Here is a 56,224-nt window from a genome sequence, read left to right as displayed (position 1 = left end):
CCGATGTTGATGATGATCAGCTCCATAAGTCCACGCGAGTTCATCAGCGCGCCGATGCCGAGCGCGGTGCGGTTGTCCTCGCCGGCGACGCGCGCCGCCGCCCAGCAGGCGCCGAACTTGGCGAGCACCGACACCGCCAGGATGCCCAATGCGACCAGCAGCAGCGGGGGCGAATTGACCATGTCCATCCGGGTGTTGAGCCCCGAATAGGTGAAGAACATCGGCAGCAGCAGCACCACGGCGAGCGGCTCGACCTTGCGCTTGAGCTCCGTCACGAACAGGCCGCGGGGCATGGATACGCCCATCAGGAAGCCGCCGAAGATCGCGTGGATGCCGATCGCATCCATAAAGAAGGCGGACAGGCAGAACAGCATCATCGTGACCGCGAGGACCGCGCTGCTCATCTCGCCGCGCGCCTCGACGATGCGCCCGAGCGGCGCCAGCAGCCGCCGACCGAAGACCAGCATGAAGCCCGCATAGAGCACCGCCCCCCCGATCGCGAGCACCGCCACGCCGGGGCCCGCGCCGAAGGTCGCCAGGACCAGAGCCAGCACGCACCAGGAGGCGGCGTCGTCGAACGCGCCGGCGGTGAGCGAAAGCGTGCCGAGCGCCGAATCGGCCAGGCCCCGCTCGTTGATGATCCGCGCGAGCATCGGGAAGGCGGTCAGCGCGATGCAGGCGCCCATGAACAATGTCGCATTGGCCTGGCTGATGCCGGCGGTGAACAGCCCCGGCACGGTGAGCAGATAGGGCGTGATCAGTGCCGCGAGCAGGAAGGGCGCGGCGATCCCGGCGGCGGAGACGCCCGCCGCGCTCTTGGCCTTGGACTGGAAATGGTCGAGCCGCAGCGTCAGCCCGACCATGAACATGTAGAGCCCGACTCCGAGCTGCGCGCCGGCATAGAGGACATTGCGCGTCTCCTTCGGGAAGATCGCCAGCTGCAGATCGGGGAAAAACAGGCCGAGCAGAGAGGGGCCCAGCACCACGCCCGCGATCATCTCGCCGACCACCTGGGGCTGCTTCAGGAACTTCTGCCCTGCCCAGCCGACCACGCGGCAGGCGAGCAGGATGATCGCGAGCTGCAGGAAGAAATGGATGCTGAAGTCGCCGGGCGCATAGGTCTTGGCGGCGTGCACCGCCGGGCCGTGCGGATTGAGGACGTCGGTCAGCGCATGCCAGGCGCCGGTCAGCAGCTCGTTCATCTGGATCCCCTCGTGCGCCCGACATCTCCCGCGTCGGCGCGAAGCTCTAGGAAGCTTGCGCAGCGCGTTCGGGCAAGGGCGGATCGACGCGGCAACGCACTTTTCCCTGCTGCCGGGCCGGAGTGTTGCAGGAGCTCCACAAGGTAGGTACGTACCTACGCCAAGGACATGCCTTGAGGCGCAGGATGAAGGTGATCACCAGCCGCGAATTCAACCAGGATGTCAGCGCGGCAAAGCGATTCGCCCGCACCGAACCTGTGTTCATCACCGATCGCGGCAAGCCCACCCATGTGCTGATGAGCATCGCCAGCTTCCGCGCGTTCACCGGCGAGCGCGAGAGCATTGTCGATGCGTTGGCGGCGGCCGAGTCCTTCGAGATCGACACCCAGTCCGGACGCTGGTGAATGTACCTGCTCGACACTGCGGTGCTGCTCGACCTGCGCAAGGCGCGCGCCGGCAGCGCCGACCCGCGGCTGACCGCCTGGGCGGGCGGGGTGCCGCGCGAGCAGCTGTTCGTCTCTGCACTGACGTTGGCGGAGATCGAGGCCCAGGCAGCAAAGGCGCCCCGCGGCGAGGGGGCGGGCGCGCTCCGGCGCTGGATCGACGACCAGCTGGTGCCCGCGTTCGGCGCGCATCTCTTGCCGGTCGACACCGCCGTGGCGCGGCGGCGGGGCCAGGTGGCGCTGGCGAGCGACCGCCACGCATTGGTCGCCGCCACCGCGCTCGAACATGCGCTGACGCTGGTCACCTATGACGCCGCCGCCTATCGCGGCGTGCGGCTCAAGCTGTTCGACCCACGCCGCTACGATCCGGACGAAGCGGTGGACGACTGGCGCGCTGCGGCCGCGCGCAGCGGCCCGGTCTGGTTCCGCAATCTCTTCCTGCGCAGCTGACGCGCTGCAACCCGCGCGGCCCCCAAGCATTTGTCTGCCAAGGAGAAACGCCATGGCTGACGACAAGCACGCGACCCTCTACCGCATGGTCCTGCCCGATCATGTCTGCCCGTTCGGCGTCCGCGCCCGCGAACTGCTGCTCGAGCGCGGCTATGAGATCGACGACCGGGTGCTGCGCACGCGCGACGAGGTCGAGGCGGTGAAGGACGAGTTCGGCGTCGCCACCACCCCGGTGATCTTCCTCGGCGAGGAGCGGTTCGACGGGGCCGACGCGCTCGCACACGCGCTGGCCCGTCGCTGACCGCGTCTCAGGCCACCGACGCCGCGGCTTCGAGGATGACCTTCGCCACGGCCTCGGGCTGCGAGAGCAGCGAGAGATGCCCGGCGGCGAGTTCCGTCGTCGTCGCTTTCATTCGCGCGGCGAATTCGCGCTCCAGATCGACGCTCACCACCCGGTCCTCGGTCGAGACGATGTACCAGCTCGGCACCTTTTCCCAGGCGGCCTGGCCGATCACGTCGCCGAAGGTGCTGGCGGGCAGCGGCGGCTGGAGCACGGCGAGCACCCGCGCCTCGGCCTCGGGCAGGTCGTTGGCGACGTCCTCCACCCAGCCTTCGGCGCTGAGCGTGAGGTTGCCTTTGCCGTCGTCATGGATTTTGCCGAGCGCGGGCGGGTTCGGATATTTGCCGACCAGCGGGCCCAGCGCCTCGCCGGCTGCAGGGGCGAAGGCGGCGACATAGACCAGCGCCTTCACCTTGGGGTCGTTGCCCGCCTCGGTGATCACCGCGCCGCCCCAGCTATGGCCGACCAGCACCACCGGCCCGTCGAACGCGTCGAGCGCCTGGCGGGTCGCGGCGACGTCGCCGGCGAGCGACTGGGTGGGGTTCTGCACCGCGACCACCTTGTGGCCCGCCTCGAGCAGGATCGGGATCACGCGCTGCCAGCTCGATCCGTCGGCCCAGGCGCCATGGACGAGCAGGATCGTGGGCGAAGAAGTGGTCGTCATGCGGAAAGCCTCCATGCAGGATGTTGTTGCATGGCCTAAGTCACGGGAGGCGCGGCGGATTGTCGTATTCGCCGGTTTCTTGGCGGTTCTGCCCACCCACTCGACTCGTCGCGTTCGCGTTACCCTCTCGGAACAAAGCGCCGCGTCGTTGATTTCCGCTGCCAACGATTTTCGACTGTACCAACGTAAAAGGGTAATGATGATGAAGAAGATCCTCGTGCTCGGCGCCGCTGCCGGCCTGATCGCGCTCTCGGCGTGCAACAACACCCCGCGGGAGCAGGCAGCCGACAACATCGAAGCGAACGCCGAAGCGCGCGCCGACAACATCGAGGCAGTGGCCAGCAACGCCACCACCGATGCGGCGCAGGACAATCTGCAGAACCAGGCCGATGCCGTGCGCGCCGAGGGCGACGCCAAGGCCAAGGACATGCGAACCCACGACGCAGACACCAACCTGCACAACGGGATGTAATTCCGGAAGCTTTCCGGTCCGGGTTCCCGCCGTTCCCACGCAGGCGGCGGGCCCTAGCGAAGGGCGCTCGCAATCGCGGGCGCCCTTTTGTGTTTGCGCCTTTTAGCTCCGCTTCGATTGCAATCGATTGTTGCTCCTCGTCATGAATCCTTCCATAAAGGAAGGATAGAACAGACGGGCCCGGGGAGGGGGCGACGATGAACCCTGCAAGCGCGAAGCCGCGCCTGTCGCTGTGGCGCATCCTGGAGATGAACCTGGGCTTCCTGGGCCTGCAGTTCAGTTTCGGGCTGCAGCAGGGCAACATGGCGCCGATCTATTCCTATCTCGGCGCCTCCGAAGCTTCGCTCCCCCTGCTCCAGCTTGCCGGGCCGATGACCGGACTGCTCGTCCAGCCGCTGATCGGCGCGATGAGCGATCGTACCGACAGCCGCTGGGGGCGCCGCACGCCCTATTTCCTCGCCGGCGCGGTGCTGTGCTCGGCGGGGCTGTTCTGGATGCCGCTGAGCAGTTCGATCGTGATGGCGGTGTCGCTGCTCTGGCTGCTCGATGCCGGCAATAACATCACGATGGAGCCCTATCGCGCCTATGTGTCCGATCGGCTGGACCCCAGCCAGCACGGCCTCGGCTTCCTCACCCAGAGCGCGTTTACCGGGCTGGCGCAGATGCTTGCCTTCCTTACGCCGTCGCTGCTCGTCTGGGCGGGGATGAGCCAGGACTGGGTCGACGCGCACCACATTCCTTATACCGCACGGGTGGCGTTCATGGTCGGCGCGGTGCTGGCGCTGGGCACGATCCTCTGGTCCGTGCTGCGCGTCCCCGAGCTGCCGCTCACCCCGCCCGAGCGTGCGCATATCGCGGCCCAGCCTAAGTCGCTGGGCGCCACGCTCGCCGAGATCGGCGGGGCAATCCGCGACATGCCGCTGGCGATGCGCAAGCTCGCGCTGATGAGCCTGTTCCAATGGTATGCGATGATGGCGTACTGGACCTATGTCATCCTCACCGTCGCGCGCTCGGTCTATGGCACGGCGGATTCGACCGCGCCGGGCTTCCGCGCCGCGGTGCTGACCAATGGCGAGATCGCCGCCTTCTACAACGCCGTCGCCTTTGTCGCCGCCTTCGCGATGGTGCCGATCGCGCGGCGGATCGGCGCGGCACGGCTCCATGCCGCCTGCCTGGTCTGCGCCGGGATCGGCATGCTGTGGCTGCCGCAGGTGCAGGACAAGGCGCTGCTGTTCGTCCCCGCGATCGGGCTGGGCCTCGGCTGGGCGAGCATGATGGGCAATCCCTACGTGATCCTCGCCGGATCGATCCCGCCCGAGCGGACCGGGGTCTATATGGGCATTTTCAACATGATGATCGTCATTCCGATGCTGTTGTTCTCGGTTACCCTGCCGTTCCTCTACGGGCCGCTGCTTCACGGCGACGCGCGCAACGTGCTGCGCCTGTGCGGGGTGCTGCTGTTCTGCGCCGCGCTTGCCGTGTGGACCGTGCGCGAGCGGAAGGCAGCATGAGCGCGACCGCGGAATGGACGCGCGCGGCGGTCGCCGGGATCGCCGTGCAGACCGGCGCGGTGCTGCCGCTGCTCACGCCGGGCGGGGAGTCGCCGGCGCCGGGCATGGACCTGTGGGACATGTGGCCGATCGCCGATGCCGCGGGTCGCACGGTGCTGCGCGGCGGGCGGAGCTGGTGGTTCTTCCTCGCAGCGCCCCGGCTCGACGATCCCGAGGGCCGGCACGACATCGCCCGCATCCGACTGACCAGCCATGGCGAGGATGGCTGGCGCGACCATGGCGATGCCTTCCCGGACGGCTTCACGCCGGGCTCGCGCGAATGGTCCGGCTCGGCGGTGCTGGAGCCGGACGGCGTCACGCTCTCGCACTATTTCACCGCCGCCGGGCGCCGCGGCGAAGCGACGACGTATGAGCAGCGCTTGTTCGTCAGCCAGGGCCGGTTCGTGCTCGACGGCGAGAGCCCGCGGCTCGACGATTGGACGGCGCCGCAGGAGATCGTCGCGGCCGATGGCGCTCTGTATACTGTCGCGAACGAGATGGTCGCACCCGCGCACGGGATCCAGGGCTTTCGCGATCCCGGTTATTTCCGCGACCCCGCCGATGGCGCCGAGTATGTGCTGTTCACCGCCAACGCCGCGTGGAGCGACGCCCAGGCCAACGGCGTGATCGGTGTCGCGCGCCGCGACGGCGAGGGCTGGCGTCTCCACGCGCCTCTGCTCTCGGCAATCGAGGTCAACAGCGAGCTCGAGCGGCCGCACATCGTCGTCCGCGACGGGCTTTATTATCTGTTCTGGAGCACCCAAGCACGCCGCTTCGCCGACGGCATCGTCGCGCCGACGGGCCTGTACGCCATGGTGGCCGAGGCGATGGCGGGCCCTTGGCGCCCGGTCAACGGCACCTGCCTGGTCGCCGGCAATCCGACCGAGGCGCCGACCCAGGCCTATTGCTGGTGGGTGACGGGGGAGGGCGAGGTGCTGAGCTTCATCGACTATCCGGGCGTCGGCCCCGAAGATGCGGCGCTGCTCGCCGATCCCGCCCAGCGCCGCCGCATCTTCGGCGGCGTGGCGGCACCGTTCTTCCGTCTCGCCTTTGCCGGCGACCGGGTGACGATCGCCGCTTAAGCGGAGTCCCGCACCACCAGTTCGGGCGCCATTACCAGCGAGGGCGCATCCTGCCCGGCGATCCGCGCGAACAGCCGCTCGACCATCGCGCGGGCGCCTCTCGCGATGTCCTGCCGCACCGTGGTGAGGCGCGGCACGGTTTGCAGGCCGAGCGGCAGGTCGTCATAGCCGATCACCGGCACGTCGCTCGGCACCGCCATGCCCTGGTCGGCGAGCACGCGCAGCGTCGTCATCGCGATCATGTCCGATCCGGCGGCGATGCCGTCGATCCGGTCGAGATGGCGGGTGAGGTGCGCGGCAATCTCGCGCTCCATCATCTCGGAGGCGAGGTGCGTGTCGAGCTGGAGCGGCGCGGGCAGCCCGGCCGCCGCCGCCGCGGCGCACACGCCCTCGAAGCGTGCGCGGATCTCGGGTGCGCGGAGTTCGCCGAGAAACGCGATCCGCCGCACGCCGCGGGCGATCAGATGCTCGGCGGCGATCCGCCCACCCGCGACATTCTCGGTGCCGACCGCGCAATGCACCTGCCCGGGCAGGCTGCTGCCCCAGGCGACCAGCGGGCGATAGCGCGCCGCGACGCGCTCGATCGCCGCCATCTGGTCCGACTGACCGATCAGCAGCACGCCGTCGAGCATGCCCGAATCGACGATCCGCTCCAGCCAGTCCGCGGCATCCGGGATCACGCGCGAGAGCATCACGTCATAGCCATTCTCGGTCAGCGCGTCGGCGAGGTGGCCGAGAATGGTCATGAAGAACGGGTCGGAAAGGTGCTGGCGGCGTTCATGGCCCAGCGGCACGACGACGCCGATCACGCCGGTCTTCTGTGTGCGCAGCCGCCGCGCCATCTGATTCACCCGGAAGTCGTGCGCCGCGGCCAGCGCCTGGATGCGCTCGCGCGTTTCGGCATTGACCAGGCTGCTGCCCGCCAGCGCGCGCGAGACGGTACCGGTCGAAACCCCGGCGAGGCGCGCAATGTCGGCCAGCGTGCGGGCCGGCCGATGGGAAGGCGGTGCGTCTTGGCTCACACCACAAGGTGTGACCGGATTGGCGGAAAACCGCAAGATCGCGCCGCTCCGGACAAATGCGGGGCTTGTTGCAATCGATTGCAATAGGAGATATACGGATTTGTGAAGGGCTCCCAACAAGGAGGGCCCCGATCAGGGAGAGAGGCTCATGGCCATGTCTGTGCGCGCGAACCACCTTCGCCGGCTGCTGCTGATCGGCAGCATCTTGGCGATCCCCAGCGTCCCCGCCTTCGCGCAGGACGCGACCCCGCCGCAGGAAGCGGAAGCATCCAACTATACTGAAATCGTCGTGACCGCCGTGGCGCGCGGGCGGGACCGGCTCGATACCGCGATCTCGACCAGCTCGCTCAAGGCCGACGACATCCAGAAGGCGGCGCCGCGATCGGTGGCGGAGATCTTCCGCAGCCTGCCGGGCATCCGCTCGGAAAGCTCGGGCGGCGAAGGCAATGCCAACATCTCGATCCGCGGCCTGCCGATCGCCTCGGGCGGCGCCAAGTTCCTGCAGCTGCAGGAAGACGGGCTGCCGGTGCTCGAATTCGGCGACATCACCTTCGGCAATGCCGACATCTTCCTGCGCGCCGACCTCAACCTGGCGCAGGTGGAGTCGATCCGCGGCGGCTCGGCCTCGACCTTCGCGTCGAACTCTCCCGGCGGCGTGATCAACATGATTTCGAAGACCGGCGACACGGAAGGCGGTGCGGTGCAGGCGAGCACCGGGCTCGACTATAAGGACTATCGCCTCGACTTCGATTACGGCGCGAAGCTGAGCGATTCCTTACGCTTCCACATGGGCGGCTTCTACCGCCAAGGCACCGGTCCCCGCCGCATCGGCTATGACGGCAACAAGGGCGGCCAGTTCAAGTTCAACGTCACCAAGGGATTCACCGGCGGCCATATCCGCCTGTACGGCAAGTTCCTCGACGATCGCGCTGTCGGCTATCTGCCGATGCCGGTGCGGGTGACCGGCACCAACGCCAACCCGACCTATCAGGACCTGCCCAATTTCCGCTCCAACCGCGACCAGCTGCTGACGCCCAACTTCACCCGCAACGTGACGCTGGACGGCAACAACAATCTGGTGACCGACGATATGCGCGACGGCCAGCACCCGCTGGTCAAGTCGATCGGCTTCGAGGCGGAGACGACGCTTTCCGGCTGGGTGGTCACCGATCGCTTCCGCTACTCGGACATCTCTGGCCGCTTCATCGCCAACTTCCCGGCCAATGTGGACTCGGCCAGCGCGATCGCGACGTCGATGGGCGGTGCAGGGGCGACGCTCGCTTATGCCAGCGGTCCGAACGCGGGCAAGGCGATCCCCAACCTGGCCGGGCTTAACGGCAACGGGCTGCTCGCGCAGATTGTGGTGTTCGACACCAAGCTGAACAGCCTCGACAACATCACCAACGACCTGCGCGCAAGTAGGGCGTTCGATGTCGGCACCGGCAAGCTCACGGCGACGGCGGGCTTCTACAAGTCGCGCCAGACGATCGACACCGACTGGCTGTGGACCTCGATTCTCACCGACGTGCGCGGCGGTGGCGATGCGGCGCTGGTCAATGTCACCCGGGCGAACGGGACGGCCGTCACCCAGGACGGCTTCTACGGCTATAGCGCCGCCTATTTCGGCGGGTGCTGCCGGCGCAGCTACAATGTCGATTACAACGTCAACGCGCCCTTCGCTTCGCTCAACTATCAGGTCGGCAAGGTGTCGATCGGCGGCAGCGTGCGCTTTGATTTCGGCGACGCGAGCGGCTCGATCGCCGGTGCCGATCTCGGGGGCGGCCGGGTGGGCACGACGAGCCGCGACATCAACGGCGACGGCGTGATCTCTGACGCGGAAACCCGCGTCGCGGTGATCCCGCTGACCAGCCCCGCGCCGGTCAACTACAGCTATCGCTACTGGAGCTACTCGGCGGGCATCAACTATCGCTTCGTCGATTATATGTCGGTCTTCGCGCGCTACAGCCGCGGCGGCCGCGCCAATGCCGATCGCCTGCTGTTCGGGCCGGCGGTCAGCACCACCGACGGCCATCTGGTGAGTTCGGCAGCGGCGGTGGACTTCGTCAACCAGGCGGAGCTCGGCGTGAAATATCGCGAAGGCCCGCTGACGCTCAACCTCACCGGTTTCTGGGCGCGTACCGAGGAGCAGAATTACGAAGCGACGCGGCAGGTGTTCATCGATCGCACCTACCGCGCCTATGGCCTGGAGTTCGACGGCGCGGTGCGCGAGGGCCCGTTCAGCCTGACCGCGGGCGCCACCTGGACGCACTCCCGGATCGTCGCCGATGCGCTCAACCCGGCCTCGGTCGGCAACACGCCGCGGCGCCAGGCGAGCCTGATCTTCCAGGCGACGCCGCAGGTGGAGATCGGCCGTGCCTCGATTGGTGCCAATGTGATCGGCACGACGAGCAGCTATGCGCAGGACAACAACCAGCTCAAGCTGCCGGGCTATACGCAGGTCAACGCCTTCGCCCAGTTCCGGCCGATCCCGAAGCTGCTGGTTTCGCTGAACGCTAACAACCTGTTCAACGTCCGCGGCTTCACCGAGGCGGAGGAAGGCGCCATCCCGGCCAATGGCATCGTCCGGGCCCGGTCGATCAACGGCCGCACGATCAGCACCTCGGTGCGGATCGACTTCTGACCGACGCGATCGGGGCCGGAGGGTTACGCCTCCGGCCCCTGTTGCTCACCAGATCCGCACGCGGTCCGCGGGCGCGACATATTGCTTCTGGCTGGGATCGATGTTCCACGCCGCATACCAGGCATCGACGTTGCGCAGCGGGTTCACCGCGCGGATCTGCCCCGGCGAGTGGGGATCGCTAACCAGCTGCTGGCGCAGCGCCTCGTTGCGGAACAGCGTGCGCCACACCTGACCCCAGCCGAGGAAGAAGCGCTGGTCGCCGGTGAAGCCATCGAGCACCGGCGCCGGCTTGCCGCCGAGCGAGGCGTGATAGGCGTCGAGCGCGATCATCACCCCGCCCAGATCGCCGATATTCTCGCCCATCGACGCACGACCGTTGATGTGGAGCCCGGGCAGCCCCTCAAAGCTATAGGCCTCATACTGTGCGCCGAGCCGCACCGCCTGCGCCTCGAACTTGGTCGCGTCCTCGGCGGTCCACCAGTCGCGCAGCACGCCGTTGCCGTCCGACTTGCGGCCCTGGTCGTCGAAGCCGTGGCTGATCTCGTGCCCGATCACCCCGCCGATCCCGCCATAGTTGACCGCGTCGTCGGCCTTGGGATCGAAGAAGGGCGGCTGCAGGATCGCCGCCGGGAACACGATCTCGTTCTTGACCGAGTTGTAATAGGCGTTGACCGTTTGCGGCGTCATGCCCCACTCGGCCTTGTCGACCGGCCCGCCCAGCCGGTTGCGGCGATAATCCCATTCGAACTTGCCGGCGCGCTCGGCATTGCCGACCAGGTCGCCGGGGCGGACCTCCAGCGCGCTATAGTCGCGCCACTTGCTCGGATAGCCGACCTTGACGGTGAAGCCTTGGAGCTTGGCGAGCGCCTGCTCCTTGGTCGCGGGGCTCATCCAAGCGAGGTTCTTGATGCGGCCGGCGAGCGCCACGCGCAAATTGCCGACCAGCACGTCCATCTTCGCCTTGCTCTCGGGCGGGAAGTAGAGCGCGACATAATCGCGGCCGACGCCTTCGCCGATCGCGCGCTCGGTAAACGAAACCGCGCGCTTCCAGCGTTCGCGCTCCTTGGGCTGGCCGTTGAGGAAGCGCGAGCGGAAGTCGAACTGCGCATCGGAGAAGCGCTTCGAGAGCAGCGGCGAAATGTCATCGGCGATGCGGAAGGCCTGCCAGGCCTTGAGCGTCTCCAGATCGGTATCCGCAAAGACCTGGGCGATCTTCGGCACCGCGCTGTTCTGCGCGACGATCACCCGGCTCGCCTTGGAGAGGCCGGCGGCCTGCCAGAACGGATCCCAGGCGAAGCCCGGCGCCTGCGCCTTGAGCTCGGCGACGGTGACGGGGTTGTAGGTCTTGTCGCGGTCGCGGCTCTGCGCGCGGGTCCAGTGCGCCTCGGCGATACGGGTCTCCATCGCGACGACCTTGTCGGCGGCGGCCGCCGCGTCGGGCCAGCCCGCCATGCCGAGCAGCTGCGCGACATATTGGCGGTAGCGCGCGACTTGCGGTGCGAACTTGGGATCGAGATAAAGGTCGCGGTCGCCCAGGCCCAGGCCGCCCTGGCGCAGGTACAGCGCATAGACATCGGGCTGCTTGGCATCGTCGCTCACCCCGACGCCGAAGAAGCTGGCGCCGAACCCGCCCATCGACGCGCCCATCTGCGCGGCGAGCGCCGCCTTGGTCGTCGCCGCCTTGACCGGGGCGAGGCGCTGGGTGAGCGGCTGGGCATCGAGCTTCTCGATCGCCGCTTCGTCCATATAGCCGCGATACAGCGTCGCGGCCTTGCGACGATCGGGGTTGGCGGTGTCGGTGGGGCTATAGCCTTCTATCAGGCCGCGCAGCCGCATCTCGGAAAGGTCGCGCAGCACGATGAAGGCGCCGAAGGAGGAGCGATCGTCGGGGATCTTGGTGCGATCGGTCCAGGCGCCGTTGACGAAGCGGTACCAGTCGTCGCCCGGCTTCACGCTGCGATCCATGCCCGAAAGGTCGAAGCCCCAGCTGCCATAGCGGGTCGCCTCGGCGCTCGGCGCAGCGGGAGCGGTCTGTTGCGGCTTCCGGCTGAGGGCGGGGGCGGCGAGCGCCGCGATCGACAGGGTAGAGGCCAGGAGGACGTGCTTCAGCGCCAAGGAAAGTCTCCAAATCAGTCGGTTACCCGACAATCAAGCCTAGTCTACACAGTGGCGGGCGGCTGGCAATCCGTCGCGGAAAATTGGCGGTTGGGCGCTTGCGGCGGGCTTGCCGATCGTGCGGCCAGCGGTAGAGCGGATGGTGATGCAGACCTCACCCGAACTCGCCATCCGCATGGCCCGCGCCGCCTTCAACCGCGCGCTGGCGGCGGCCGACCTCGCCGCGATCAGACCGCTGCTCGCGCCGGACGTGGTGCTGGTCGCCGGGACCGATAGCGCGATGATCACCGGGCGCAAGGCCCAGCTCCAGGCGTGGAAGCACGAGTTCGCCGCCCGCGCGCGCAGCGTCTACAGCCGGATTCCGGAGACGGTGCTCGTCTCGCCCGTCGCCCCGATCGCCTTCGAGCATGGCCAGTGGCAGGGCGTGGCGGCCTCGGACGGGGCGGTGCAGGCCAGCGGCAGCTACACCGCCAAGTGGCGCGAAATCGGCGGCGCCTGGGTCATCGAAGCCGAACTCTACCTGACGCTCGCCTGAGCGAACGCCGCGGAACGAATGGCGCGCCGCATCGGTTGAAGCGGTTACCTCCGCCCTGTGGGACGCGCTGCCGTTCCGGGAGACGCGCCATGCCCAGTTCCCGTTCCTTCTTCGAACGCCGTGCCCAGGAAGAGCGCGCCCGCGCCGCCTCGTGCGGCAACCCGGTCGCCGCCGCGGCCTTCCGCCGGCGGGCAGAGGCCTTCCAGCATCGCGCCAACGCGCAGTTCGAGGATGCCTTCGACCTGCGATGAGGCGACGCGCGCTGCGTTTCGGCCCCCCAATCTTTTCTTTCCTGCATTCCTAGCTGGAAGATGGGAAATCGTCCGTCGACAAGAATGAGATCAAGGGGTTGACCATGCGTACCTTCCGCCACGCGCTGCTGATCGCAGCCTCCACCGCCGCATTGGTTCCCGGCGCCGCCCAGGCGCAGCAGGCCAGCCCGGAGCCCGCGCAGACCGACGCGGCGGTAGGCGGCGGCGACGAGATCGTCGTCACCGGTACGCGCAGCCAGGGCCGTTCGCGGCTCGATACCGCATCGCCGGTCGATGTGCTGAGCAGCGAGGCGCTGGGCCGCCAGGGCACCACCGAACTGGGCGCCGCCGTTGCGGCGGTCGCACCGTCGATCGACTTCCCGCGCCCCTCCGCCACCGACGGTACCGATGCGATCCGCCCCGCGACGCTGCGCGGCCTGTCGCCCGACCAGGTGCTGGTGCTCGTCAACGGCGTGCGGGTGAACAGCTCGGCGCTGCTCAACATCAACGGCTCGGTCGGGCGCGGCTCGGCGGCGGTGGACCTGAACACCATCCCGACCGCGGCGCTGGAGCGGATCGAGGTTCTCCGCGACGGCGCCTCGGCGCAATATGGCTCGGACGCGATTGCCGGTGTGATCAACCTGCGGCTGCGCGAGGCCCGCTCGGGCGGCGCCGCCTCGGCGACCTACGGCATCTACCACACGGACATCGACACCGCGCGCGGCAGCCGCTCGACCACCGGCGAGCCGGCCTTCACGGCCTCGGTATGGCAGGGCTTCGGGCTCGGCGACGACGGGTTCGTCACTGTCACCGGCGAATATGTGAACCGCCAGGCGACCAACCGCGCCGACTTCGACCCGCGCGTCACGCCCACCCGCGTCACCGGCCGCTTCGGCGATCCGCAGGTCGAGCAGTACACCGGCACGATAAATGCCGGGAAGGGCATTGGCGGCGGCTGGAGCCTCTATGGCTGGGGCAGCTACCAGGACCGCGACACCCGCAGCGCCGCCTTCCCGCGGCTGGCCAGCGCCACGACCACGCTCGCCGGCTATCCGGACGGCTTCCTGCCGATCATCAACACCAAGTCGACCAATGCGGTCGGCGCGGTGGGGGTGAAGGGGGATCTCGGCGACTGGGGCATTGACCTGCACGCCGGCTATGGCCGCAACAAGATCGCCTACCGTACGCGCAACTCGGCCAACTATGCCTATGGCGCGGCGACACCGAAGAATTTCTACGATGGCGCGCTGATCTTCGACCAGTGGGTGGCGGGCCTCGACGTGCGGCGCAAGTTCGACGTCCTCCAGTCGCTCAACCTGGCCTTCGGTGCCGAGGGGCGGCGCGAGGGCTACAAGATCACGCCGGGCGAGGCGGCTTCCTATGACGCGCCCGCCACCGGCGCGGTCGCCGGTGCGTCGCCGGGCGCACAGGGCTTTGGCGGCTTCGCGCCGGTCAACGCGGTCGAGCGCTCGCGCCGCAGCGTCTCGGGCTATCTCGACCTCGAGGCGCAGGTGACCCAGGCGTTCCTCGTCGACGTCGCGGTGCGCGGCGAGCATTATTCGGACTTCGGCGACACCGCCAACGGCAAGCTTTCGGCGCGCTACGACGTGGCGCCGTGGTTCGCGCTGCGCGGCACCGTCTCCACCGGCTTCCGCGCGCCGAGCCTGCAGCAGCAATATTTCACCTCGATCGCGCAGGTCGTCCAGAACGGCACCCCGATCCTCACCGGTACCTTCCCGTCGACCGCGCCGGTGGCGGCGGCACTGGGCGGCAAGCCGCTCCGGCCGGAGAAGTCGACCAATTTCTCGGTCGGCACGGTGATCCGTGCGGGCGACTTCGACCTCAGCGTCGACGCCTATGAGATCCGCCTGCGCGACCAGCTCGGCCTGTCCGAGAACATCCAGGCAAGCTTCAGCCCGCAGGTCGCGGCGATCCTCACGCCCTTCAACGTGCCGTCGGCGCGGTTCTTCATCAACGGCCTGCGCTCGCGCACCCGCGGCATCGATGCCGTCGCGCATTACCGGCTGGGCAACGCCGCCGATCCGGCGGGGTCGTTCGACTTCATCCTGGCCGGCAACGTCAACGAAATCGTGGTGACCCGCGTGCCGACCAACACGGCGACGGTGAACCCGGCGCCGGTGCTGTTCGCCCGCAGCCGCGTGCTGACGATCGAGCAGGGCACGCCGGGCGAGAAGGTCACCGGCACGATCGACTGGGCGAAGGGGCCGGTGGGGCTCACGCTGCGCGGCACCTATTATGGCGACGTCAACCAGCCGGGCACGACGCCTGCGGCAGACATCCATACGGGGCAGCACCTGATCAGCGACCTCGAACTGCGCTTCCAGCCGCGCAAGGGCGCCCAGATCGCGCTCGGCGCAAGCAACCTGTTCGACGTCTATCCTGACCGCTCGATTCCAGCGAACAATTCGACTGGCGTGGTGGGCTTTCCCTATTATTCGCCGTTCGGGTTCAACGGGCGCTATCTCTACGCCCGGCTTGGCGTGAACTGGTAAGGCCTCTGCATGGCGGTGTCCGCTCGCAGCCGGAATTTTCGGTAATTTTACATAAGATAGATTATCGATCGAAGGTCTATGGTGGGGCTGTAAGCGCAACGTACAAATGTCACTCTTCCGCCAGATAGAGATGTCACAATCTCTGGTCGGCACCTTCCGAGTGGCATGCCGCCCGAGCAATTGGGGGCACGCTGATGACGGTGGTCGCGATGAGCCGGAGCGAGTTGTCACGGTACGAAACGCTGGAGCGGGTCGAGCGCGGCGAGATTACCGCACGCGAGGCCGGCGATCTGCTCAGGCTATGCCGGCGCCAGGTCTATCGGCTGCTCGACCGGTTCCGCGCTGACGGCGCCGCTGGCCTGATATCCCGGAAGCGCGGTCGGCCGAGCAACCGCCGCTTGAGCGAAATCTACCGCGAGCAGATCCTTGGCATCGTCCGCGAGCGCTATGCCGATTTCGGCCCGACGCTGGCGGCTGAGTATCTGGCCGAGCGCCACGGCATCACGCTCTCGCACGAGACGCTGCGGCAGCTGATGATCGACGCCGGCCTTTGGAAACCCAAGGCCGCCAAGCGTGCCAGGCTTCACCAGACCCGAAACCGGCGTGAGCGCCGCGGCGAGCTCATCCAGGTCGACGGGTCGGACCATGACTGGTTCGAGGGCCGCGGCCCTCGCTGCAGCCTGCTGGTCTATATCGACGACGCCACCAGCGAGCTGATGCACCTCGAGATGGCGGAGAGCGAGAGCGCCCTCTCCTACCTGCAGGCAACCCGCACCTATCTAGAGCGGCACGGCAAGCCGATTGCCTTCTATTCGGACAAGCACAGTGCCTTCCGGAACAACCGCGCAACCGCCGACAGCGACGGCATGTCACACCTCGGTCGCGCCCTCCACAAGCTCGGCGTAGAGATCATCTGCGCCAACTCGCCCCAGGCCAAGGGGCGGGTCGAGCGGGCCAACAGCACGCTCCAGAACCGCCTCGTCAAAGCGATGCGGCTTGAAGGCATCTCCTCGATCGAAGAGGCCAACACCTTCCTCCCCTCTTATCTCTTGCGCCACAATGCTCAGTTCGCCTGCCCACCTGCAGATCCCCGGGACGCGCATCGGCCGCTCGCGCCGCACGAGAACGTGGAAGCCGAGATGGTCTGGCGCGTAGAGCGCTCCGTCACCGGCGCTCTGGCGCTCCACTACAACAAGGCGATGTTCATCCTGGAGCCGACGCCGCTAGCGCGGACGCTGGCCCGCAAGCGCGTCCACGTATGCGAATTTCCCGATGGACGTATTGAGGTGCGGCACGGCGAAGTGGTCCTGCCCTACCGGGTCTACGACAAGATGCAGCGGGTCAACCAGGCCGAGATCGTCGAGAACAAGCGCCTCGGGGCAGCGCTGGCTATGGCGGCCGCAATCCAGGCTGTGACGCCTCATCATCAGCAAAGGAACAACAACGCGCCGGCGCGAGACTCACGCTCGGTGGGCGTTTTCGCGACGCCGCGCGTGGCTCTGGGTGAGGGCCGATTGGGGACCGAGCCCCCAAAGCGGCGGGGAAGACCATCGCTCCCCCGCGTCAAGCGTCAGCTGGACACCGTCGCGGAGGAAGAGCAGAGTGTCCGCTGATGATGGGAAAGCTGCCGGTCTGCTTTCGCCCAGTTTCGGTCATTCGCGGCAGCGGTTCACCCAGATCCAGACAAGGTCGATCAGCTTGAGCCTAAGAATAAAGGTGTCAAGTCTCGACCGCATGGAGCTCAAGCATGTTTCTGGAAACTCGAAAAAATGCCGGAAGGCAACGTCAAAGGCCGGTGCTAGCCTCGTTGATCAGCGTGGAGATCGCAGTCAGAAGCTGTGCCGGAGCAAACGGCTTTTGCACCAGAATGCTTTTGGGAACCCCTTGAGCCGCCCAGTCTTCCGCGCTCTCCGCCGTCATATAGACGACCGGCATCGTAGGTTTCAGCTCTCTCGCGCGACGGGCAACGTCCCATCCTGTTGAACCGGAGCCAAGGCGCACGTCAGTGATCAACCCGGCGATGGTTTCTGCATCAGCTTCGAGGATTCTGATAGCATCCTCTGCGTTACTTGCGTCTAGAACCTCAAACCCCCCGTCCTGCAAGCTATCCTGGGCATTAATTAGAAGCATCGGTTCATCCTCTACGAGAAGGACGAGAATCGAGTTTGTCATTATGTGCTTCTTTCATGGGATCTGCAGGCTTAAGCCCTACGACGGTAGGTTGATTTTTCGCTCGCGTTCTTGAGGTAGGTGGTGGGCTGCGGCCGCAGCAGTCAGGAATACTACTCTTGATCTGCATCACATAACTGCGAGCGAACACTCGGACGCGCACCTTGTTCCGCGTAGGGAACAACCGACCTGGAGGCATGCGTCCCAATTTGGATCAGTGCGATTGCCCGGTCCCGTCGTAACGAAAAGGCACTTGGAGAACGTCGCGCTTCGCAGGCGGTCGCTTCGGTGAAGAAAGCGGACAGGCAGCTCCCGCCCACTTGCGGACCTTCGCGCAACCGCTCAATCTCGCTGCTATACAACGTCAGGAGGAGAAGAAGGGGATGGCTGCACTTCGGCAGGTTATCGGCGGGGCGGGTTTCATCTGTGGTGCAATATTTGCTGCATCTTATTGGAAACTCATTCACATCAGCCTAGCGCTAGAAAACGGTTTTATGGTCTGCTTCTGTGCTACTCTCCTTGCCCTGAACGTTGTTGAGCTGTGGGCTGATAGAAAAGCGCGCACTCGAAAAGCGTAACGGACGGCAGCTTCCCACCCATTTTCCGTAATGGTGGCTCCTGCTCACGAGCGGACGTTGACATTCTAAACTATTGGGGCGCCATGGTTTGTTCGGACCTCCACCAATACACGAGAGCCCCTTGGGAGATTTGACGGCAACCGCCGAGCGAAAGCTTCGATGGGCAAGGCAATACGAGGTAGCGGCGCGCTGGCTCAGCTACAGCGGAATGGCCATCATCGGGCTGGCGGGTTTTATGGGATCATTTGCGACCGCTCTCGCTGGCGTTTGCTTAGCGATGCCGGCGGCATGGATTTTCAACTTAAGGTGTCCAGCGTGTGCCTGGCTCATCTATCGAGATCATGGATCTGCCAAAAGGCATGCTCAGGATCAAATGCTGGCGCCGCTTTACGCAAAGCAACTCTGGCATCAGCCGTCTGCGTGCACCAGATGCGCTTTGCCACTCCACACAGCCAAAAGGCTGTGAAGCAACGTCCGCTTCCCACCCATTTTCAGCCGCTGACCGCCGCGCCTGACCCAGGAGCTGCTGTTCCGCTTCGGATGGAAAAGCAGCCGGTCTGCTCCCGCCCCAATTGCAGCCGTTCGGCGTTGAGCTATCATTCGAGCATGGATGCTACCGGTGCGAACGCAGATATGGTCGTCGCGAAGATCGACGACGGGGTTCTTGCACCGAGGAGCCAGAAGGTCGTTCGCGCGCTTCACCGCTATATGCGACTGAGTGAAGCGGTTCAGCAGAGGGCCATGAGCATCTACGACCGTGGTGAGCAAGGCAAATATGGTGAGGAACTCGCCGGTGAGCTGTGGGCGCTTATCAAGAGCGCGCCCGCTGATCAGCAAAGCGGCTTACGTCTCACCAGCCTTCTGATAAGCCCGGATGAAGCTGTGGATTGGCAACTCGCAGAATACCTAGTGCTATGGGCGCGCGAGCAGAAGCTATCTGAGCAGCAGATCATGGACGCTTTTCACGCACACTAAACGGCAGCTTTCCACCACTCCCGGCCATCGCGCCCAGTGCCCCGCCCGAAAGCCGCCGTTCCGCTCCCGCCCCAAGACCCGACGCTACCATAACGACTACGCGCATGCTGTCGTCTCATCTTGAGACAACAGCACCTCAGTTCATTGGTTTCAAATTCAAGGAAGGATTGGCATCTACTGCCTTATTGATAAGTCTTCGTACACATTCTATTCAAAAAAAATTGGGGGGGTATATGAAGCGCATCATCCTTGCGGCAGCTCTTGCTGGCTCCGGCATTTCCGCCTCAGCACCAGCTGCTACCATCACCTATCAGCTTGGTGGCAGCTTCGGCGGAAGCCTAAATGGCAAAAGCTTTGATTTTGATGCTGTTTTTACCGGGATTGGTGATCCGAAAAGCGGATGGAGCAGTATCGGTGCCCCCTATCGCGATCTGATGTCGTTAAGATTCGTCGTCGACGGGATTCCCTACTCATCGGCTGGTCCGGCGTATTTTTACGGCGACGGCGGCTTCCAGGATTCCGGCTTTGGCACGCTCTCAAGCGGCTACTTCATAGCGTTTTCGGGCCTGAATGGCTATGATGGCATTTCAAATCTAGCGAGCACGCCCGTTTCATTCGAGTTTCCAGCCGACCAGCCTCTATTAACTGATCACGGCGCTGTATATATCAATAGGGCTAGTGGCCTCACCTTCTCTGCAACTGTGTCAGGAGTTCCCGAGACCTCGTCTTGGGCTATGATTATTGGTGGGTTTGCTCTCGGCGGTGCGGCTCTTCGGCGGACCCGCCACAAGTTTGCCGTCACCTTACCCGAAGCGTGCGCATGAACAGGTGGCTGACAAGGTTTGACCTGCTCCCCAGAAATCATGCCATTGGTAAGTTAGCTCGTCAGTTGGAGACGAGTGATGCGGCGAAGCCGATTTACCGAGGATCAGATCATTGGGGTGCTGCGGGAGCATGAGGCTGGCGTGAAGACCGCCGACCTGTGCCGGAAGCACGGGATCAGCGATGCGACCTTTTACACCTGGAAGTCGAAATATGGCGGCCTGACGGTTTCGGACGCTGCCCGGTTGCGAGCGCTGGAGGACGAGAACCGCCGGCTGAAGAAGCTGCTGGCGGAGTCGATGCTCGACGTGTCGGCGCTGAAGGATCTGCTGGGAAAAAACTGACGCGGCCTGTGGAGCGCTATGCTGCGGTGGAGAAGCTGATGGCCGATCACGGTTTCTCCGAGCGTCGCGCCTGCAGGCTGATCGGGGTCAATCGGTCGGCGTGGCAATATGAGCCGCTTCGCGGGAAGGACGATGCTGTCCGCGAGCGGATGCGCGAGATCGCGAACGAGCGTCGTCGGTTCGGCTACCGACGGCTGGCGATCCTGCTGCGACGTGAAGGCAAGGGCATGAACCTGAAGAAGGTGTAGCGGCTGTATCGCGAGGAGCGGCTGACGGTGCGCAAGCGTGGCGGCCGCAAGCGGGCGCTTGGCACGCGGACACCGATGGCGATTCCGCAAGAACCCAACCAGCGCTGGTCGCTCGACTTCGTGTCGGACGCGTTGGCCTGCGGCCGGCGGTTCCGTATGCTGAATGTCATCGACGATTACAGCCGGGAATGCCTGGCCTGTATCGTCGACACGTCGCTGTCGGGCCGGCGGGTCGTTCGTGAACTGAGCGCCATCGCCGAACGTCGCGGGCTGCCGTGCATGGTGATCAGCGACAACGGTACCGAACTGACCAGTCACGCCGTCCTGGCCTGGTGCCAGGATACTGGGGTCGAGTGGCATTACATCGCGCCGGGCAAGCCGCAGCAGAACGGCTTCGTCGAAAGCTTTAATGGTCGCTTGCGCGACGAGTGCCTGAACGAGCACCTGTTCCCATCGCTGGCAGCAGCAAGACGGATCATCGAGGCATGGCGGACGGACTACAACACCGTGCGTCCGCACAGCAGCCTCGGCGGATTGGCACCCGCCGAGTTTACGAGCCGCCCCCGCAAAGGGCATAAGGACACCCGAGCTAAGTTATCCGCGGCCTGAAAACGGGGAGCAGGTCATTAGCCACGGAATTCATCAAAATGCGCTGATGATTGAATCAACGATGCCGCTATTCGCCGCCACCACTAGCGGCGTTGGGAGGGCAAGGAATAACGAGATCGCCCATGCCAAGCGCGTCGGCTTTTCGGTTCGTCTTAAAATTTCCGAAGCCAAGATCGCACTAAGTCCGAATATTAGCGGCACCAATATGAGAGCCTGCCATGCCGGTTTGAGATGGTCGAACATGTATGATGCGGCAAGGGCGCAGAAAAATCCGGACAACCAAAGGGCCACACGCAGTTGATTTTTGCTCGTAAACCAGCGCTTGAGTTTGTCCTCGGCCGAGCCGGGCTTAGCTATCCACCCCATGCCGGTAGCCTGCCTCCTTCCTCTATAAAGTGCAATGTCTGCTTCTGGGGCGTAAGCAGACTGGCAGCTTTCCCGCTTGGAGCGGACCGCCCGCGCTTTTGCAGTCTCTTCGAAGCATTGGCTATCTTGGTGTAAACGAGATGCTCTACCAACTGAGCTAACCGCCCGGTCACCCGCAGTGCTCGGAAATGTGCGCTTTGTAGCGTCGGTCAACACGCCATTCGTGAATAGAGCGGATACGAGCGGCAAAGTAAGGGACCAGCTGGACAGGACTATTCCCGGAGCTGGACACGACCTGTCTCTTCCGTATGCTGCGGGGAGAGAGAGCTAGGATACATGGACCGAGACCCAGGAGCTGACCGGCAGCTTTCAGGACCTGAACGAGCGCTGCAGGCGATGGCACCAGCCGCGCAATCAGAAGCACGGAAGAAGTTTGCTCGCCACAGGAGGGAGCGAGCCGTTGCGGGCGCCGCCGCAATGGACGGTCAAATGCTGTCATCTTCGGCTTGGCTGAATGCTTCACTTCTCGCAATCAACTCTGGTGGCGCGGTGGCGACTTTGAGCGCGGGAGACAAACTCGAAAGCCCAATTTACGCCGGCGCCTGCTTCTCAATCGGCATTGTGTTTGCAATGCTTTCAGCAACACTGATCCAGACCATCCAAGAGGCCGTTCATAACCCCATGGAAGGTATGATCGACTATTGGACTGAAGTTGAAATATGCGGGGAACCGGACGAGGAGCGTCAAGGAGCGCTGAGCCAAAAAATCGACCATGCGCATCGGCACAGCGCGGTTCCGCCCGCGCTCGGCTGGGTTTCCGGTGTTGCGTTCATGGTCGGGGTGATCTGCCTTGGAGCATCCGTGACCCGGCCCAGCAGTTACACTCTCAGCCAGTGCACCGCCCTGCAGCGGGACATGGGGAGGCTGGAACCTAAGCGCACAGACTCCCGCGAACTTTTCATTGCCCTCAAGTGCCCAGTGCAAGCGGCTGGACCTATTCAGTTCCGCCGCTAAAACCTAATCGCTGCATCGGGCGGGCTTGGGGGGGGTCGGCAGCTTCCGAACCGTCCACCTTTAGAGATGACCGAGATTGAGGCGGTAGCTGCCCTGGCTGAACATGGTGGGAAGCGGACATCGTGAAAGTCTGAAAAGAGGTTGAGAGGGTGACAGCGTGCCCTTTCCCGAAACCTTACCAAGACCGAACCTGTCCAGAGCTCCCTGCCACGTCGCATTTCGCTATGCTTGGCACCGCCTAAGTTATTTGCTGTAATGCTGTAAGCTTATTTAACAGCGTCCTATAGAATACCATTTCTGGCATCAGAAATGGCATCATGAAAATGGGTTGGAACTCGCGCGGGTGCATGAATCGCAAGGTAAGATACCAGTTTATCGCGGTGAAACCGGCAATGAGAACCCACGCTGTAAGCGTAAGTACCAAGCGATCAGATATGACTATCAAGATCATGGTCATCAAAGAAAGTATCGAGAACATGATCGCGTAATCTGAATATGAACTTTTCGAAAAATAGAGATAAATGAAATAGGTCGGTACGAGGCATGCAGCTGCGAGGCCAAAGGCATATCGGCCGAAGGGGTGGCGGTCCGGACTATCGCCTACTTCTTCGTTCGCGTTGTGCTCAGGCATGTGAGCCATCTCCTGCAGGCCTATCGTCAGCGGAAACATCACAAAGGGCGCGAGCGTCCGCAAGTGGGGCGGGAGCGGACCGGCAGCTTTTTCCTCCGAAGCGGAACGGCGGCTTCTGGTACGGGCGCGGCGCCGAACGGCTGAAAATGGGTGGTTAGCTGCCGTTCACGGATGGTCCGATTGGACCGGCATCAACCCGCACCTCGGTCTTTATGCGCTTGAACCCGGCACGAGCCGCCGAACGACGAGCAGTCTCGACGCATCGAGTTGGAGTGCTTGGGATGTGGGAAATGATAATCGTGCCTCGCCGATCAAATCGGCTTGCGAGGTCGCTCTGGAATTCGACCGCGGTGAGACCAGCATCCCCTGTCCAGAACCAGCATTCGCCCTCGGAGAAGGTCACTGCGGCTCCATAGCTGATTTCATGGTCCTGCAAGAATGCAGCCGTATAGCCGCCCGGAAGCAGCGCGAGCAGAGACAGTGCGAATATTAGGCCCATCGCCGGAGTTTGGACCACCTTGGCAATGTCTGCAATTGGGGCGGAAGCTGCCTGTCCGCTTTTCGTCGCCTTCCGGTCATGGATCCACCGGAACCGATAGCAAGTGAGCGTCCAGCTGCTGGCTCAAGCCCTCCTGCGGGGTTCGATAGCCGAGGCACTTGCGCGGCGTGTTGTTCAGCCGATCGACCATCCCTTGCAACTGCCGGTCAGATATCGCGGCGATGTCGGTGTCGAAGGGCAGAAACCGCCGGATGCGACCGTTGGTGTTCTCGACGCTGCCCTTCTGCCAGGGTGCTGGCGGCTTGCAGAAGTAGGACACGATGTTCAGCGCGCTGGCGAGCCTGGGATATCTCGCGAACTCGGTGCCGCGATCGAACGTGATGGAGCGTCGGAGGGGAGGGGGAAGGGAGCGAAGACGTCGCTCGATGCCGGTGATCACCTCGGTCGAGTGCTTGCTCGGGTTAGGGCACAGGATCGTGAAGCGGCTGCGCCGCTCGACGAGCGTGGTGAGGTTTGCTTTTCCATGAACCGCGCGGAAGGCGATCAGATCGCCTTCCCAGTGACCGAAGCTGCTCCGCTCGGCGATCTCCGGTGGACGCTGGGCAATGGTGTTCGCCTCGGGGATGCGAGCGGCGCGCGGCTTGCGCCCATAGCGCGATCGGCGCTTCTTTCTGGCCATCGGGAGCAGCTTCCACAGCCGTTGGCGCTTGCCGTCCTCACTATAGACGTACTGGTAGATCGTCTCGTGGCAGACGTTCCCCGATCCGGTGCGGTGGCGACGCAGATAGCCGGTGAGCTTTCCATTTGAAGTGCGAAAACGGCTGTAGCAGCAGGGGCTGCGTGGAGCCATCCTCCTAGCGCAGCGCTGCCCCTGCTGGTGCCCCACACTCCCGGCTCCTGTCCCCGGACCCGCTGCGCATGCAGCGGGCTCGGTCACGCCGCCTCAGCCGCTGATGCTCGTGTTATCGGGTAGGGCTTCGATGGCAGCTTCGGCAGAGAAAGCGGACCGGCAGCTCGCGCCCCAGTTGCGGTCATTCACATTGGCCGCCACAAGAGCAGCATGAGGCTTGCAAATCGGACGCTGCTTGGGCTTTGCCTCTGTGCATCAACTGCTGGTTGTGATGCCTACCTCCGCCTAGAGATCCTCAACGCTACCGAAGATGGCTTTAGCGTCGTTGTTGAGGGGCGTGACGCTCGGGTGGAGCCTGGCCTCAGCTATTCGGGCCCATACCCTTCTGGTGGATCAACTATCACGATTCGTACTACAAAATGTTCACGGGATTACACGACGCCCGAGCTTGATCAGCCGCCTTGGAAGTATTTGATTGGTCGGTCGGTCAAATTAAGAGCAATCTCATCTGGCGACCTTATCGCCTATCCGCCGACGCCTGACGCGGAAATAAAAGGCAATCCCCTACGAGCAATGCGGGATGGCGCAGTAATCCTCCACCCTCTGCGGACCACTTGCCGTCAATCGTGAGCGGCAGCCCGGTGTCCGCTAACCACCACTTGCCGCTACACCGTGACGCATGTGACACTGCTTGGATGAAAAGGGTATCCGCTGCGCTCATAGGGTCAGTGCTCATTTCGGCCTCAGGCTGTCACAGCCGAGAGCCGGAGATCTGCCGCTCCTCGCCGCCGGAGAGTTCCGAACAGTACGAGAGCTGGGAGAAAGATCTCTCAGCGGCCCACTGCGAGCGTCCGCCTGCAGACCGACCCGCTCCCGCAAATCTACCTCACGTCGCTAAGGGCGGCTGACGAGACCGCACGCGAGAACGGGACGTCCGCTTCCCACCCATTTCCCGCCGCTCAGCGCCGCGCCCGTGCCAGGAGCCGCCGGTCCGCTTCGGATGAAAAAGCTGCCCGTCCGCAAGCGCCCCAATAGTCGCCGTTCAGCCTAGCCACCTAGGCGGCCGCGCTTAAGCTTATTAGACCATGCCGGCGCGCATCGAAAAATGGGAGCGACAAGGATGATCGGTTTGCTGGCTGCGGCTTCTGCAATTTGCACTCCGTTTCCTGATGCTGATGTTTTGTGGGCGGACAAGTCGACGAGATGGGTCATCGTCGGCGAGGATCATGGTACAAATGAGCAGCCCGAGGCTTTCAGTGAAATTGTCTGCAGCGCCTCTGAACGCAGACGGGTTTTGGTAGCCCTGGAGCAACCAGTCTCGGAGCAAGCCGCGATCGACGCCTACATTCGCTCGAACGGTGGGCCTCAGGCGAAACGGGAATTCCTTAAAAGCCAGATTTGGCTGAACGGCTTCAAAGATGGTCGCTCAAGTACCGCCCAGTTCCAGCTTTTCGACAAATTGAGGGTTCTCTACAAAGCTGGCCGTATCGCCGGCGTCTTTGCCTTTCAACCTGTGACCGACATCGAAAGCGCTGGTGAGTACGAGAAGGTTATGGGGCTGAACGTCCGCAAGCTGTCCGAAGGCGGTAGCCTAGTACTTACGCTTGTGGGAAACGTACATGCGATGCGGACGCCGGTTTCTTTTTCGGGACCAGCGTACATGCCAATGGCGGGGACGCTACCCAAGAACGGCGTAGTCTCTGCGCTTCTGGTATCTAATGGTGGCGATCAGTGGGCTTGCACCTCGCCCACAGAATGCGGCGTGTCGATGGTCGGAAAGCCCGAAGAAGCTCAGTCCAAAAAGGCCATCCGCAAAGAACCTTCGTTATCACCGTACTCGGTCAAGATTTTCCTGGGATCACAAGCTACTGCGTCTCCGCCCGAGATCCCTCAGGCGAGCGACGGAAGTGCTCCCCCGCGCTGACTTTGCGTCCGCATGACCGGTTTCCACCCACTCTCGGTCATTCGGCCTAGCGGTCGAGCCAAAAGCCGTCACTCGCCTCTGGTCGCAGGCTAACTGCCCCTCCCAGCCCGAACCTCGCCGGGAGCGTCCGAGATTGGGTGGTTAGCCGACGTTGCCATCGACTCGCTAACCGCTATCCTCAGGTGTCATGAAAGCCATCGAACTGCCCTCCACCGTGCATGACGCGATCACCCATTTGTGTGCTGACGGCGACGTGCTTGCCGCCTCTGGCAAATTCGAGGAAGCAATTGCCGAGTATAATCGAGCATGGGAGATTTTGCCGGAACCAAAGAGCCAGTGGAACGCATCCACATGGATTTTGGCTGCAGTCGCCGACGCTGCATTTCTAGGGGGCTTCAAAACGTCTGCGCGTGAGGCACTTGAGTTTGCAATGGCGTGCCCGAACGCCATTGGGAATCCGTTTCTTCATCTTCGCTTGGGCCAGGTTCTACTCGACGCTGGCGAGCACGACCGCGCCGCGGACGAACTCATGCGGGCCTATATGGGGGCAGGACCGGACCTGTTCGCCTCAGAAGATGAGCGATACATTTCCTTTCTCGGTACTCGGGCGGCGCTAGACTGAGTGTCCGCTATTGCGGCGCGAGCTGCCGGTCCGCTCTCTCTGCCGAAGCTGCCATCGAAGCCCTACCCGATAGCACGAGGATCAGCGCCTGAGGCGGCGTGACCGAGCCCGCTGCGTGCGCAGCGGGTCCGGGGTCAGGAGCCGGGAGTGTGGGGCATCAGCGGGGGCAGCGCTGCGCTATGAGGAGGGCTCCACGCAGCCCCCGCTGCCAACGGCGTTTGTGCCATTTCTATCTTGCGGCTGAATGTGCCTTTTCTAATTGGCGGCAACAGGTCTATGGTGGGGCGGATTCCAAATGGAAGTGCGAAAACCTGGGCAATCTGCGGTGTTCAGCCGCTTGAGGGTTTCGCAGCATGCGCCATTATCGGCGTCTGAATCTGGACGAACGGCGACGTCTCTATCAGCTTCGGCAATCCGGCAGAAGTGTTCGTGAGGCTGCCACGGAGCTTGGCCGCCACGTGTCGACCGTTTACCGGGAGTTGAGCGGAACCGGCACCTGGATGACGAGGCGATGTTCCGCGGCTACTTTCCGACGGCTTGCGAATGACAAGGCAGCGGCGCGCCGGCGCCGAGGACTCAAGATTTCACTACCGATGTCCGCAATCCACCCAATCTCGGTCGTCGCCGGGAGGGTTCGAGCTAGAAGCGGACGTTTGCCTGGGGCGAGCACCGAACAACGGCTTTCGGCACGATCGCCCGACTGAACGGCCGAGAGTGGTGGTTAGCTGCCGTTCGCGTCAGCGTTCTCATGTGGCTGTGCCGAGGCGGCCCTGAGGGCCGCGCGCCCAATCAACGCAAGCAGGGTCCCAATTGCCCCACCGGCGGCCAGGAAGATAACGATAGCTATGTCAGAGAGCGGCTGGCCAGTGTTTCTGTTGTAGAGCGGAACACCGAAGACGAAATGTTCGACAGCCATCACAAGGGCAAGCAGCACGAACCCGCCGCCAATGAGGATCATATACTGCGGGATACGCTTAGCGGGATAAGCACTGCTCATCTCAGCGATACTGCTCCCATTCGGGAACGTCCTCAACAGGGGCGAGAGCCGCCATGGCGGAAATGGTGGGAAGCGTACGAACACTACCAATCGTCTCGTCTCTGCTCTGATCTATGTCGGTGCACTTCCCTAGCGGCCGAGTGCCACAAGCGCGTCTCGAAGTATTTTAGCTCTCTGCCCGACTTCTCATCGCCAGCCTTCGCTGCCCGCCTGAGCCAAGTGCGGTATCCAACCAGATCATTCCGGTTGAAACTGGAGATTGCGGCGTTTCGTGCCGCACGTGCATCGCCGTGACGGTATGCTCGGAGATAAAGTCCGGCGGCACTAAACCGATCCTGCGGAGAGCCGAAAGCTTGCAGGCTATCTCCCTCTGCGAACCAGTCTGCCAGGTCAATCATAGCATCTGTGTGTCCTCGCAAAGCTAGATGCCACATCATCGGCACCCACAATCCGGACGATTGACGGTGCTTGACGCGCAATGCCTTGAGATACAGCCGCCCCATCGGCGTGCCATCGTTAAGGTGACTCATCCACCCAACGTTGCACGGCATCGCCATGGCAGCAAAAGGGGCGAGAGCTGCCTGTCCGCTTTCTCGGCCGAAGCCGCCGTTGACGCCCTACTCGATAGCACGAGGATCGGCGTTCGAGGCGGTGTGACCGGGCCCGCTGCGTGCGCAGCGGGCCCGGGGTCAGGAGCCGGGAGTGCGGGGCATCAGCGGAGGCAGCGCTGCGCTATGAGGAGGGCTCCACGCAGCCCCCGCTGCCGACGGCGGTGTGCCATTTCTATCTTGCGGCAGAATGTGCCTTTTCTAACTGGCGGCAACATCTCTTCAACAGCGGTGCTGGGCAGTTGGCTAGCGACGAATAAAGTCAAGAAGGGCGCGAAGCGGCGGCGGCACGAGGCGACGACCGGAGTAATATAGAAAGGGGCCCGAAAAGGATTGCCACCAATCCGGCAGCACGGGTTCCAGCGAGCCGTTTTCCAGTGCCGGGCGCAGCCAGTCCTCGAACAGGTGAAGGATACCCCCGCCCGCGGCCGCCACATCAACCAGCAGATCCACTGCACCGGCGACGCTGGCAATAAGCTGCCCTCGCGGCTCGATCCGCACGATCTCGGTGCCGCGCTCGAACTCCCAGGGACTGGTCAGCGCACCGCTGGTGAAGCGGCCGCAAAGGCAGGCATGGTCGAGCAGGTCGCGCGGGTGGGTCGGTCGGCCGCGCGCGTCGAGATAGGACGGTGCCGCAGCGGTTGCGAAGCGCTGCACGCGCGGGCCGATCGGCACCGCGATCATGTCCTGCTCCAGCCGCTCGTCATAGCGGATTCCCGCGTCGCATCCCGACGCCACCAGGTCGACGAAACCGTCCTCGGCGACGATCTCGACGCGGATATCGGGATAGGCGGCAAGGAAGCCCGGCAGGATGGGCGGCAACACGAGCCGTGCCGCGCTGACCGGCACGTTCAGCCGCAGCGTGCCGGCCGGTCGGTCGCGGAACAGGTTGAGGACGTCGAGCGCGGCCTCGACCTCGCCCAACGCCGGGGCAAGCCGCTCGATCAGCCGGGTTCCTGCCTCGGTAGGCGTCACGCTGCGGGTACTGCGATGGAGCAGCCGCACGCCCAGTCGCGCCTCCAGTCGCCGCACCGCCTCGCTCAGCGTCGATGCGCTCGATCCGATGGCACGCGCCGCTTCGCGAAAGCCGCGCGCCTGCGCGACTGCCAAAAATGCGTTGAGATCGGCAAGATCGGCCTTCATTGTTCGGTTATCCGTACAGCCCGTGCAAATCCCTCCAACTTATCGCGATCCGTCGCAAGCCGTATCTCCAGCGCAGCAAAGGAGAATTCGGATGATCGACCAGGCAGGTACCTATTCGTTCGCCGGGCGCGATGTGAAGCGGCTCGGCTACGGCGCGATGCAACTCGCCGGGCCCGGCGTATTCGGGCCGCCGCGCGACCACGACCAGGCTTTGGCCGTGCTTCGTGCGGCGCTCGAGGCGGGGGTGAACCACCTCGACACCAGCGATTTCTACGGCCCCCACGTCACTAACCGGCTGATCCGCGAGGCATTGTCCCCCTATCCGCAGGACCTGCTGATCGTCACCAAGATCGGCGCGCGCCGGGGAGACGATGCGTCCTGGCTGCCGGCGTTCGCCCCGGACGAACTGGCGCGCGCCATCGACAACAATCTCGAAAACCTCGGGCTGGAAGCGCTCGATGTCGTCAATCTCCGCCTGATGTTCGACGTCCACGGCCCGGCGGAAGGATCACTGGCCGCCCCGCTCAAGGCAGTGGCAGACCTGCAGCGGCAAGGGCTGGTGCGCCATATCGGGCTCAGCAACGTGACGCGCACGCAATTCGAGGAAGCACGGGAAATCGCAGACATCGTCTGCGTCCAGAACCAGTACAACCTCGCCCACCGCGACGACGACGCCTTTGTCGATGCGCTGGCGGCGGAAGGGGTCGCCTATGTCCCCTTCTTTCCGCTCGGCGGCTTCAGCCCGTTGCAATCGGCGGCACTGTCCGACGTCGCAGCTGCGCTCGACGCGACGCCGATGCAGGTCGCGCTTGCCTGGCTGCTCCAGCGATCACCCAACATCCTGCTCATTCCCGGAACCTCGTCGCTGGCGCATCTCCACGAGAACCTGGCCGCAGCATCGCTGACTTTGCCGCAGGACGCCGTCGCCAGGCTCGATGCGATCGGCGGCTGATCAGACAGGCCGGCTGGCGAGCACCGCGTCGAGCAGGCCCGGGAAGCGGCGATCGAATTCCGATCGCCGCAGGGTATTGATCATCTCGCGGCCGGCCTGCGTGGTCTCGATCAGCCCCGCTGCGCGGAGCAGCTTGAGGTGATTGGACAAGGTGCTCTTGGGGATGGCTTCGCAGGGCGCGGCATCCGAACAGCGCAACCGTTCGGCGGCTGCCAGCCGCGCGACCATCTCCAGCCGATTGGGGTCGGCCAGCGCGTGCAGCGCCAGGTCGAGCGGAACGTCTTCCAGCCTTGGATGGGTGAAGCGGGCCATGGAACCGATATAGGGCGTCCTGTACAATTTAATAGTTCGGGAATATTGAACCTTTGAGCCGGCGCGCCATATCCCGCTTGCCGACAGCGCACGACGCCGTGATCGCGGGCACATCTTAGGAAGCATCCACATGTCACTTCAGGGCAAAACGGCACTCGTCACCGGTGGTTCGCGCGGGATCGGCGCTGCGATCGCCAAGCGACTGGCAGCCGACGGCGCGGCGGTTGCGATCACCTATGCCGGCAACAAGGCGGCAGCGGACGCCACCGTGACGGCGATCGAAAGCGCCGGCGGCACCGCCTTCGCCTTCCAGGCCAATGCAGCCGATCCGGACTCGCAGCGCGCAGGCGTCGACCAGGCCGCCGCCGCTCTTGGCGGGATCGACATCCTCGTCCACAATGCGGGCGTGGCGGAGTTCTCGACCGTCGCGGAAGACACCGACGAAACCTATGATCGCCAGTTCGGCGTCAACGTGAAAGGCCTGCATGTCGGCACACGCGCGGCGCTGCCACACCTTCGCGACGGCGGACGGATCATCCTGATCGGCAGTATCTCGGGCGAAATGGCCTTCCCTGCGACCACCGTCTACAGCGCGACCAAGGCAGCGGTCGCGGCGCTGGCACGCGGCTGGGCGAAGGACCTCGCGCCGCGCAATATTCTGGTCAACACCATCCAGCCGGGGCCGATCGACACCGACATGAACCCGGCCGACAGCGACTTTGCCGGGCAGGTCCTGAGCGCCATCCCGCTCGGGCGCTATGGCAAGGTCGAGGAGATCGCGGGTGCGGTCGCGTTCCTCGCCGGACCGGATGCCAGCTACATCACCGGCACGACGCTCAACATCGATGGCGGCGCGACGGCGTAAGACGGCGCCTCCGCTCCGGTCAGGGCTGGTCGTCGAGATAGGCGGCCAGCCCTTCCGGCGTTGAATTCGGGAAACCGCTGCGGCGTTGGCGGCAGCCTAAATGATATTGGGAGATGTCAGTCTCCGGGTGCGTATCCGGCAACTGGCACGCTTCGGCATTTCGCTGTCCGTCGCAGTTGGCGCCTTTTATGACCAAGACATTCTACGGGCACGCACGTAAAGGTTGAAAACTTCGAACAGTGCGGCCCTACTCCTCAGCTTGGGATGATAAGGTTTCTACGAAGAGCCGAGCCTTGGACCCCGGCGCTCCATATTTTGTAAGAGGGGTACTGACCCCCGAAATCTGGGAGAGATGCATGAACCTTGTGAAGGCAGCCTTGCCGAATGCGCGAGCACGAGCCTGGACGATTGCCGCCATGGTCCTGCTCGCAGCATGTCCGGCACGCGCGCAGATGCAGGACCAGACGCTCGGCACCAGCGAGTGGGCGATCTGGGGGGCGTCCTACCGCCACCAGCGCGACAGCGCCGTGCCCGGGCAAGCCGTCGTTGTCGTACAGGCCGACCCGCGCCCGACGGCGGCCTGGTCGAGCGGCGCCACCATGCCGATCCCCGATGCAATTGCCGCGGGAGAGCAGGTGACGGCGGTGTTTTGGGCGCGTGCGGCGCGCCCGGTTCGCTTGACGGTGGGACTGCAGGGCGGCGCGCCCAGCTATGCCCGGTTCGGCACCGCCGAGCTCCGCTTGACCCCGCACTGGCAGCCCCTTGTAGTGGCTGGCACGGCGCCGACGGCATTCGCGGCGAAGTCCCAAAACCTGTCGGTGCCGTTGGGGGACGCGGGTGCGGCCGTCGAGCTCGGGCCGGTCGCCTTCCTGCGCGGCGCCGCGAGCAGAACGGACATCGCGCGTGCCTTCGTGGCCTTCCGCCCCTCCGAGGTGGCGACCGACGTGCGCATCGCCTCCGAGCCCGGCGTGACGCTGGCAGGCACGCTCCACCTGCCCGTCGGAACCGGCCATGCGCCCTACCCGCTTGCGATCCTGCTTCAGGGGCATGGGCCCAATGGCCGCGGCGGGTACACGGAAATCATCCGCCGCCTGACGGCACACGGAATCGCGGCGCTGGAATATGACAAGCGCGGCATCGGCCAGTCGACCGGCATCTTCCAGGAGGATGTCGAAAGGCTGACGGCCGACGCCAAGGCCGCGGTGGCGATGATGCGACGCAATCCGGCGATCGACGGCCGCCGCATCGCGCTGATCGGCCATAGCCAGGGCGGCGTGATCGCGCCTGCCGTCGCCGCTGCCGACCCGACGATTGCCGCGGTCGTCACGCTTGCGGGCTCGGTCGGCGACGGCTTGCCCTATCTCCGCCAGGCAATGCTCGGTCAGATGCGCGCCGCCGGTCGGCCCCAGGCGGTCGCCGAGCCTGCGGCGGACGCCGCCATGGCGCTGCTCCAGGCGCGGGTCGATCGCAAGGATGCGGCCACGATCGCGCAGCGCCGCGCAGAGGTGATCGCACGGTTCGAGGCGGCGGGCTTTCCCCGGCCGCTGGCCGAAGGCGCGCTAGCGAGGATCGATACCGAGGAAGTCTGGCGGGCGGACAAGCTCCGCTCCGCGTCCGATCTCAAGACGCTGCAGATGCCGGTACTCGCCGTCTTCGCCGAAAAGGACCCGCTGGTGGTGGCGTCGATCGAAGCGGCCGAAGCGCGGAAGGCGCTTGCCGCGAATCCGCAGGCGTCGGTGGAGGTGCTCGGCGGGCTGAGCCACTGGTTCCAGGAAGGGGCAGTCACGGGCGGCGAGGAGGAGGTCGCGAGACTGGGCCCCAATGCGGGATCGCTCCGGCTGGTGGCGCTGGTGGGGGATTGGCTCGACCGCGTACTCGGCGCGAAGCCGCAGGTCGCAGCGACCGCCCCGCCCCGCTAGTCGGCTGGGCTCAGACGGTACAGGTGCGTACCGCCTGGGCGAGTGCGGTCAGCGGGTCGCCCGTGGGCATGAATTCGTGCGCGAAATAGCCCTGGAAGCCGAGATCGGCGACGCTCTTCGCCACCGCATGCCAGTCGACCTCCTGCGTGTCGTCGAGATTGTGGCGGCCGGGCACGCCGCCGGTGTGGAAATGGCCGATCCAAGGCAGGCTCTCGCGGATCGTGGCGATCAGGTCGCCCTCCATGATCTGCATATGGTAGATGTCGTAGAGCAGCTTCACCCGCGGCGAGGCCACTTCCTTGGCGACCTGCACCCCCCAGGCGGTGTGATCGGCCATATAATCGTGATGGTCGCGCTTGCTGTTGAGCAGCTCGACGCAGATGGTCACGTCATGATCCTCGGCGATCGGGGCGAGCCGCTTGAGCCCGGCGATGGTGTTCTCCGCGCCCTCGGCGTCGGACATGCCCTGGCGGTTGCCGGAAAAGGCGATGACGTTCGGCACGCCAGCCTTGGCCGCCTGCGGAATGCCGGTGCGGAATGCCTGCTCGAAGGCAGCGTGATGCTCGCGCCGGTTGAGGCCGTGTGCGATCGTCATGCCCGGGGCGGCATAGCCCATGGTGCAGCGCAGGCCGTGGCGGCGCGGCGTCTCATAGTCGGCGGGTTCGAGCAGATCGATGCCCTGCAGGCCCATCTTCGCGGCGGCGGCGCACAGCTTGTCGAGCGGAATGTCCTGATAGCACCAGCGGCTCACCGACTGCTTGAGCCGACCGGCCGGTGCCGAGCAGGCGGGCACGGCGGACACCGCCCAGGTCGCAAGAGACGAAGCCATCAGTCCGCGCCGCGTGATCATCGCAATCCCTCTCCTCTTGGACGGCCGAGGATAGGCGCTGCGTCGGATTTGTCATCTAATTCGTTGCTGCGGTCCTCAGGCGCGCGCGATCGAGGCGTGGATCGGCAACAGCGCCGCACCCAGCGCCGATCCCGCGCCGCCGAGCTTCGAGATCTCGATCGGGTAGCGGCCGCGATCGCTGGTCGCGACGTGATCGCCCCAGGTGATCGCGCGGCGATTCAGCCGCTCGGCCAGGCCGTGCATGATCGGCGCGGGCAGCGGGCTCATCAGCCGGATCGCCCCGGGATCGAGCCAGGCCAGCGCCGAGTTGATCGTCTGCAGCAGCTGGTCGGCGGCGCGCTCCTGCCAGCCCTCGACGACCGCTTCATAGCCGGGGATCGCCTCCTCGAAATCCGCGAGCGACTGCACCGGGCAGCCCGCCGCCTGCAGCGTCGCGATCAGGTCGAGCGTGGTCGGGCGCGGCCGGTCGCCGGGGTAGAACATGCCGATCTCCCCTGCCCCGCCCGACTCGCCGCGCATCAGCCGCCCTTCATGGACGATCCCCGCCCCGACGCCGTGGCCGAGCAGGAGCACGATCGCCGTGGTGCAGCGCTGGATGAGCCCGCCCAGATAATATTCGGCGAGCGCCGCCGCGGTCGCGTCATTCTCGATCCACACCGGCAGCCGCAGCGTCTCCTCGAACAGGTCGCGCAGCGGCGCGTCCTTCCAGCCGGGCAGGTTGCGGACGATGTGCCAGCGATTGCCGTCGCGCGACAGCGCCGGGCCGGGCGCGGCGAAGCCGATGCCATAGAGCCGGCGGCCGAGCAGGCGATGCTCGAGCGCAAGATCGTGAATCCGGCGGTCGACATGGCGCGCGAACCCCTGCGGATCGAGCGGCGCGATCTTCTCCGATGTAAGTGCGATGGTGCCGCCGGCATAATCGACCACGGCGATCTCCAATATGCCTGCATAGAGCGCCAGCCCCACCGCATAGCCGCCGACGGGGGAGATGCGCAGCGGCACCGTCGGCCGTCCGCGACCGGCAAGCGGCGCGGCGGGCAGTTCCTCGACCAGCGCCTGCCCGATCAGCCCCTTGGTCAGCTTCGAGATCGCAGCGTTGCTGATCTGCAGCACCTCGGCCAGCGCCGAGCGCGACTGGGGACCATGGGTGCGCAGCTGCCAGAGCAGGCGCTTCTCCTCGTCGAGCAGCGAGACCGGCGGATATCTCATGATAGGTAAGAGGATAACGATCGTCGATTAATTTTCCCAGGAATAAATAAATCTGTCATCGACCCCGCGCATCGGCGCGTGCAAGTTGAGAACAACTCGGGGGAACGATCCGATGAAGAAGCACCATTTCGCCGCCGGCTGCGCCGTGCTCGCGCTGAGCCTCGCCGCACCGCCCGCCTTCGCCCAGACCAGCGAAACGCCCGCCGCCGATCCGGCCCAGGCCGAGGCGGACAGCGGCGGCGACATCATCGTCACCGGCTCGGCGCGCGCGCAGCGCCGCTTCGACGTATCCTATGCGATCAACTCGCTGAGCCAGGCCGACGTCCAGAAGATCGCGCCGAAGAGCTTCGCCGATCTGCTCGGCACCGTCCCCGGCATCCAGGTCGAGGCGACCGGCGGCGAGGTGCAGAATATCACCCGCATCCGCGGCATCCCTACCGATCGCGGCTATCTGATCTTCCAGCAGGATGGTCTGCCGCTTTACCACGAGATCGACGGCGTCTTCTTCAACTCCGGCGAAGGCATGAACCGCTACGACCTGATGACCGAGCGGGTCGAGATCGTCCGCGGCGGTCCGGCGCCGATCTATGCGAGCAGCGCGGCGGCGATCGCCAACAACATCACCGTCTCGGGCACCCAGCAGGCGCGCGGCAAGGCGCAGGTGACGCTGGGCGATACCGGCCTCTACCGGCTCGACGCGATGCAGTCGGGGCCGCTCAGCGACAACACCACCTATGCAATCGGCGGCTTCATTCGCCAGCATGACGGCTATCGCTATGGCGGCTTCCCGAGCGACAAGGGCGGCCAGATCCGCGCCAACATCAAGCGCCAGCTGAGCAACGGCACGCTCAAGGTCTCGGCCGAATATGTCAACGACCACAATGTCTTCTACCTGCCGATCCCGACCAACGATCCGCGCAATCCCTCGGTCTCGCTCAACAAATATATCGACTATTTCGAGGGCACGCTGAACTCGCCGTCGCTGCGCAACGTCAACATCAAGTATCGCGACGGTTCGGGCGCGCTGCAGAGCATGAACCGCGACCTGTCCAACGGCCGCCACATGCGCTTCTTCAACGCGGCGATCGACTATGACGCGGACTTCAATGGCTGGCAGGTCTCGGCCAAGATCGGCGGGACCAAGGGCGAGTCGAGCTTCGACGCCTTCTACTCGACCACCAACCCGGCCGATGCGACGACCTTCGCCGCGGGCTATCTGAGCGCCGCGCGTACCGCCTTCGGCCCCAATGTCGCGCGGCTAGGCTATGCCTTCGCGGGCACCAATGGGGCGTCGATCTACGATCCGTCGACCGCCTCGGGCCTGGTCCTGTCCGGCCAGTATCGCGCATCGGAATCGGACTTCTACTCGGTCCAGGGCGACCTCAGCGTCACCCGCAAGTTCGAGACCGGCTTCGGCAGCCACGACGTGCGCGTAGGCCTGTACAGCGCCTTCTACGGCAACACGCTGCTCCAGGCCTATCAGGACATGCTGATCGAGCTGCGCAGCCAGCCCCGCACGCTCGACCTGCTCGCCTATTCGGCGACCGGGCAGGTGCTGGGCTCGGTTACCCAGAACGGCGTGCTGCGTTACACCACCACGCTCAACCAGGGCGAGGGCGACGCGCAGATGATCGCCTTCTACGCCAACGACACCTGGGAGGTCACCCGCGGTCTGCGCGTCGATGGCGGCATTCGCACCGAGTTCTACGATTACAAGGGCATCGCGCTGCCGACGACGCAGGTGAATCTGGGCGATGGCACCACGCTTGCCGACGACACCACCCGCGCCTTCACCGGCCAGGTGCTCGACCAGCGGCTCAAGCCCAAGGCGACCAACTGGACCGTCGGCGTCAATTACGATCTCAACGGTCATTTCGGCGCCTATGGCCGCATCTCGAACCTCGAAGTGCCGCCGCAGCTCGGTGTGGTGACCGGCATCAACGCCACGATCATCAAGACCAAGGCGCGCCAATATGAAGTCGGCCTCAAGGCGAGCTTCGGCCCCAACTATCTCTACGCCACCGGCTTCTACACCAAGTTCAACCCGTTCAACGCCTCGTTCGCGGCGTTCAACCCGCTGACCGGCCGCAACGACCAGACGCTGCCGTTCATCGGCGAGGCCTCGGTGAAGGGCGTCGAAGTCGATGGCCGCGTGTCGCCGATCCGCTGGTTTGCGCTCGATGGCTCGGTCACCTGGCAGAACCCGGAATATGCCAATCTGCAGAACACGTCCGGCGCCGACCCCAGCGCCGTCAACGGCAAGCAGATCATCCGCGAAGCCAAGTTCTTCGGCAATCTGCGCCCGAGCTTCGACTTCGAACTGGGCGAGCAGAAGGTCTCGATATTCGGCCGCTACGAATGGGTCGGCAAGCGCTATGTCGACCTGTTCAACCGCACCGCGATGCCGGGCTACCAGACGATCGGCGGCGGCGCCTCGCTCGATTGGGGCGCGTGGCACTTCCAGGTGGTCGGCGACAATCTGTTCAACGCGCATGGCCTGACCGAGGGCAATACCCGCACGGACCAGTTCGCCGGCCAGGGCACGTCCGAGGCGATCTACGGCCGTCCGCTGTTCGGCCGGAACTTCCGCTTCATCGTCAGCCGCAGCTGGTGATGCGGGCGCTGTTCTCCGCCGCGGCGATCGCGTTGATCGTATGCGCTGCCCCGGCGGAAGCGGCGGACGATGCGATGATGGCAGCGCTCTCCGCGCGGCTGTTTCCCACGCTCGACGCCGCCGGGCACGACCCGGCGGTGCTCGACCGGATCGCACACGCGCCGGGGATGGAGAGCGTTTTGCGTGCGCGGCGTGAGCGGCGCGCTGCCTGCGGGCAGGATCTCGCCTGCCGCGCGCAGGCACTGCTGTGGAGCGAGCCCGAAGCTGCCGCGCTGCGTAGCGCGGTGGCGGCGGAGGCTCGCCTCCCCGCCGCCGAGGATGGGCGCGCTGCGCAACTCGACCGCGAGATCGCCGGCATCAACGGGATCGTCCGCGTCTACGCGCTGGGTGCCACCCCGGCGACGCTGATCGACGGTCCCGGCCAGATCGCACCCAAGGATCTTGCCGCCCGGCTCCAGGCGGCCGACTGGCTTGCCGAGACGCCGCCCGATGGATCGGCACAGCGGCTGGATCCGAGCATCGACTATGCCCTCGCGCTGCTCGACACGAGCGACCGCACGGACGCGATCGGCCATGAACCGCTGACCGCCGGCGCCAATGCGGCGCCGATGGCCCGCGCCAAAACGCTCGACTGGAAGCGCTATCGCTACAGCGCGATGATCGTCACCGGGGTCGGTCCGGAGATCGAGGGCGAACCGCTCAGCCCGTTCGGCAAATATCATCTCCGCCTCGCCGCGCGCCGCTTCGCGCAGGGCGATATCGCCTTCATCCTCGTCACCGGCGGCCGGGCGCATCCGCGCGCGACGCCGTTCACCGAGGCCGACGAGATGCGCACGGCGTTGATCGAGCGCTACGGCATCCCCGCCGACGCGATCGTCAGCGAACCCTATGCCCGCCACACCACCACCAATCTGCGCAACGCCAGCCGGCTGCTCGCCGCCATGGGCGCGCCGATGCAGATGGAGACGGTGATCGTCTGCAACCCGCTGCAGAGCGGCTATATCGAAAGCGCGAAGTTCACCGAGCGCAACGCTGCAGAGCTCGGCTACCAGCCCGGCACAATCGTCCGCCGCGTCTCGCCGACCGAACTCGTGTTCCGCCCGTCGCGCGCGTCCGAGCGCGTCGACCCTCGCGATCCCCTCGACCCCTGAAAGGAACCGCGATGCGCCGCTTCGCCCTGGCCGCCGCCCTGCTGCTCGCCCCCGCCGTCGCCCATGCCTGGGGGCATACCGCGCACGCCGTGATCGACCGCGCCGCGATCCAGGCGATCCCGGAGGGGGGCCCCACCTTCCTGCGTCGCTATGCCGACTATATCGCGACCTCCGCCACGCTCCCCGACAGCTGGCGCGGCGATTCCGAGGGCTTCTCGAAGATCGAGGAGGATCCCAACCATGGCTGGTTCCGCGAGCAGTTCGCTTTCCTCAAGCCGATCCCGCGCTCGCGCTACGCATTCGTGATCGCGCTCTACAAGCATTACGAGACGATCAAGGACAGCGATCCGGCCACTGCCGCGCGCACCAATGTCCGCTGGACCGGCACCCTGCCCTATGCGGCGATGGAGGCCTATGAGCGGGTGATCGTCTGCATGCGCGGCATCCGCGCGGCGCAGGCGAGCGGCGGCGATACCGCGGTGCCCGAGCAGCACTGCGCCTTCGACGTGATCCGGCTCGGCCATTATATCGGCGACGGCGCGCAGCCGCTGCACGATTCCGTCAACTCGGACGGCTGGCTCGGGCCCAACCCCAACAACTATACCCGCGACCGCAGTATCCATGGCCGGTTCGAAAGCCGCTTCGTCGATGCGATCGGGCTTACCCCGGCCGACATCGCGTCGCGGATCGCCGCACCCGCGCACCAGCAGGGCGACATGTTCACCGCCGTGCTCGGGTTTCTCGACCAGTCGGGCGACCGGATGGAGCGCGTCTACCAGCTCGAGAAGCGCGACGGCTTCTCCAACGCTGCCGACCAGGACGTGCGTGCGCTGGTCTACGAACGGACCGCCGCGGGAGCGGCGATGCTGCGCGACATGCTGTGCCGTGCCTGGGCCGAGAGCGCACGACCGCCGGCCAAGGTAACCCCGTCGCCGCTCGACTTCTCGAACCCCAAGTTCGATCCGGAGACCGGCTCCGCGCCCGCCTGACGCCGGGCCAGCGCCCGCAGCAGCCGCGCGTGCTGGGCATGGCCGAGCGTGAATCGGCGCAGCAGCAGCATCGCCAGCAGCGCCCCCGCCAGCGGTACGCCGAGCCCCAGGCCGAGCATGCCGAGGCGGACGCCCGTCGGCTGGACCGCGCCGGGAATATAGCCGAGCGCGCCCAGCACCCAGCCGATCATCGCCGTCGAGGCCGCGCCGCTCGCCTTCACCAGCACCAGGTAGAAGGCGAACAACCCGGTCTCATAGCGTCGCCCGTGCCGCCACTCGACGACATCGACCGCATCGGCGAGCAGACCCCAGGGCAGCATGAACACGCTCGCAAAGCCGAAGCCGATCAGCGCGGCACCGGCCATCTGTCCCACAGGCCAAGCGGTGCAGAGCGCGAAGACCAGCAGGCCGGCGGCGCTCACCGCATGTCCGGCGGCCAGCAGTTGGCTTTTGCCAAAGCGGTGGGTGAGCGCGGTCCAGCCGAGCACGCCGCCGAACTGCCCGACGGTCATCGCGCCGAGCAGCAGCGTCACCGCCCCCGGCCGCGCGATCACATAGGTGCCCAGATACATCAGCATCCGGCCGAAACAGGGCATGGCGAAGCCGGTGATCAGCGCCAGCGCGCCCATCCCCAGCACCATCGGCTCGCGCAGCGGCACTGCGATGCAGTCGCCACGGAGTGCGGTTGCGCCGCCGCGCTGTCCGCCACACGCCCAGACGCAGAGCAGCATCGTCAGCGCGAAGGCGAGCCCCGCGCCGATGCCGGTGAGCGCCAGCGCGCCGAACTGCCGGGCATGTCCCGCCTGCTGGACCAGCGGGGTGAGCACGCCCGCGATCGCCAGCGCACTCGCCGTGCTGAAGAACAGGCGATAGCCGGAGACCCGCCCGCGCGCGCGGCTGTCGCGGCTCACCTGCGCCATCAGCGCGTTGTGCGGCACGTCCACCACCGCATAGGCGCCGCGAAACACGAGGATTGCCGTCGCCAGCATCCAGCCGCGGTGCAGCCCCAGCGCGGGCATCGCATAGATCAGTGCGAAGGCCGCGCCGCACGGAATCGCGGCAAAGGCTATCGCCCAGCGATAGCCCCGCCCCGCCGCCCGCCAGCGCAGTACCAGCCGCGCCGCGAGCAGGTCGAACACCAGGTCGCCGAGCACCGCAAACAGCATCAGCCCCGCCGCCCGCGCACCGTCCAGCCCCAGCACGTCGGTGAGCAGGAACAGGATTGTCAGGTCGGCGCCGCTGAACAGCAGCGCCTTGCCGAAATTGCCGGACGCATAGGCCAGCATCCGGCCTTCCGTGGCGAGCGTCGCGATGGGAACCTCTCTCGTGCAAAAGCCCTTGGCATTCGTGCGCTTAGGTCGGTTCCATTGCAGTTCGGCGACGCGCCTGCGTCAATAGGCCCAGTCCATCTGCAGCCAGAAGCGGCTGGTATCGGTCGCGAAGCGATCGGCCTCGTAGCGGGCGTAGCGGACCGAGAGCTGGGTCTTGCGCAGCTTGGCGGTGGCGAGCAGGTTCCACTCGTCGCCATAATGCTGACTCAGCCGGTCGCTCTGGTAGCGGTGCCACACCGCCTGTAGCGACAGCGCGTCGATCCGTCCCAGCTTCTTCCAGCCATAGCCGCCGCCCGCATAGAAATCGCGCACGCCGTTGGGCGGCGTGACCGTCAGCTTGTCGGCCGAGCCCTGGAACTTGAACACGCTGCCGAGCGGGGTCTGGAAGCTGGCGAGCGGCTGCCCGCCATCGGCGCCCAGCACTTCATAGCCGGTGTTGAGCGTCCAGCCGCGCACGTCCAGCGCCGCATCGGCGAGCCAATAGTCCGCCTGATAGCGGGTAGGATTGTGGTGATAGTCGGACTGCCGGGCCCAGCTCAGCTGGTAGCGCAGCTTGGCCTGGGGCGCGATGGCGCGGCTGCCGGACAGCCGCGCGCCATAGCTCTGGCTGGAGAGGCGGAAGCCCTGCACTTCGGCCTCGTCCTGGTCGACCAGATAGGCGAATCCGGTGAGCGTGCCGAGCGGCGTCGCCGCGCCGAGATTGGCGAAGATATTGTGGCCGCCGACCCCGCGCTGGCGGGCGCCGCGTCCCTCGGTGCCCCAGATGGTGCGCACGTCCCAGGCATAGGTGAGGTCGAGCTTGAGGCCCTTGACCGGCACGATCTCGGTGCGGACGGCATCGAAGGTCTGGGCGTTGTTGCGGATCTGCGCCCCACCGACGAAACGCTCGTCGTCGAGGGTTATGCGCTGGCGCCCGGCGGTGACGGTCAGCGGCGCCGAGCGATATTGCAGCTGGGCGCGATAGATCGCGACATTCTCGGGATCGCCGATCGTCGGACGATTGGCCGGGCCGTGCAGCCCGTCATAATAGTTGCCGACCACGGCGAGGTTGCCCTGCGCCTCGCCCAGCGCGATCCAGCGGCCGCGGGTCACCTCTGCGCCGGCGCGGACGCGGATCGTGACGGCATCGGAGACATCGGCGAACTCCGCCTGGTCGAGATGCTCGTAGCGGGTGCGCGCCTCGATCAACGGTTTGATGGCGACCTCTTGCGCGCAAGCCGGTCCGGCGGCGACCAGCAGGGTCGCGGAGGTGATCCAGAAACGCATATATTGCCCCTTTTCGCGAGACGGCGGCGCTAGCCGTCCGTTCGGCCCTCTCCCAGTTACAAAGTTTGTCCGAGCAGGGGCTTGCAGGTCAAGTTTGTGGAGAAGCGGGATAGGTTTTGGGTTAGCTAGGCGCAAAGCATCGCGTGGGAGAGAAGCGCATGAAGGCATGGAAAGCGGCGTTGATCGGTGGCATGGCGGCGTGGATGCTGCCCGGCGCCGCGCTGGCGCAGGCAAGCGGCCCGGTGGCCGCGACGCAGAGCGGCAAGGTGCAAGGCGCAGTCGAGGACGGGGTCGCGAGCTGGAAGGGCATCCCCTTCGCCGCGCCGCCGGTCGGCCCGCTGCGCTGGCGCGCGCCGCAGCCCGTGGCGGCCTGGAGCGGCGTCCGCCCGGCGACCGAATACAGCCATGACTGCATGCAGAAGCCCTTCCCGAGCGACGCCGCGCCGCTCGGCACCGCGCCCGCCGAGGACTGCCTCTATCTCAACGTCTGGAAGCCCGTGGCCGCCAAGGCCAAGCTGCCGGTGATGGTGTGGATCTATGGCGGCGGCTTCGTCAACGGTGGCTCGTCGCCGCCCACCTATGCCGGTGCCAACATGGCGAAGCAGGGCGTGCTGTTCGTCAGCTTCAACTATCGCGTCGGCCGGTTCGGCAGCTTCGCGCTGCCCCAGCTCAGCGCCGCGAATCCCGATGGGCTGCTCGGCAACTACAACTTCATGGACCAGATCGCCGCGCTGAAGTGGGTGCGGCAGAACATCGCCGCGTTCGGCGGCGATCCGGCGAACGTGACGATCATCGGCGAGAGCGCGGGCGGCATGTCGGTGCATACGCTGGTCACCTCGCCGCTGGCGCGCGGGCTGTTCCACAAGGCGGTGGTGATGTCGGGCGGCAATGCCCAGACCGCGAAGAGCGCGACGCTGAAGGACGCCGAGGCGATCGGCGAGAACCTCGCCCGCGCCCACGGCATCGATCCCGCCGCGCCCGACGCGCTCGACAAGCTCCGTGCGCTCACCGCCGAGCAGGTGACCGACGGCCTCAGCATGATCGAGCTGTTCCAGCCCAAGCCCGGCCCGCGCACCTATGGCGGGCCGATGCTCGACGGCACGCTGCTGGTCGACCAGGAAAAGGCCTATACGAGCGGCAACTTCGCGCATGTGCCGATGCTGATCGGCGCGACCAGCGCGGACATGGGCGGCAAGACCGGGTTCATGATCGCCGGCGCGCGCGAGGCCAGCACTCGCATCGCCGCGCAGAAGGTGCCGGTGTGGGAATATCGCTTCTCCTATGTCGCGGACTCGGTCGGCAAGCCGGGCGCCGGCCACGCCACCGACATTCCCTTCTTCTTCGACAATGCCGCGATCAAATACGGTCCGGCGACCACGCCGCGGGACGTGCAGATGGGCAAGACAATCAGCGCCTATCTCGCCAACTTCGCCAAGAAGGGCGATCCCAACGGTGCCGGCCTGCCGGCCTGGCCGCGCTTCACCGCCAAGGACGACGCGATCCTCGACTTCGCGGCCGACGGCAAGGCGTTGGCGGGGCGCGATCCCTGGGGGGCAGAGATCGACGCGGCCGGCCTGTCGCAGCGCTAAAGCCAGCCATTCGCGCGCGCGGTGCGGCCAGCCTCGATCCGGTTGGCCGCACCGAGCTTGCCCGCCGCTTCGGAGAGATAATTGCGCACCGTGCCGGGTGAGAGGCCCAGCCGCCGCGCAATGTCCTTGTTCGACAGCCCCTCTTCGGCAAGCCGCAGCGCATCCCGCTCGCGATCGGTAAGCGGGTCGCTGCCCGCTTCCCAAGCCGCGGCGGCGAGCTCGGGCGGGATCACCCGTCCCCCGGCGGCAACGGTACGGATCGCGGCGACCAGCGTGTCGACCGGCGCGTCCTTGAGCAGATAGCCGCGCACCCCTGCCGCCCGTGCCCGGGCGAGATAGCCGGGGCGTGCGAAGGTGGTTACGATCACCACCGCCGTGCGCGCCTTCTCGGCCGCGAGGACCTGCGCGCAGTCCAGTCCGGTGCGTCCCGGCATCTCGATATCGGTCAGCAGGATGTCGGGCGTCAGGTCGCGCACCAGCCCGAGCGCGGCATCGCCGTTGGCTGCCCTGCCGACGATCTCGAAGTCGCTCTCCAGCGCCAGCAGCGCCGCGATGGCGCCGAGTACCAGCCCCTGGTCCTCGGCGATGACGATGCGGATCGTCATGCCGGCACGCTCGCTTCCAGCCGCGTGCCGGGCTGGAGCGCCTGCAACTCCAGCCGCCCCCCCGCCGCGACCAGCCTCTGGCGCATGCCGCGCAGGCCGTTGCCCTCGCGGAAGGAGAGGCCGACGCCGTCGTCCTCCACCACCAGCCGGGCATCTCCCCCGTCCGCCTCGAAACCGATCGCGCAACGCCGCGCCCCGGCGTGGCGGATCACGTTGGTCACCGCCTCGCGCAGCGTCATCGCCAGGATGGCGCCGGCATCGGCCGGCACCGCCGCGGGGTCGCCCGTGACGACCGGCTCGATGAGGGCCGTCTCCAATGCGGCCAGCGAAGCGCTGGCCTCGGTCGCAAGCGAGCCGCCCAACTGCCCGGTCAGCGCGGCCCGCACCTCGGCAAGGCCCGAGCGGGCCGCCGCCGCGATCGCTTCCAGCTCTGACCTGGCGGCGGCGGCGTCACGGTCGACCAGCCGAGCCGCGAGATCCGCCTTGAGGGCGACCAGCGTCAGCGTGCGGCCCACCACGTCGTGCAAGTCACGGGTGATCCGCTCGCGCTCGGCGGTGCCCGCGAGGCGACGTACCTCTTCCTGGCTGGCGAGCAGGGCCTGGGTGCGCTCGTAAAAAGCGAAGCTCGACATGGTGGCGACCCCGCTCATCACCACGAACAGCACGCCGGGCGCGAACCACAGGATCGGCTGGTGCCAGGCAAGGCCGGTCAGGGCGGTGACCACAGCGATGGCGCCGATGCCGATCCCGGCCTGCCGGCGCGACCGCAGCCGGGCGACCGTCACCCCCGCATAGATGCAGAAGGTCGTCCAGCCGAGCGGCAGGCCCGCGACCGCAATGCCCAGTGCCAGCATGGCCAGTGCAATCGGGATCAGCGCCCGGTCCGGAACACGGGTCGAGGCCAGATAGAGCGGCAGGAACAGGCCGATCGCCACTGCCGCCACGAGGATGGTGGTGGCGTCGGGGCTGGCCCAGAGCCAGGGGAAGGGCACGAAGATCAGATAGGCGAGCCAGGGCCAGCCATTCCCCCGCAACCGCTGATAGGACGTCTCGGTCTGCATCGCGCCAGCCTCGCGGAGGACGGGGTGCGCGGTCAAGCCGGGCTCCGCCGCCAGCCGGTCCAGGCCCAGGTGGCGCCGGCCACCGTCATCGCGAGAATGGCCGCGCCGTGCGTCCAGGGGCTGCCGATGGTGTCCGCACCGACGATGACCCGTGCGAGCTGGCCGAGATGGTAGGACGGCGTCCATGCGCCGATCGTCTGCATCCAGCCCGGCAGTAACCGGCTCGGGATCCACAACCCGCCCAGCACCGAGCAGCCGAGGAATAGCGCGTTGGCAACGGCGACGGCCCCCTTGGCGCTCATCCGCATCCCCATGCCGAACCCGATCAGCGCGAAGGGTATCGCGGAGGTGAGGTGGAGCAACGTCAGCAGCGCCCAGGTGCCCGCGGAGAGCCGCACGCCCGCGACGATCGACAGCGCGTCGATCAGCACCAGCGCCAGCGCGGTCATCGCCACGGCGGCGGTGAGCTTCGCCGCGACATAGGCGCCCGCAGGCATCGGCGAGACGCGCTTGAGCTCGATCAGCCCCTGCTCGCGCTCCACCGCGACGCCGGCACCGAAGCCGAACAGCGCCGGGCCGGTCGCGGCGAACACGCCGTACCCTGCCAGCGTCGCTGCGGCGAAACCGGGTGCGGGATCATGCGGCAGCGCCAGGGTGAAGAGGCCGTAGAAGCCGGCCGGCGTCAGCACCGTGGGCAAGAGGAATTGCGGCAGGCGCAGGCTGCGCTTCACCTCAGTGAGCGCCTCGCGGCGCCAGACGCCGTGCGGGAGGGCAAGGGCGGTCATGCGGCGATCCTTTCCTGGACGGGTGCGAGCAAGGTCGCGATGGCGTCTTCGAGCGTGGCGTCGGCAATTCGCAGCGCGGTCAGCGCCGGATCGGCATCGAGCAGCGCGCGGACGGTGGCGGCGGCATCGGCGCTGACGATGCGCAGGTCCGCGCCCTCCATCTCCGCATCGCGTGCGCCCGGCAGCAGGGCAGCCGCGGCAGGGACCAGCGTCGAGCGGCAGCGGAGCACCGAGCCCCCTGCCCGCGCCCGCAGCGCTGCGGGCGTATCGTCGGCGACGATCCGGCCGGCGTCCATCACCAGCACGCGGTCGGCCAGTGCATCCGCCTCGGCAAGATCGTGGCTGGTCAGCAGCACCGCGGCGCCGTCGTCGGCGAGAGCGCGGACCGTGCCCCACAGCGTGCGGGCGGAGCCCCGGTCCATCGCCGCGGTCGGCTCGTCGAGCACCAGCAGGTCGGCACGCCCGCAGATCGCCAAGGCGTATTGCACCCGCCGCGCCTGTCCGCCCGAGAGCGCGCCGCAGCGGCGATCGGCCAGATCGGCGATCCCGGCCAGCGCCAGCACCTCGTCGATCGGGCGCGGATCGGGATAATAGCCGGCGTGCAGCGTCACCAACTCGCGGATGGTCAGCACGTCGGGCAGCCCGGCGCTCTGCAGCATCACCCCCAGCCGCCGGCGTGCGGCCGGCCGGCGCGGGTCGAGCCCGAACAGCTGCGCGGTGCCCGCATCGGGTGCCAGCCGGCCGGTGAGCAGCGCGACCGAGGTCGTCTTGCCCGCCCCGTTGGGCCCCAGCAGCGCGGTCACTTCGCCGGCGCGGATCGTCAGGTCGAGGCGATCGAGCACGGCCCGCCCACCCAGCCGCTTCGATACGCCGGATAGCCGCGCGACGGCGGCAAGATCGTCGATCATCGGTCGAACCCCTTTTCAAGAACGACCCGAAGATGCCGCGCAGAGACCGGCCGGCCCAGTGACAGATGTCACCCGCCGGGCATGCCATCGCACACCGGCTGATTGTGACTCGCAACAGGAACATGGCGGTTTTGCAACCGCTTAGCCTTCAACTGCCACCAAAGCCGGAGCATCCCCTATGTCGATACTGGACCAGGCGATCGCCGCCATCACGCCTCCCGAAAGCGAACAGGATCGCCGCGAGGCGACCGCCAAGGCCGAGGCGCTGGCGCGTCCCGGCGACTGGCTGTCGCAGATCCTCGGCCATCACCGCGAGATCGAGGCGCAGTTCGAGCGGCTCCGCAGCGCCGCGCCCGCCGAGCGCACGGTCGAACAGAAGCGGCTGGGCCTGCTGCTCACCGCCCATTCGATCGCCGAGGAAGTGTCGGTCTACCCGGCGCTCGCCGCCGATCACCAGGTCGGCCATGCCGAGCTCGCTTATCAGGAACAGTCGGCCGCCAAGATGGAGCTGGGCCTGCTCGAGCGGCTCGACCCCGCCAGCCAGGACTATCACGACAAGCTCGAGCATATCCGCGGCGCGGTGCTCCACCATATCTATTCGGAAGAAGGGACCTGGTATCCCAAGCTGATCGAGTCCGCCGGTCCGGCAGACCAGCAGCGTGCCACCGCCCGCTACGCCGAAGAATATGCCCGCTACATGGGGCAGGATACCCAACTCTTCACGCGCTGACCATCGTGATGGGGCGGTGCACGCCGCCCCGGAACGGATCGCCGGTTCCGGCGGTTCTGCCTCTTGTTCCGGATCGGCAACAAGGGGAAACGAATGCGCGGGCGGTGGTCTTCGGCGGTGCTGCTGCTCGTGCTCGCCGGCTGTTCGGGGCATCGCGGCGGCGGCGCGCCGCCCCACGCCAAGGACCGGATCGAGGTAAAGCCCGAGCTCTCCACGCTCACCCTGCCGCTCGAAGCCAATCTCGACGATCTCGCCGCGACGCTGGAGCGTGCGGTGCCGCGCCAGCTCTGGGCGATCGACAAGCCCGACCAGCCCTGCGTGCCGCCGAAGAAGCTCGACCTCGGCATTGCCAAGGTGAAGACGCCGACGATCAAGTGCCGCATCGTCGGCGAAGTCACGCGCGGGCGGATGACGATCGGCGGCCAGGGCCAGGTGATCCGGCTGGCGATGCCGCTCCACGCCGTGGTGCGTGCCGAGGATATCGGCGGCGTGCTCAAGCGCGAGACCGCGACGGCGGACGCGATGGCGCACGCCGTCATCACGCTGTCGCTAGGCCCGGACTGGAACCCGCGCGGCAAGATCGACATCGACTATGACTGGGCCAATGTGCCCCATGTCGACATCCTCGGTCAGCGCATCGAGTTCACCGACAAGGCCGACCAGAAGCTCGCGCCCGTGATCGCCAAGCTGGAGCGCGAGCTGCCGGGCGAGCTGCAGAAGCTCGGCGTTCGCCAGAAGATCGAAGAGGCGTGGCGCTCGGCCTTCACCACCCTGTCGCTCAACCGGGACAACCCGCCGGTCTGGATGCGGGTGACGCCCAAGCAGCTGCGCTATGGCGGCTATGCGATCACCGGCAAGCGGCTAGAGCTACGGTTGGGCATGGAGGCGACCACCGAGACTTTTGTCGGCCAGAAGCCTGCGGATCCCGCCCCCGCCCCGCTGCCGCCGATGCAGCCGCTGCAGGGCCAAACCGGCAAGGTCTCGCTCTTCCTGCCGGTGATCGCCGACTATCGCGAGCTGGAGCCCGTGCTGATGAAGGCGCTGGTCAAGCGTCAGGCGCGGCCGTTCGAGGTGCCCGGCGTCGGCCCGGTGCGGGCGACGTTCGAGAAGGCGACGATCTACGGCACCAAGGGCAAGCAGATGGCGGTCGGCCTGCTGTTCTCGGCCGAAGACGTGGCGGGCACTATCGGCCGGACGCGGGGTACCGTGTGGCTGACGGCCACGCCCGTCAACCTCCCCAATTCGCGCAAGGTCGACTTCCAGAACCTCGGCGTCAGCGGCACTACCGACATGACCGGGGGCGACCTGATCCTCCAGCTGATGAACGCGCCGGGGATGAGCAGCTTCATCGCCGCCGCGCTCAGCCAGAATTTCGAGCGCGATTATGGCGAGCTGCTCGGCAAGGTCAGCCGCGCGATCTCCAGCCGGCGCGAGGGCGTGTTGCGGATCGACGCCAAGCTGGAGCGCACGCGCACGGGCACGCTCCAGGCCTCGGGTCAGGGGCTCTATCTGCCGGTCTGGGCGGAGGGTACGGCGACCGTACGCCTCGCCAGCCCCACGTCAGGCGGAGAGAAACACCACGCCCGGTAGCGCCACACCCTTGGCTGCGGTGCCGAGTTTCCCATCCGCGCCGATCGCCAGCCGGGCGATGTTGCCCGAGCGCTCGTTGGCGACGAGCATCTCGCGGTCGCCTTCGCGGAGCAGGAACAACCGCGGCCAGTGCCCGCCGCTGCCGGCATGCTGGATCGGCGTGAGCCCCCCGTCGCGCTGAATCGCGAATACCGCAATGCTGTCATGCCCGCGATTGGCAATGTAGAGCCGCGTACCCGCCGCATTCACCGCGATGTGCGCGGCCGCGGAATTGCCGGTGAAGCCCTTGGGCAGCGTCGAGAGCGTCGCCAGTGCGGTGAAGCGACCGTCGGGGAGCGCGCGCAGCACCGTTACCGTGTTGGCCAACTCGGTGACGAGATAGGCGATCGGCAGCTTGGGGTGGCGAGCAAGATGCCGCGGACCCGCCCCTGTTTCGGTGCGATAGGCGATGCTGGTGTCGACCGCACCACCAGCGCCCAGCCGGTGCAGGAACACCGCGTCGGCGCCGAGATCGACCGAGTGCAGCTGGTTGGTGCCGGAGAAGCCCACCCAATGCGCATGCGGGCCGGCCTGGCGCTCGCGATTGGGGCCGCTGCCCTCATGCTGGATGCGGCGCCCCTCGCCGGCTAGGCGCCCGGTGCGGTCGAGATCGAACAGCGCGACGCTGCCGCTCGAATAATTGGCGACCGCGAGACGGCGCCCGTCCGCCGACAGCGCGGCATGGCAGGGGTCGGCACCCAGTGTCGAGGCGGTGCCCAGCTTGGCGAGCCCGGCCGTATAGACGCCGACCGCGCCCTGGGTCTGCTCGTCGAGCAGATAGCGCATACCCGTCGTCGCCGAGCGCACGCCGAACGATGCGTTGCGGATCGCGGCGATCGGCGTGCCGCGCTGCCAGCCCCCTGCGCCGTGGGTCAGCGGCACCAGCCCGGGCCCGCCCTCGTTCACATAGGTTCCGGCGATCAGCCCGCCGGTCGTGCGGGCAAGCAGCGCCGTCGGGCAGGCGCCGAGCGCCACGCTGGCGCCGACCAGCGCGCGGCGCGTCAGCGGGAATGCGGAGATAGTCATATCCTATTGAAGCCTTTTGGTTTCTTGCCGTCAACGCTGAACCTTCGCCGATCTCGCGCGCTGAACCCAATGCAACAGGGAGCTGCGCCATGACCGACGAACCGAGCCGCCGCGATCTTCTGAAAGGTGCCGCTGCCGCTGGCGCTGCTACTGCCGCCGGACCCGCCTTCGCGCAAGCCGCGAACGGCGGCCCGGCACCCGATCCTCAGACCAAATATACCGACAAGCCCTTCCCCGAGCAGCGCCAGAAATGGCCGGCGCTCCAGCGCGAGATGAACCCCGTCCCCGATTGCGGCGAGCGCAGCTATCGCGGCTCGGGCAAGCTGGCCGGCCGCAAGGCGCTGGTGACCGGCGGCGACTCCGGCATCGGCCGCGCCGCCGCCATCGCTTTTGCGCGGGAAGGCGCCGACGTCGCGATCAACTATTTCCCGACCGAGGAGCCCGACGCGCAGGACGTAGCCAAGCTGCTCCGCGGCGAGGGCCGCAAGGTGGTGCTGCTGCCGGGCGACCTGACCGACCAGGGCTTCTGCGTCGATCTGGTGGGCCGGGCCAACCGCCAGCTCGGCGGGCTCGACATCCTGGTCAACAATGCCGCCTATCAGCAGTCGAAAGCTTCGATCGACGAGATCAGCTTCGAGCAGTTCGATCGCACGATGAAGACCAATCTCTACGCGATGTTCTGGATCACCAAGACCGCGCTGCCGCTGATGAAGCCGGGCTCGGCGATCATCAACACCGCTTCGGTCAACAGCTTCGCCCCCGAGAAGGAGCTGCTCGACTATGCCACCACCAAGGGCGGGATCGCGATCTTCACCAAGGCACTGGCCAAGCAGATGGCCAAGAAGGGCATCCGCGTGAACGCAGTGGCGCCGGGGCCGATCTGGACGCCGCTGCAGGTCGCCGGCGGGCAGCTGCCGGGCGAGATGGGCAAGTTCGGCCAGGACACCCCGCTCGGACGCGCGGGCCAGCCGGCGGAGCTGGCCCCGCTCTACGTGGCGCTCGCCTCGAACGAATTCAGCTATACCGATGGCAGCGTGTTCGGCGCGAACGGCGGCACCGGCGCGGTGTGAGGCAGCGATGCCGCGCAGATCATTTCGGCATATGGCTTAGCCGGAAGCTGATCGGCGTATCCTGCGCGGAGCAGGCGACACCGTCTTCCGGGCGGTAGCTGCTGGTGTAGCGCAGCCCCTTTGCCATGGACGTCGCCGCATCGTCGAACACAAAAGCAGGGTAGGAACTCACCACCCGCGGCGCGATCGTCTTGCCGTCGGTGGCGACGTCGAACTCGGTCCGCACCCAGCCTTCGAAGCCTAGGCGCTGCGCCGTGTCCGGGAAGGCGTTGCTGAGGTCGCCGGTGCTCCGGACCGCAGGCTTGAGCCCCAGCAGCGCACATTGGCGGCTGGTCAGGCCGGTCTGCGCGAAGGCGCGCTGGGCGGCAGCGAGGTCGCCGTTCTTCGCCGCGAGGTTCGCGCGCTGAAGCAACGCCGCCACCTTGAGCGGATGGCGTTCGGGCAAGCCGGGGGCCGCAACTACCGCTGCAAGTAGCGCGTCGGCATCGGATGGCGCGGACGTGCGGAAACCGGGCATGGAGATCAGCAGGCGAAGCGTCGCCGCGGCCAGCGGATCGTTCTGGAATTCAGGCCGTGCCAGCAGGGCGCGCCGCCCCGCCGTGCGCCCGCGATGTCCGGCAGCCAGGTCACTCTTTTGCAGTTCCAGATAGGCGCGTGCCGCAGGCGGTGCGCCAAGCGCCGCGCCCCATGCGGCGGCCTCGACCGCCAGCGTCTTCCGCTCGGCTTCGGGCACCACGCTGTTCTCGACCAAAGCGAGCGCGGCCGCGGTCATGCCGGGGCGATCGTCCTTTGCCCGCGCAGCGGCGAGCGCGGCGCGCTCGAGCGGTGCCGCCTTGGCGTCGGGCAGCGCCTTCCAGCCGGCATCCGCGACGCCCTTGCTCTCCAGCCACGCCTCGGCGGCGGTGGCGAGCGGCTGGGTCAGGTCGGGGCGCTCGCCGGCATTGGTGCAGCGCATCTCGATGCGCGTGGTCAGGCGGAACAGCAGCGGAATGGCGCGGGCTTCTTCGGGCGCCCAGGACCAGCCGCTCACTTCACGGGCGAAGGCGATCGCCGCGGTGCGACCGGCCGGCGCATAGATCGGCAGCACGCCGGCGACATGTCCGTCCTCGGCGAGCGAGAACTGGATGATCGCCATGTCGTCGGGCTTGAGCCCGGTTTCCGCGCCGCAGGCGGGCAGCGTCATGTCGCGGGCACGCTCGAACGGCGACTTCTCGAAACGTCCGGCACCGGTATAGGCGAGATAGTTGCGCGCCGAGTCCGCATCATGATTGAGCCAGGCGGCGATCGCCAGGTCCGAACGCGTCGCCAGGTCGGACACGCCGACCTTCATCGTCAGCCCGCCCTGCTTGCGCAGGCTGTCCTTGAGTTCCGCATAGGCCTCGGGCGCGCGCCCGGCGTTGAGCAGCGTGCGGGCATATTGGGTCTGCACCGACGCCCGCGCCTTCTTGTCGAAGCTGGCATCGGCCAGCGCGATGCTGCGTGCCTCGGTCGCGTAGCGCAGCGCCTCGCCGTCCTGGTCGAACATCGTCACCTGGCTGAGCGCCATGAGCGGCTTGACTCGGTCTGCACCTGCGGACGAGTCCAGCACCAGCCGGTATTCGGCGGCCGCGCCGCTATAGTCGAAGCGCAGCATCGCTACCTGGCCGAGCGCGAGGTGCGCCTGCCGCACCTCCTCAGCAAAACCGGCGCCCTTCGTGGCGAGTACCGGCAGGCCGCGGCGGATCGCCGCTTCGCCTTCGTCGGTACGTTCGAGCTGTGCCAAGCAATAGCCCTTGCGCACATCCACCGCCGCGCGGACGGTGGGGTTGGACATTGCCTTGGCGTTCTTCTCGATTTCCTCGAACGTCTTCACGGCGTCCGCGCACTGGCCTTCGGCGCCGGCCTTGGTCGCCTGGTCGAACAGTTGCTGCAGCGTCGGCGCGGCACTGGATGCTTGTGGCGCCGCTGCCTGCTGCCCACCAGCCAGCAAAAGCGCGAGAATCAGCGAAGCCATTCTGCTACCCCTCCCCCAAAGGAAGTGCCTTCCAATCATGATGCGGCGGGATTGTCGAGCAAGATGCGTATTTTGATCCAGCAACTTGGCAGGATCGCGTGCTTGCCGCTTCTATTCGGCGCTGCGCCGGCGCCCTTCGGACCGCCCGAAAGCATTCTGCTGTTCGTCGCTTCCTGGTGTGCGCCCTGCCACGGCGAGCTGGCGCGACTCGACGCGATCGGTCGCGGGGCGCAACCCTATCGCGTGCTGGTGGTGCCGTTCGACGACAGCCGCGCCACTCGGGCGATGCTGGAGCGGGTGCCGCCCGCGCAGCGCTGGCAGCCCGATCGCGGCACCCAGCGCCGCCTGGCCGCCGAAGTGGCACAACGCAGCGCGGGGCTGCCGTTCAGCCTCGCCCTCGATCGCGATGCGCAGATCTGTGCCGCGCACGCCGAAGCGCTCGACGCTGCGAGCGCCGCAGCAATGGTTGCCGTCTGTCGCCGGTAACCCTCGCTTAACCATAAGCGCGAGCCGCCGATTAACCTTATCCCCTTAATAACCAAGACATTCCCAGTGCGCGATCGAAGGAGCGGGGGGCGTGTCAAGCGTAACGAAACTAGCCTTGGCGGCAGGTGCCGCCCTGGCGATAACCCTGCTCTCCGCCTGTGACGGCGGTGGTGGTGGCGGCAGTTCCGGCGGCGGCCTGGTTTCCGCCCCGCCGAGCCCCGCTCCCGCGCCCGTGGCGGCTGCCGCACTCGACGATTCCGTGCGCCTCGCACAGCAGGCGAGCTTCGGCCCCACGGTCGCGCTGGTCGATCGCATCCGCGCGCTCGGCGTCAATGGCTGGCTCGACGAGCAGTTCGCCGCGACCGGCAGCACCTATAGCGACCTTGCGGTGGACGTCCGCGCCGATTCCTGCGCCTCGGGCGACACCGCCTGCTCGACCCAGCGCTTCACCCGCACGCCGGTGGCGATGCGCTTCTACGCCGATGCGATCACCGCGCCGGACCAGCTGCGCCAGCGCGTCGCCTTCGCGCTCTCGCAGATGATCGTCGCGTCGGAGGCGGGGGTGCGCTCGACCGCGGGCATCGCCGCGTTCAACCAGCTGTTCCTCACCGGCGCCTTCGGCAATTATCGCGACCTGCTGCTCGGCGTGACGCTCAACGCCTATATGGGCGACTATCTCGACATGGCGGACAGCCGGAAGGGCACGCCTTCCGAGAACTACGCCCGCGAGTTTCTCCAGCTGTTCACAATGGGCCCGGACCAGCTCGGCATGGACGGCAGCCTCCAGCGCGACGCGAGCGGCGGCCCGATCCCCAACTATACCGCCGACGACATTCGCGAGATCGCCCGCGCGCTGACCGGCTGGACCTATGCCCGGGTCGGCAGCGCGGCGGCGAACGACGGCCAGGCGGTTGCTTATGCCCAGCCGATGATCCCCTCGCCCACCCGCTATGACAGCGCCGAGAAGCGCTTCCTCGGCACGGTGGTGCCCGCGGGTGCCACGCAGCAGGCGAGCGTGACGGCAGTGGTCGACGCCGCGTTCAACAACGCCTCCACCCCGCCCTTTGTCTCCCGGCACCTGATCACCCATTTGGTCACGCCCAACCCCTCGCCCGCCTATATCGGCCGGGTCGCGGCGGTGTTCGCCAACAATGGCAGCGGCGTGCGCGGCGACCTCAAGGCGGTGGTCCGTGCGATCCTCACCG

The 56,224-nt window shown here is 66.3% G+C and carries 48 protein-coding genes and 2 pseudogenes (2 of these 50 only partly in view); 29 read left to right on the top strand and 21 right to left on the bottom strand.

Annotation, left to right across the window (positions count from 1 at the left end):
• Positions 1 to 1,202 carry the 5' portion of a cation:proton antiporter gene (locus tag ABIC35_RS21185; protein WP_121080049.1) on the bottom strand. The gene continues 163 nt to the left of window position 1, outside the view, so 1,202 of the gene's 1,365 nt are visible here — the first part of the coding sequence; the start codon lies at positions 1,200 to 1,202; its stop codon lies off the left edge, out of view.
• 185 nt (positions 1,203 to 1,387) lie between these two features.
• Between ABIC35_RS21185 and ABIC35_RS21180 the strand changes: the two genes are divergently transcribed.
• Genes ABIC35_RS21180 through ABIC35_RS21170 form a run of 3 tightly spaced genes read left to right on the top strand, consistent with a single transcriptional unit; the run spans position 1,388 to position 2,396 of the window.
• Entirely contained in the window at positions 1,388 to 1,606 is a 219-nt protein-coding gene (locus ABIC35_RS21180; RefSeq protein ID WP_121080048.1) for a type II toxin-antitoxin system Phd/YefM family antitoxin, read from the top strand.
• Positions 1,607 to 2,095, top strand: coding sequence for a PIN domain-containing protein (locus ABIC35_RS21175; RefSeq protein ID WP_121080047.1), 489 nt, complete (start codon positions 1,607 to 1,609; stop codon positions 2,093 to 2,095).
• Between the two features lie 52 nt (positions 2,096 to 2,147).
• Entirely contained in the window at positions 2,148 to 2,396 is a 249-nt protein-coding gene (locus ABIC35_RS21170; protein WP_121080045.1) for a glutaredoxin domain-containing protein, read from the top strand.
• Between the two features lie 7 nt (positions 2,397 to 2,403).
• Here the strand turns inward: ABIC35_RS21170 and ABIC35_RS21165 are convergent, their stop codons facing one another.
• Positions 2,404 to 3,099, bottom strand: a complete 696-nt coding sequence (locus ABIC35_RS21165) for an alpha/beta fold hydrolase (RefSeq protein WP_121080043.1) — start codon at positions 3,097 to 3,099, stop codon at positions 2,404 to 2,406.
• Between ABIC35_RS21165 and ABIC35_RS21160 the strand changes: the two genes are divergently transcribed.
• The 3 genes from ABIC35_RS21160 (at position 3,077) to ABIC35_RS21150 (ending at position 6,203) form a co-directional block, all read left to right on the top strand.
• Positions 3,077 to 3,571 carry a hypothetical protein gene (locus ABIC35_RS21160; protein ID WP_354278594.1) on the top strand — a complete coding sequence of 165 codons (495 nt, stop codon included), beginning with the start codon at positions 3,077 to 3,079 and terminating at the stop codon, positions 3,569 to 3,571. The genes ABIC35_RS21165 and ABIC35_RS21160 overlap by 23 nt on opposite strands.
• Before the next feature lie 197 nt (positions 3,572 to 3,768).
• Positions 3,769 to 5,082, top strand: a complete 1,314-nt coding sequence (locus tag ABIC35_RS21155) for an MFS transporter (RefSeq protein WP_121080041.1) — start codon at positions 3,769 to 3,771, stop codon at positions 5,080 to 5,082.
• Positions 5,079 to 6,203 carry a glycoside hydrolase family 68 protein gene (locus ABIC35_RS21150; protein ID WP_121080039.1) on the top strand — a complete coding sequence of 375 codons (1,125 nt, stop codon included), beginning with the start codon at positions 5,079 to 5,081 and terminating at the stop codon, positions 6,201 to 6,203. The genes ABIC35_RS21155 and ABIC35_RS21150 overlap by 4 nt, the downstream gene beginning before the upstream one ends.
• Here ABIC35_RS21150 and ABIC35_RS21145 read toward each other — a convergent pair.
• Complete coding sequence (locus ABIC35_RS21145; RefSeq protein WP_183049530.1) at positions 6,200 to 7,225, bottom strand: LacI family DNA-binding transcriptional regulator; 1,026 nt, start codon at positions 7,223 to 7,225, stop codon at positions 6,200 to 6,202. The genes ABIC35_RS21150 and ABIC35_RS21145 overlap by 4 nt on opposite strands.
• Before the next feature lie 154 nt (positions 7,226 to 7,379).
• Between ABIC35_RS21145 and ABIC35_RS21140 the strand changes: the two genes are divergently transcribed.
• Positions 7,380 to 9,866: a TonB-dependent receptor domain-containing protein gene (locus tag ABIC35_RS21140; RefSeq protein WP_121080249.1), complete on the top strand. Its 2,487-nt coding sequence runs from the start codon at positions 7,380 to 7,382 to the stop codon at positions 9,864 to 9,866.
• Between the two features lie 45 nt (positions 9,867 to 9,911).
• Here the strand turns inward: ABIC35_RS21140 and ABIC35_RS21135 are convergent, their stop codons facing one another.
• Positions 9,912 to 11,981, bottom strand: coding sequence for a M13 family metallopeptidase (locus tag ABIC35_RS21135; protein ID WP_121080035.1), 2,070 nt, complete (start codon positions 11,979 to 11,981; stop codon positions 9,912 to 9,914).
• A gap of 145 nt (positions 11,982 to 12,126) precedes the next feature.
• On the opposite strand from ABIC35_RS21135, the gene ABIC35_RS21130 reads away from it, so the two are divergent.
• From ABIC35_RS21130 to ABIC35_RS21115, 4 genes are all read left to right on the top strand, one after another.
• A complete protein-coding gene (locus ABIC35_RS21130) occupies positions 12,127 to 12,516 on the top strand; it encodes a nuclear transport factor 2 family protein (protein WP_121080247.1) in 390 nt (129 codons plus the stop codon).
• Between the two features lie 89 nt (positions 12,517 to 12,605).
• A complete protein-coding gene (locus ABIC35_RS21125) occupies positions 12,606 to 12,767 on the top strand; it encodes a hypothetical protein (RefSeq protein WP_183049529.1) in 162 nt (53 codons plus the stop codon).
• Positions 12,768 to 12,871: 104 nt separating this feature from the next.
• The gene (locus ABIC35_RS21120) at positions 12,872 to 15,280 is read left to right on the top strand and encodes a TonB-dependent receptor plug domain-containing protein (protein WP_121080033.1); all 2,409 of its coding nucleotides are present in this window, start codon (positions 12,872 to 12,874) and stop codon (positions 15,278 to 15,280) included.
• A gap of 194 nt (positions 15,281 to 15,474) precedes the next feature.
• Positions 15,475 to 16,893 carry an ISNCY family transposase gene (locus ABIC35_RS21115; protein ID WP_121080032.1) on the top strand — a complete coding sequence of 473 codons (1,419 nt, stop codon included), beginning with the start codon at positions 15,475 to 15,477 and terminating at the stop codon, positions 16,891 to 16,893.
• Positions 16,894 to 17,065: 172 nt separating this feature from the next.
• Here the strand turns inward: ABIC35_RS21115 and ABIC35_RS21110 are convergent, their stop codons facing one another.
• Positions 17,066 to 17,452, bottom strand: a complete 387-nt coding sequence (locus ABIC35_RS21110; protein WP_121080030.1) for a response regulator — start codon at positions 17,450 to 17,452, stop codon at positions 17,066 to 17,068.
• A 995-nt stretch (positions 17,453 to 18,447) separates the two neighbouring features.
• Between ABIC35_RS21110 and ABIC35_RS21105 the strand changes: the two genes are divergently transcribed.
• From ABIC35_RS21105 to ABIC35_RS21095, 3 genes and pseudogenes are all read left to right on the top strand, one after another.
• Positions 18,448 to 19,002, top strand: coding sequence for a hypothetical protein (locus ABIC35_RS21105; RefSeq protein ID WP_220667412.1), 555 nt, complete (start codon positions 18,448 to 18,450; stop codon positions 19,000 to 19,002).
• 233 nt (positions 19,003 to 19,235) lie between these two features.
• Positions 19,236 to 19,826 (top strand): hypothetical protein, encoded by a 591-nt coding sequence (locus ABIC35_RS21100; RefSeq protein WP_183049528.1) that lies wholly within the window; start codon positions 19,236 to 19,238, stop codon positions 19,824 to 19,826.
• A gap of 78 nt (positions 19,827 to 19,904) precedes the next feature.
• A pseudogene (locus ABIC35_RS21095) lies at positions 19,905 to 21,025 on the top strand (IS3 family transposase).
• Positions 21,026 to 21,058: 33 nt separating this feature from the next.
• Here the strand turns inward: ABIC35_RS21095 and ABIC35_RS21090 are convergent.
• Positions 21,059 to 21,391, bottom strand: a complete 333-nt coding sequence (locus tag ABIC35_RS21090) for a hypothetical protein (RefSeq protein WP_121080026.1) — start codon at positions 21,389 to 21,391, stop codon at positions 21,059 to 21,061.
• A 336-nt stretch (positions 21,392 to 21,727) separates the two neighbouring features.
• Here ABIC35_RS21090 and ABIC35_RS21085 point away from each other — a divergent pair, with 336 nt between their 5' ends.
• On the top strand, positions 21,728 to 22,405 hold the full coding sequence (locus ABIC35_RS21085) for a hypothetical protein (protein ID WP_354278592.1): 678 nt from the start codon (positions 21,728 to 21,730) through the stop codon (positions 22,403 to 22,405).
• A 238-nt stretch (positions 22,406 to 22,643) separates the two neighbouring features.
• Here ABIC35_RS21085 and ABIC35_RS21080 read toward each other — a convergent pair whose 3' ends face one another.
• Positions 22,644 to 23,036, bottom strand: a complete 393-nt coding sequence (locus tag ABIC35_RS21080) for a hypothetical protein (protein WP_147425997.1) — start codon at positions 23,034 to 23,036, stop codon at positions 22,644 to 22,646.
• A gap of 575 nt (positions 23,037 to 23,611) precedes the next feature.
• Positions 23,612 to 24,334: pseudogene (locus ABIC35_RS21075) on the bottom strand (IS30 family transposase); the annotation flags it as partial.
• A gap of 1,171 nt (positions 24,335 to 25,505) precedes the next feature.
• On the opposite strand from ABIC35_RS21075, the gene ABIC35_RS21070 reads away from it, so the two are divergent.
• From ABIC35_RS21070 to ABIC35_RS21060, 3 genes are all read left to right on the top strand, one after another.
• A complete protein-coding gene (locus ABIC35_RS21070; RefSeq protein WP_147425995.1) occupies positions 25,506 to 26,309 on the top strand; it encodes a hypothetical protein in 804 nt (267 codons plus the stop codon).
• Positions 26,310 to 26,496: 187 nt separating this feature from the next.
• Positions 26,497 to 26,931 carry a tetratricopeptide repeat protein gene (locus ABIC35_RS21065; protein ID WP_121080018.1) on the top strand — a complete coding sequence of 145 codons (435 nt, stop codon included), beginning with the start codon at positions 26,497 to 26,499 and terminating at the stop codon, positions 26,929 to 26,931.
• A gap of 353 nt (positions 26,932 to 27,284) precedes the next feature.
• Positions 27,285 to 27,635: a helix-turn-helix domain-containing protein gene (locus ABIC35_RS21060; RefSeq protein WP_121080016.1), complete on the top strand. Its 351-nt coding sequence runs from the start codon at positions 27,285 to 27,287 to the stop codon at positions 27,633 to 27,635.
• 17 nt (positions 27,636 to 27,652) lie between these two features.
• Here ABIC35_RS21060 and ABIC35_RS21055 read toward each other — a convergent pair whose 3' ends face one another.
• Positions 27,653 to 27,928, bottom strand: a complete 276-nt coding sequence (locus tag ABIC35_RS21055) for a hypothetical protein (protein ID WP_147425993.1) — start codon at positions 27,926 to 27,928, stop codon at positions 27,653 to 27,655.
• A gap of 854 nt (positions 27,929 to 28,782) precedes the next feature.
• On the bottom strand, positions 28,783 to 29,679 hold the full coding sequence (locus ABIC35_RS21050; RefSeq protein ID WP_121080012.1) for a LysR family transcriptional regulator: 897 nt from the start codon (positions 29,677 to 29,679) through the stop codon (positions 28,783 to 28,785).
• 91 nt (positions 29,680 to 29,770) lie between these two features.
• Here ABIC35_RS21050 and ABIC35_RS21045 point away from each other — a divergent pair, with 91 nt between their 5' ends.
• Positions 29,771 to 30,631, top strand: a complete 861-nt coding sequence (locus ABIC35_RS21045; protein ID WP_183049527.1) for an aldo/keto reductase family oxidoreductase — start codon at positions 29,771 to 29,773, stop codon at positions 30,629 to 30,631.
• On the opposite strand, the gene ABIC35_RS21040 is transcribed toward ABIC35_RS21045, so the two are convergent.
• Positions 30,632 to 30,943 carry an ArsR/SmtB family transcription factor gene (locus tag ABIC35_RS21040; protein WP_121080010.1) on the bottom strand — a complete coding sequence of 104 codons (312 nt, stop codon included), beginning with the start codon at positions 30,941 to 30,943 and terminating at the stop codon, positions 30,632 to 30,634. It lies immediately after the preceding gene.
• A 130-nt stretch (positions 30,944 to 31,073) separates the two neighbouring features.
• On the opposite strand from ABIC35_RS21040, the gene ABIC35_RS21035 reads away from it, so the two are divergent.
• Together ABIC35_RS21035 and ABIC35_RS21030 are read left to right on the top strand one after the other, a co-directional pair.
• On the top strand, positions 31,074 to 31,808 hold the full coding sequence (locus tag ABIC35_RS21035) for a 3-oxoacyl-ACP reductase family protein (protein ID WP_121080008.1): 735 nt from the start codon (positions 31,074 to 31,076) through the stop codon (positions 31,806 to 31,808).
• Positions 31,809 to 32,164: 356 nt separating this feature from the next.
• Positions 32,165 to 33,727: an alpha/beta hydrolase gene (locus ABIC35_RS21030; protein ID WP_121080006.1), complete on the top strand. Its 1,563-nt coding sequence runs from the start codon at positions 32,165 to 32,167 to the stop codon at positions 33,725 to 33,727.
• A gap of 10 nt (positions 33,728 to 33,737) precedes the next feature.
• On the opposite strand, the gene ABIC35_RS21025 is transcribed toward ABIC35_RS21030, so the two are convergent.
• Complete coding sequence (locus tag ABIC35_RS21025; protein ID WP_220667411.1) at positions 33,738 to 34,556, bottom strand: hydroxypyruvate isomerase family protein; 819 nt, start codon at positions 34,554 to 34,556, stop codon at positions 33,738 to 33,740.
• 96 nt (positions 34,557 to 34,652) lie between these two features.
• Positions 34,653 to 35,786: an ROK family transcriptional regulator gene (locus tag ABIC35_RS21020; RefSeq protein WP_121080002.1), complete on the bottom strand. Its 1,134-nt coding sequence runs from the start codon at positions 35,784 to 35,786 to the stop codon at positions 34,653 to 34,655.
• 112 nt (positions 35,787 to 35,898) lie between these two features.
• On the opposite strand from ABIC35_RS21020, the gene ABIC35_RS21015 reads away from it, so the two are divergent.
• Both ABIC35_RS21015 and ABIC35_RS21010 read left to right on the top strand, forming a co-directional pair.
• Positions 35,899 to 38,400: a TonB-dependent receptor gene (locus tag ABIC35_RS21015; RefSeq protein ID WP_121080000.1), complete on the top strand. Its 2,502-nt coding sequence runs from the start codon at positions 35,899 to 35,901 to the stop codon at positions 38,398 to 38,400.
• A complete protein-coding gene (locus ABIC35_RS21010) occupies positions 38,400 to 39,551 on the top strand; it encodes a YdcF family protein (RefSeq protein ID WP_121079998.1) in 1,152 nt (383 codons plus the stop codon). Before ABIC35_RS21015 ends, ABIC35_RS21010 begins: the two co-directional genes overlap by 1 nt.
• A gap of 835 nt (positions 39,552 to 40,386) precedes the next feature.
• Here ABIC35_RS21010 and ABIC35_RS21000 read toward each other — a convergent pair.
• Positions 40,387 to 41,826 (bottom strand): MFS transporter, encoded by a 1,440-nt coding sequence (locus ABIC35_RS21000; RefSeq protein WP_121079994.1) that lies wholly within the window; start codon positions 41,824 to 41,826, stop codon positions 40,387 to 40,389.
• 105 nt (positions 41,827 to 41,931) lie between these two features.
• The gene (locus ABIC35_RS20995) at positions 41,932 to 43,137 is read right to left on the bottom strand and encodes an alginate export family protein (RefSeq protein ID WP_121079992.1); all 1,206 of its coding nucleotides are present in this window, start codon (positions 43,135 to 43,137) and stop codon (positions 41,932 to 41,934) included.
• A gap of 158 nt (positions 43,138 to 43,295) precedes the next feature.
• On the opposite strand from ABIC35_RS20995, the gene ABIC35_RS20990 reads away from it, so the two are divergent.
• Positions 43,296 to 44,726 (top strand): carboxylesterase/lipase family protein, encoded by a 1,431-nt coding sequence (locus ABIC35_RS20990; protein ID WP_121079990.1) that lies wholly within the window; start codon positions 43,296 to 43,298, stop codon positions 44,724 to 44,726.
• On the opposite strand, the gene ABIC35_RS20985 is transcribed toward ABIC35_RS20990, so the two are convergent.
• The 4 genes from ABIC35_RS20985 to ABIC35_RS20970 are packed head-to-tail and all read right to left on the bottom strand — an operon-like array spanning position 44,723 to position 48,085.
• Complete coding sequence (locus ABIC35_RS20985) at positions 44,723 to 45,331, bottom strand: response regulator transcription factor (RefSeq protein ID WP_121079988.1); 609 nt, start codon at positions 45,329 to 45,331, stop codon at positions 44,723 to 44,725. The two genes, ABIC35_RS20990 and ABIC35_RS20985, sit on opposite strands and share 4 nt — an antisense overlap.
• Positions 45,328 to 46,428, bottom strand: coding sequence for a sensor histidine kinase (locus ABIC35_RS20980; protein WP_354278590.1), 1,101 nt, complete (start codon positions 46,426 to 46,428; stop codon positions 45,328 to 45,330). Before ABIC35_RS20980 ends, ABIC35_RS20985 begins: the two co-directional genes overlap by 4 nt.
• Entirely contained in the window at positions 46,425 to 47,177 is a 753-nt protein-coding gene (locus ABIC35_RS20975; protein ID WP_121079984.1) for an ABC transporter permease, read from the bottom strand. Before ABIC35_RS20975 ends, ABIC35_RS20980 begins: the two co-directional genes overlap by 4 nt.
• Positions 47,174 to 48,085 (bottom strand): ABC transporter ATP-binding protein, encoded by a 912-nt coding sequence (locus tag ABIC35_RS20970; RefSeq protein WP_121079982.1) that lies wholly within the window; start codon positions 48,083 to 48,085, stop codon positions 47,174 to 47,176. Before ABIC35_RS20970 ends, ABIC35_RS20975 begins: the two co-directional genes overlap by 4 nt.
• A 178-nt stretch (positions 48,086 to 48,263) precedes the next feature.
• Here ABIC35_RS20970 and ABIC35_RS20965 point away from each other — a divergent pair, with 178 nt between their 5' ends.
• The gene (locus ABIC35_RS20965; RefSeq protein WP_121079980.1) at positions 48,264 to 48,815 is read left to right on the top strand and encodes a hemerythrin domain-containing protein; all 552 of its coding nucleotides are present in this window, start codon (positions 48,264 to 48,266) and stop codon (positions 48,813 to 48,815) included.
• Positions 48,816 to 48,908: 93 nt separating this feature from the next.
• On the top strand, positions 48,909 to 50,405 hold the full coding sequence (locus ABIC35_RS20960) for a DUF4403 family protein (protein ID WP_121079978.1): 1,497 nt from the start codon (positions 48,909 to 48,911) through the stop codon (positions 50,403 to 50,405).
• Here ABIC35_RS20960 and ABIC35_RS20955 read toward each other — a convergent pair.
• Positions 50,376 to 51,470, bottom strand: coding sequence for a lactonase family protein (locus ABIC35_RS20955; protein WP_354278589.1), 1,095 nt, complete (start codon positions 51,468 to 51,470; stop codon positions 50,376 to 50,378). The genes ABIC35_RS20960 and ABIC35_RS20955 overlap by 30 nt on opposite strands.
• Before the next feature lie 89 nt (positions 51,471 to 51,559).
• Here ABIC35_RS20955 and ABIC35_RS20950 point away from each other — a divergent pair, with 89 nt between their 5' ends.
• Positions 51,560 to 52,540: an SDR family oxidoreductase gene (locus ABIC35_RS20950; RefSeq protein WP_121080243.1), complete on the top strand. Its 981-nt coding sequence runs from the start codon at positions 51,560 to 51,562 to the stop codon at positions 52,538 to 52,540.
• 19 nt (positions 52,541 to 52,559) lie between these two features.
• On the opposite strand, the gene ABIC35_RS20945 is transcribed toward ABIC35_RS20950, so the two are convergent.
• The gene (locus ABIC35_RS20945) at positions 52,560 to 54,533 is read right to left on the bottom strand and encodes an energy transducer TonB (RefSeq protein WP_183049539.1); all 1,974 of its coding nucleotides are present in this window, start codon (positions 54,531 to 54,533) and stop codon (positions 52,560 to 52,562) included.
• Positions 54,534 to 54,635: 102 nt separating this feature from the next.
• Here ABIC35_RS20945 and ABIC35_RS20940 point away from each other — a divergent pair, with 102 nt between their 5' ends.
• Both ABIC35_RS20940 and ABIC35_RS20935 read left to right on the top strand, forming a co-directional pair.
• Complete coding sequence (locus tag ABIC35_RS20940; protein ID WP_121080240.1) at positions 54,636 to 55,019, top strand: TlpA family protein disulfide reductase; 384 nt, start codon at positions 54,636 to 54,638, stop codon at positions 55,017 to 55,019.
• Positions 55,020 to 55,134: 115 nt separating this feature from the next.
• Positions 55,135 to 56,224: the 5' portion of a DUF1800 domain-containing protein gene (locus ABIC35_RS20935; protein ID WP_220667413.1), read on the top strand. Its footprint extends 578 nt past the window's final position; only the first 1,090 of its 1,668 coding nucleotides appear in the window; its start codon is at positions 55,135 to 55,137; its stop codon lies beyond the right edge, outside the window.

Source organism: Sphingomonas trueperi (genome assembly GCF_040545965.1).
GTDB lineage: Bacteria > Pseudomonadota > Alphaproteobacteria > Sphingomonadales > Sphingomonadaceae > Sphingomonas > Sphingomonas trueperi_C.
This window is presented reverse-complemented; position numbering and strand designations above follow the sequence as displayed.

Coding starts and splice junctions, on each gene's coding strand:
- ABIC35_RS21180 (WP_121080048.1), top strand. CDS start 1,388: ATGAAGGTGATCACCAGCCGCGAATTCAACCAGGATGTCAGCGCGGCA.
- ABIC35_RS21175 (WP_121080047.1), top strand. CDS start 1,607: ATGTACCTGCTCGACACTGCGGTGCTGCTCGACCTGCGCAAGGCGCGC.
- ABIC35_RS21170 (WP_121080045.1), top strand. CDS start 2,148: ATGGCTGACGACAAGCACGCGACCCTCTACCGCATGGTCCTGCCCGAT.
- ABIC35_RS21165 (WP_121080043.1), bottom strand. CDS start 3,099: ATGACGACCACTTCTTCGCCCACGATCCTGCTCGTCCATGGCGCCTGG.
- ABIC35_RS21155 (WP_121080041.1), top strand. CDS start 3,769: ATGAACCCTGCAAGCGCGAAGCCGCGCCTGTCGCTGTGGCGCATCCTG.
- ABIC35_RS21150 (WP_121080039.1), top strand. CDS start 5,079: ATGAGCGCGACCGCGGAATGGACGCGCGCGGCGGTCGCCGGGATCGCC.
- ABIC35_RS21140 (WP_121080249.1), top strand. CDS start 7,380: ATGTCTGTGCGCGCGAACCACCTTCGCCGGCTGCTGCTGATCGGCAGC.
- ABIC35_RS21130 (WP_121080247.1), top strand. CDS start 12,127: ATGCAGACCTCACCCGAACTCGCCATCCGCATGGCCCGCGCCGCCTTC.
- ABIC35_RS21125 (WP_183049529.1), top strand. CDS start 12,606: ATGCCCAGTTCCCGTTCCTTCTTCGAACGCCGTGCCCAGGAAGAGCGC.
- ABIC35_RS21120 (WP_121080033.1), top strand. CDS start 12,872: ATGCGTACCTTCCGCCACGCGCTGCTGATCGCAGCCTCCACCGCCGCA.
- ABIC35_RS21115 (WP_121080032.1), top strand. CDS start 15,475: ATGACGGTGGTCGCGATGAGCCGGAGCGAGTTGTCACGGTACGAAACG.
- ABIC35_RS21110 (WP_121080030.1), bottom strand. CDS start 17,452: ATGACAAACTCGATTCTCGTCCTTCTCGTAGAGGATGAACCGATGCTT.
- ABIC35_RS21100 (WP_183049528.1), top strand. CDS start 19,236: ATGAAGCGCATCATCCTTGCGGCAGCTCTTGCTGGCTCCGGCATTTCC.
- ABIC35_RS21090 (WP_121080026.1), bottom strand. CDS start 21,391: ATGGGGTGGATAGCTAAGCCCGGCTCGGCCGAGGACAAACTCAAGCGC.
- ABIC35_RS21085 (WP_354278592.1), top strand. CDS start 21,728: ATGGACCGAGACCCAGGAGCTGACCGGCAGCTTTCAGGACCTGAACGA.
- ABIC35_RS21080 (WP_147425997.1), bottom strand. CDS start 23,036: ATGCCTGAGCACAACGCGAACGAAGAAGTAGGCGATAGTCCGGACCGC.
- ABIC35_RS21070 (WP_147425995.1), top strand. CDS start 25,506: ATGATCGGTTTGCTGGCTGCGGCTTCTGCAATTTGCACTCCGTTTCCT.
- ABIC35_RS21065 (WP_121080018.1), top strand. CDS start 26,497: ATGAAAGCCATCGAACTGCCCTCCACCGTGCATGACGCGATCACCCAT.
- ABIC35_RS21060 (WP_121080016.1), top strand. CDS start 27,285: ATGCGCCATTATCGGCGTCTGAATCTGGACGAACGGCGACGTCTCTAT.
- ABIC35_RS21055 (WP_147425993.1), bottom strand. CDS start 27,928: ATGAGCAGTGCTTATCCCGCTAAGCGTATCCCGCAGTATATGATCCTC.
- ABIC35_RS21050 (WP_121080012.1), bottom strand. CDS start 29,679: ATGAAGGCCGATCTTGCCGATCTCAACGCATTTTTGGCAGTCGCGCAG.
- ABIC35_RS21045 (WP_183049527.1), top strand. CDS start 29,771: ATGATCGACCAGGCAGGTACCTATTCGTTCGCCGGGCGCGATGTGAAG.
- ABIC35_RS21040 (WP_121080010.1), bottom strand. CDS start 30,943: ATGGCCCGCTTCACCCATCCAAGGCTGGAAGACGTTCCGCTCGACCTG.
- ABIC35_RS21035 (WP_121080008.1), top strand. CDS start 31,074: ATGTCACTTCAGGGCAAAACGGCACTCGTCACCGGTGGTTCGCGCGGG.
- ABIC35_RS21030 (WP_121080006.1), top strand. CDS start 32,165: ATGAACCTTGTGAAGGCAGCCTTGCCGAATGCGCGAGCACGAGCCTGG.
- ABIC35_RS21025 (WP_220667411.1), bottom strand. CDS start 34,556: ATGGCTTCGTCTCTTGCGACCTGGGCGGTGTCCGCCGTGCCCGCCTGC.
- ABIC35_RS21020 (WP_121080002.1), bottom strand. CDS start 35,786: ATGAGATATCCGCCGGTCTCGCTGCTCGACGAGGAGAAGCGCCTGCTC.
- ABIC35_RS21015 (WP_121080000.1), top strand. CDS start 35,899: ATGAAGAAGCACCATTTCGCCGCCGGCTGCGCCGTGCTCGCGCTGAGC.
- ABIC35_RS21010 (WP_121079998.1), top strand. CDS start 38,400: ATGCGGGCGCTGTTCTCCGCCGCGGCGATCGCGTTGATCGTATGCGCT.
- ABIC35_RS21000 (WP_121079994.1), bottom strand. CDS start 41,826: ATGCTGGCCTATGCGTCCGGCAATTTCGGCAAGGCGCTGCTGTTCAGC.
- ABIC35_RS20995 (WP_121079992.1), bottom strand. CDS start 43,137: ATGCGTTTCTGGATCACCTCCGCGACCCTGCTGGTCGCCGCCGGACCG.
- ABIC35_RS20990 (WP_121079990.1), top strand. CDS start 43,296: ATGAAGGCATGGAAAGCGGCGTTGATCGGTGGCATGGCGGCGTGGATG.
- ABIC35_RS20985 (WP_121079988.1), bottom strand. CDS start 45,331: ATGACGATCCGCATCGTCATCGCCGAGGACCAGGGGCTGGTACTCGGC.
- ABIC35_RS20975 (WP_121079984.1), bottom strand. CDS start 47,177: ATGACCGCCCTTGCCCTCCCGCACGGCGTCTGGCGCCGCGAGGCGCTC.
- ABIC35_RS20970 (WP_121079982.1), bottom strand. CDS start 48,085: ATGATCGACGATCTTGCCGCCGTCGCGCGGCTATCCGGCGTATCGAAG.
- ABIC35_RS20965 (WP_121079980.1), top strand. CDS start 48,264: ATGTCGATACTGGACCAGGCGATCGCCGCCATCACGCCTCCCGAAAGC.
- ABIC35_RS20960 (WP_121079978.1), top strand. CDS start 48,909: ATGCGCGGGCGGTGGTCTTCGGCGGTGCTGCTGCTCGTGCTCGCCGGC.
- ABIC35_RS20955 (WP_354278589.1), bottom strand. CDS start 51,470: ATGACTATCTCCGCATTCCCGCTGACGCGCCGCGCGCTGGTCGGCGCC.
- ABIC35_RS20950 (WP_121080243.1), top strand. CDS start 51,560: ATGACCGACGAACCGAGCCGCCGCGATCTTCTGAAAGGTGCCGCTGCC.
- ABIC35_RS20945 (WP_183049539.1), bottom strand. CDS start 54,533: ATGGCTTCGCTGATTCTCGCGCTTTTGCTGGCTGGTGGGCAGCAGGCA.